At 41.3% G+C, this 50880-nt stretch carries 48 protein-coding genes (1 of these 48 only partly in view); 32 read left to right on the forward strand and 16 right to left on the reverse strand.

Annotation, left to right across the window (positions count from 1 at the left end):
* The 10 genes from rpoE to ACOI22_RS16540 all read left to right on the forward strand — a co-directional run.
* Positions 1 to 295 carry the 3' portion of an RNA polymerase sigma factor RpoE gene (gene rpoE / locus ACOI22_RS16495; protein ID WP_420673232.1) on the forward strand. 284 nt of this gene lie to the left of the window's left edge, so 295 of the gene's 579 nt are visible here — the last part of the coding sequence; its start codon lies off the left edge, out of view; the stop codon is at positions 293 to 295.
* Between the two features lie 63 nt (positions 296 to 358).
* Positions 359 to 982, forward strand: coding sequence for an RseA family anti-sigma factor (locus ACOI22_RS16500; protein ID WP_420673233.1), 624 nt, complete (start codon positions 359 to 361; stop codon positions 980 to 982).
* Positions 983 to 1015: 33 nt separating this feature from the next.
* Positions 1016 to 2104, forward strand: a complete 1089-nt coding sequence (locus ACOI22_RS16505; RefSeq protein WP_420673234.1) for a MucB/RseB C-terminal domain-containing protein — start codon at positions 1016 to 1018, stop codon at positions 2102 to 2104.
* Positions 2101 to 2589 (forward strand): SoxR reducing system RseC family protein, encoded by a 489-nt coding sequence (locus ACOI22_RS16510; protein WP_420673235.1) that lies wholly within the window; start codon positions 2101 to 2103, stop codon positions 2587 to 2589. The genes ACOI22_RS16505 and ACOI22_RS16510 overlap by 4 nt, the downstream gene beginning before the upstream one ends.
* A gap of 188 nt (positions 2590 to 2777) precedes the next feature.
* Positions 2778 to 4574, forward strand: a complete 1797-nt coding sequence (gene lepA, locus ACOI22_RS16515; RefSeq protein ID WP_420673236.1) for a translation elongation factor 4 — start codon at positions 2778 to 2780, stop codon at positions 4572 to 4574.
* Positions 4574 to 5455 (forward strand): signal peptidase I, encoded by an 882-nt coding sequence (gene lepB, locus ACOI22_RS16520; protein WP_420673237.1) that lies wholly within the window; start codon positions 4574 to 4576, stop codon positions 5453 to 5455. The genes lepA and lepB overlap by 1 nt, the downstream gene beginning before the upstream one ends.
* 40 nt (positions 5456 to 5495) lie before the next feature.
* Positions 5496 to 6173 (forward strand): ribonuclease III, encoded by a 678-nt coding sequence (gene rnc, locus ACOI22_RS16525; protein ID WP_420673238.1) that lies wholly within the window; start codon positions 5496 to 5498, stop codon positions 6171 to 6173.
* Positions 6166 to 7068 carry a GTPase Era gene (gene era, locus ACOI22_RS16530; RefSeq protein ID WP_420673239.1) on the forward strand — a complete coding sequence of 301 codons (903 nt, stop codon included), beginning with the start codon at positions 6166 to 6168 and terminating at the stop codon, positions 7066 to 7068. The genes rnc and era overlap by 8 nt, the downstream gene beginning before the upstream one ends.
* The gene (gene pdxH, locus ACOI22_RS16535; protein WP_420673240.1) at positions 7065 to 7706 is read left to right on the forward strand and encodes a pyridoxamine 5'-phosphate oxidase; all 642 of its coding nucleotides are present in this window, start codon (positions 7065 to 7067) and stop codon (positions 7704 to 7706) included. Before era ends, pdxH begins: the two co-directional genes overlap by 4 nt.
* A 55-nt stretch (positions 7707 to 7761) precedes the next feature.
* Positions 7762 to 8595 carry a TatD family hydrolase gene (locus ACOI22_RS16540; RefSeq protein ID WP_420673241.1) on the forward strand — a complete coding sequence of 278 codons (834 nt, stop codon included), beginning with the start codon at positions 7762 to 7764 and terminating at the stop codon, positions 8593 to 8595.
* A gap of 7 nt (positions 8596 to 8602) precedes the next feature.
* Here the strand turns inward: ACOI22_RS16540 and ACOI22_RS16545 are convergent, their stop codons facing one another.
* Both ACOI22_RS16545 and ACOI22_RS16550 read right to left on the reverse strand, forming a co-directional pair.
* Positions 8603 to 9424: a zinc-dependent peptidase gene (locus ACOI22_RS16545; protein ID WP_420673242.1), complete on the reverse strand. Its 822-nt coding sequence runs from the start codon at positions 9422 to 9424 to the stop codon at positions 8603 to 8605.
* 94 nt (positions 9425 to 9518) lie between these two features.
* Complete coding sequence (locus ACOI22_RS16550; RefSeq protein WP_420673243.1) at positions 9519 to 10760, reverse strand: DEAD/DEAH box helicase; 1242 nt, start codon at positions 10758 to 10760, stop codon at positions 9519 to 9521.
* Positions 10761 to 11050: 290 nt separating this feature from the next.
* On the opposite strand from ACOI22_RS16550, the gene ACOI22_RS16555 reads away from it, so the two are divergent.
* Positions 11051 to 12301, forward strand: coding sequence for a DEAD/DEAH box helicase (locus ACOI22_RS16555; RefSeq protein ID WP_420673244.1), 1251 nt, complete (start codon positions 11051 to 11053; stop codon positions 12299 to 12301).
* Positions 12302 to 12321: 20 nt separating this feature from the next.
* On the opposite strand, the gene ACOI22_RS16560 is transcribed toward ACOI22_RS16555, so the two are convergent.
* The gene (locus ACOI22_RS16560; protein ID WP_420673245.1) at positions 12322 to 12924 is read right to left on the reverse strand and encodes an AhpA/YtjB family protein; all 603 of its coding nucleotides are present in this window, start codon (positions 12922 to 12924) and stop codon (positions 12322 to 12324) included.
* A 156-nt stretch (positions 12925 to 13080) separates the two neighbouring features.
* On the opposite strand from ACOI22_RS16560, the gene serB reads away from it, so the two are divergent.
* Positions 13081 to 14133, forward strand: coding sequence for a phosphoserine phosphatase SerB (serB, locus tag ACOI22_RS16565; RefSeq protein ID WP_420673246.1), 1053 nt, complete (start codon positions 13081 to 13083; stop codon positions 14131 to 14133).
* Between the two features lie 10 nt (positions 14134 to 14143).
* Here the strand turns inward: serB and ACOI22_RS16570 are convergent, their stop codons facing one another.
* A complete protein-coding gene (locus ACOI22_RS16570; RefSeq protein ID WP_420673247.1) occupies positions 14144 to 16612 on the reverse strand; it encodes a PilZ domain-containing protein in 2469 nt (822 codons plus the stop codon).
* A 105-nt stretch (positions 16613 to 16717) separates the two neighbouring features.
* Here ACOI22_RS16570 and radA point away from each other — a divergent pair, with 105 nt between their 5' ends.
* Complete coding sequence (gene radA, locus ACOI22_RS16575) at positions 16718 to 18097, forward strand: DNA repair protein RadA (RefSeq protein WP_420673248.1); 1380 nt, start codon at positions 16718 to 16720, stop codon at positions 18095 to 18097.
* Positions 18098 to 18168: 71 nt separating this feature from the next.
* On the opposite strand, the gene ettA is transcribed toward radA, so the two are convergent.
* Positions 18169 to 19833: an energy-dependent translational throttle protein EttA gene (gene ettA / locus ACOI22_RS16580; RefSeq protein WP_420673249.1), complete on the reverse strand. Its 1665-nt coding sequence runs from the start codon at positions 19831 to 19833 to the stop codon at positions 18169 to 18171.
* Between the two features lie 229 nt (positions 19834 to 20062).
* Between ettA and lpxD the strand changes: the two genes are divergently transcribed.
* The 10 genes from lpxD (at position 20063) to ACOI22_RS16630 (ending at position 28519) form a co-directional block, all read left to right on the forward strand.
* Positions 20063 to 21076, forward strand: a complete 1014-nt coding sequence (lpxD, locus tag ACOI22_RS16585) for a UDP-3-O-(3-hydroxymyristoyl)glucosamine N-acyltransferase (RefSeq protein WP_420673250.1) — start codon at positions 20063 to 20065, stop codon at positions 21074 to 21076.
* Positions 21077 to 21230: 154 nt separating this feature from the next.
* Positions 21231 to 22487 carry a serine hydroxymethyltransferase gene (gene glyA / locus ACOI22_RS16590; protein WP_420673251.1) on the forward strand — a complete coding sequence of 419 codons (1257 nt, stop codon included), beginning with the start codon at positions 21231 to 21233 and terminating at the stop codon, positions 22485 to 22487.
* A 127-nt stretch (positions 22488 to 22614) separates the two neighbouring features.
* Positions 22615 to 23067 (forward strand): transcriptional regulator NrdR, encoded by a 453-nt coding sequence (gene nrdR, locus ACOI22_RS16595; RefSeq protein ID WP_420673252.1) that lies wholly within the window; start codon positions 22615 to 22617, stop codon positions 23065 to 23067.
* Positions 23060 to 24196 carry a bifunctional diaminohydroxyphosphoribosylaminopyrimidine deaminase/5-amino-6-(5-phosphoribosylamino)uracil reductase RibD gene (ribD, locus tag ACOI22_RS16600; protein ID WP_420673253.1) on the forward strand — a complete coding sequence of 379 codons (1137 nt, stop codon included), beginning with the start codon at positions 23060 to 23062 and terminating at the stop codon, positions 24194 to 24196. The genes nrdR and ribD overlap by 8 nt, the downstream gene beginning before the upstream one ends.
* Positions 24197 to 24233: 37 nt before the next feature.
* Entirely contained in the window at positions 24234 to 24893 is a 660-nt protein-coding gene (locus ACOI22_RS16605; protein ID WP_420673254.1) for a riboflavin synthase, read from the forward strand.
* A 36-nt stretch (positions 24894 to 24929) separates the two neighbouring features.
* On the forward strand, positions 24930 to 26036 hold the full coding sequence (ribBA, locus tag ACOI22_RS16610; protein WP_420673255.1) for a bifunctional 3,4-dihydroxy-2-butanone-4-phosphate synthase/GTP cyclohydrolase II: 1107 nt from the start codon (positions 24930 to 24932) through the stop codon (positions 26034 to 26036).
* 92 nt (positions 26037 to 26128) lie between these two features.
* Positions 26129 to 26605: a 6,7-dimethyl-8-ribityllumazine synthase gene (gene ribE, locus ACOI22_RS16615; RefSeq protein ID WP_420673256.1), complete on the forward strand. Its 477-nt coding sequence runs from the start codon at positions 26129 to 26131 to the stop codon at positions 26603 to 26605.
* Positions 26606 to 27028 (forward strand): transcription antitermination factor NusB, encoded by a 423-nt coding sequence (nusB, locus tag ACOI22_RS16620; protein ID WP_420673257.1) that lies wholly within the window; start codon positions 26606 to 26608, stop codon positions 27026 to 27028.
* Positions 27029 to 27031: 3 nt separating this feature from the next.
* On the forward strand, positions 27032 to 28006 hold the full coding sequence (thiL, locus tag ACOI22_RS16625; RefSeq protein WP_420673258.1) for a thiamine-phosphate kinase: 975 nt from the start codon (positions 27032 to 27034) through the stop codon (positions 28004 to 28006).
* A 30-nt stretch (positions 28007 to 28036) separates the two neighbouring features.
* The gene (locus ACOI22_RS16630) at positions 28037 to 28519 is read left to right on the forward strand and encodes a phosphatidylglycerophosphatase A (protein WP_420673259.1); all 483 of its coding nucleotides are present in this window, start codon (positions 28037 to 28039) and stop codon (positions 28517 to 28519) included.
* A 37-nt stretch (positions 28520 to 28556) separates the two neighbouring features.
* Here ACOI22_RS16630 and dxs read toward each other — a convergent pair whose 3' ends face one another.
* From dxs to ACOI22_RS16645, 3 genes are read right to left on the reverse strand one after another with little or no spacing between them, the layout of a single operon-like run.
* Positions 28557 to 30416, reverse strand: coding sequence for a 1-deoxy-D-xylulose-5-phosphate synthase (dxs, locus tag ACOI22_RS16635; protein WP_420673260.1), 1860 nt, complete (start codon positions 30414 to 30416; stop codon positions 28557 to 28559).
* Positions 30417 to 30456: 40 nt separating this feature from the next.
* Complete coding sequence (locus ACOI22_RS16640; protein ID WP_420673261.1) at positions 30457 to 31359, reverse strand: farnesyl diphosphate synthase; 903 nt, start codon at positions 31357 to 31359, stop codon at positions 30457 to 30459.
* A 6-nt stretch (positions 31360 to 31365) separates the two neighbouring features.
* Complete coding sequence (locus tag ACOI22_RS16645) at positions 31366 to 31590, reverse strand: exodeoxyribonuclease VII small subunit (protein ID WP_420673262.1); 225 nt, start codon at positions 31588 to 31590, stop codon at positions 31366 to 31368.
* Between the two features lie 241 nt (positions 31591 to 31831).
* On the opposite strand from ACOI22_RS16645, the gene pomA reads away from it, so the two are divergent.
* Both pomA and ACOI22_RS16655 read left to right on the forward strand, forming a co-directional pair.
* A complete protein-coding gene (gene pomA / locus ACOI22_RS16650; protein ID WP_420673263.1) occupies positions 31832 to 32596 on the forward strand; it encodes a flagellar motor protein PomA in 765 nt (254 codons plus the stop codon).
* Positions 32596 to 33519: a flagellar motor protein MotB gene (locus ACOI22_RS16655; RefSeq protein ID WP_420673264.1), complete on the forward strand. Its 924-nt coding sequence runs from the start codon at positions 32596 to 32598 to the stop codon at positions 33517 to 33519. Before pomA ends, ACOI22_RS16655 begins: the two co-directional genes overlap by 1 nt.
* A gap of 63 nt (positions 33520 to 33582) precedes the next feature.
* Here ACOI22_RS16655 and ACOI22_RS16660 read toward each other — a convergent pair whose 3' ends face one another.
* The 5 genes from ACOI22_RS16660 to ACOI22_RS16680 are packed head-to-tail and all read right to left on the reverse strand — an operon-like array spanning position 33583 to position 38127.
* Entirely contained in the window at positions 33583 to 34836 is a 1254-nt protein-coding gene (locus tag ACOI22_RS16660; protein WP_420673265.1) for a class I SAM-dependent methyltransferase, read from the reverse strand.
* A gap of 4 nt (positions 34837 to 34840) precedes the next feature.
* Complete coding sequence (locus tag ACOI22_RS16665; protein ID WP_420673266.1) at positions 34841 to 35632, reverse strand: DUF1365 domain-containing protein; 792 nt, start codon at positions 35630 to 35632, stop codon at positions 34841 to 34843.
* 28 nt (positions 35633 to 35660) lie between these two features.
* On the reverse strand, positions 35661 to 36941 hold the full coding sequence (locus ACOI22_RS16670; protein ID WP_420673267.1) for an NAD(P)/FAD-dependent oxidoreductase: 1281 nt from the start codon (positions 36939 to 36941) through the stop codon (positions 35661 to 35663).
* A complete protein-coding gene (locus tag ACOI22_RS16675; RefSeq protein WP_420673268.1) occupies positions 36938 to 37708 on the reverse strand; it encodes an SDR family NAD(P)-dependent oxidoreductase in 771 nt (256 codons plus the stop codon). Before ACOI22_RS16675 ends, ACOI22_RS16670 begins: the two co-directional genes overlap by 4 nt.
* A complete protein-coding gene (locus ACOI22_RS16680; RefSeq protein WP_420673269.1) occupies positions 37705 to 38127 on the reverse strand; it encodes a nuclear transport factor 2 family protein in 423 nt (140 codons plus the stop codon). The genes ACOI22_RS16675 and ACOI22_RS16680 overlap by 4 nt, the downstream gene beginning before the upstream one ends.
* Before the next feature lie 186 nt (positions 38128 to 38313).
* Here ACOI22_RS16680 and ACOI22_RS16685 point away from each other — a divergent pair, with 186 nt between their 5' ends.
* The 3 genes from ACOI22_RS16685 to ACOI22_RS16695 all read left to right on the forward strand — a co-directional run bounded on the left by ACOI22_RS16685 (position 38314) and on the right by ACOI22_RS16695 (position 40403).
* Positions 38314 to 38880: an LON peptidase substrate-binding domain-containing protein gene (locus ACOI22_RS16685; protein WP_420673270.1), complete on the forward strand. Its 567-nt coding sequence runs from the start codon at positions 38314 to 38316 to the stop codon at positions 38878 to 38880.
* Between the two features lie 133 nt (positions 38881 to 39013).
* Positions 39014 to 39628 carry a sigma-70 family RNA polymerase sigma factor gene (locus ACOI22_RS16690; protein WP_420673271.1) on the forward strand — a complete coding sequence of 205 codons (615 nt, stop codon included), beginning with the start codon at positions 39014 to 39016 and terminating at the stop codon, positions 39626 to 39628.
* Entirely contained in the window at positions 39621 to 40403 is a 783-nt protein-coding gene (locus ACOI22_RS16695) for a ChrR family anti-sigma-E factor (protein ID WP_420673272.1), read from the forward strand. Before ACOI22_RS16690 ends, ACOI22_RS16695 begins: the two co-directional genes overlap by 8 nt.
* A 46-nt stretch (positions 40404 to 40449) precedes the next feature.
* Here ACOI22_RS16695 and ACOI22_RS16700 read toward each other — a convergent pair whose 3' ends face one another.
* A complete protein-coding gene (locus ACOI22_RS16700; RefSeq protein ID WP_420673285.1) occupies positions 40450 to 41220 on the reverse strand; it encodes an outer membrane protein assembly factor BamD in 771 nt (256 codons plus the stop codon).
* A 119-nt stretch (positions 41221 to 41339) separates the two neighbouring features.
* Between ACOI22_RS16700 and rluD the strand changes: the two genes are divergently transcribed.
* The 3 genes from rluD to clpB all read left to right on the forward strand — a co-directional run bounded on the left by rluD (position 41340) and on the right by clpB (position 45734).
* Positions 41340 to 42326 (forward strand): 23S rRNA pseudouridine(1911/1915/1917) synthase RluD, encoded by a 987-nt coding sequence (gene rluD, locus ACOI22_RS16705; protein WP_420673273.1) that lies wholly within the window; start codon positions 41340 to 41342, stop codon positions 42324 to 42326.
* Positions 42320 to 43084 carry a peptidoglycan editing factor PgeF gene (gene pgeF, locus ACOI22_RS16710; RefSeq protein WP_420673274.1) on the forward strand — a complete coding sequence of 255 codons (765 nt, stop codon included), beginning with the start codon at positions 42320 to 42322 and terminating at the stop codon, positions 43082 to 43084. Before rluD ends, pgeF begins: the two co-directional genes overlap by 7 nt.
* A 73-nt stretch (positions 43085 to 43157) precedes the next feature.
* Complete coding sequence (clpB, locus tag ACOI22_RS16715) at positions 43158 to 45734, forward strand: ATP-dependent chaperone ClpB (RefSeq protein ID WP_420673275.1); 2577 nt, start codon at positions 43158 to 43160, stop codon at positions 45732 to 45734.
* Positions 45735 to 45818: 84 nt separating this feature from the next.
* Here clpB and prsT read toward each other — a convergent pair whose 3' ends face one another.
* Complete coding sequence (gene prsT, locus ACOI22_RS16720; protein WP_420673276.1) at positions 45819 to 48590, reverse strand: XrtA/PEP-CTERM system TPR-repeat protein PrsT; 2772 nt, start codon at positions 48588 to 48590, stop codon at positions 45819 to 45821.
* A 91-nt stretch (positions 48591 to 48681) separates the two neighbouring features.
* Complete coding sequence (gene xdp1 / locus ACOI22_RS16725; protein WP_420673277.1) at positions 48682 to 49539, reverse strand: exosortase-dependent surface protein XDP1; 858 nt, start codon at positions 49537 to 49539, stop codon at positions 48682 to 48684.
* A 312-nt stretch (positions 49540 to 49851) separates the two neighbouring features.
* Here xdp1 and pssA point away from each other — a divergent pair, with 312 nt between their 5' ends.
* Positions 49852 to 50679, forward strand: a complete 828-nt coding sequence (gene pssA, locus ACOI22_RS16730) for a CDP-diacylglycerol--serine O-phosphatidyltransferase (protein ID WP_420673278.1) — start codon at positions 49852 to 49854, stop codon at positions 50677 to 50679.
* The last annotated feature ends 201 nt before the right edge of the window (positions 50680 to 50880 follow it).

Below are 50880 nucleotides of genomic sequence, written 5' to 3' on the forward strand. Positions count from 1 at the left end.
CGCGAGTGATGTAGACGCCCAAGAGGCAGATTTTTATGATGGTAGCGATGCTTTACGAGAAAATGCTTCTCCTGAAAGAACGCTTCTGTCAGATGAGTTGCAAGCGAAGTTGTTTGCCACAATTGAAAATTTACCCGAAGATTTACGTGCGGCCATAACCCTGCGTGAAATAGAAGGTTTAAGTTACGAAGAAATAGCTGCGGTAATGGAATGCCCAGTGGGAACCGTGCGTTCTCGAATATTTAGAGCAAGGGAAGCGATTGACAAGGTCATAGTACCTTTGATAGAAAACTAATTGAAATGCAAGTTTCACTATTTTTAAATACGAAGATCACGTTATGATCAGGATTCTAGGTGTATGACACAAGAGTATGAAAATGTATCGGCCATGGTAGATGGTGAAGAGCTTCATGGTTCTGCAGGTAAAGAGCTAGCGAAGAGCATCATTGATGATCCGGTACTAAAAGCGAAGTGGCGCAGTTACCATTTGACTCGTGATTTACTACGAAATGATATGTCGCAAGACTTGCAATTCGATATTAGCGATAAAGTGGCCGAAGCATTGAAAGATGAGTTGCCTATTATTGCGCCTAAGTCTACTTGGAGAGAATTGCCAGTAGTATCAGCGGTTCTTCCAATTATGCGTCAAAGTGGTCAGTTGGCTATGGTAGCATGTGTTACTGCTATGGTTATTTTCGGTTATCAAACTTATAATCAACCAGAAGTTAGCACGCCATTTGATACAGCACCGGCTTTAATTGGCCCACAAGGTGGAATGGCACCGGTTAGTTTGCAACGTACTAATAATGTTGAACAAGATCGCATGACTCAACTATTAGAGCAAAGACGCCGCATAAACACATTGATTCAAGATCATGAACGCCAACTTCGTTTGAAAAACATAGCGGTGGGTGCATCATCACAAAACAGTGATGAATCTTCTGATAGTGAAGTAGATGAAAAAAATTCACCTAAACAGTAAGGTATAGCTAAGGTGAGCAAATAAACGTTTATTATGCAAAATATAAAATGTGATACACAAGCGCTAAGGATTCTAACTTTAGCGCTTGTTTTATTTTTAGGGTGCTTCAAAGCGCAGGCGAGTTATTTGGTGCTTGAGCAAACTGCCAATGACGAAACTCAAAGGCAAGGTGTGGCTTCTGCTGAACCCGAGCTTGCCTTGCCTGACCCACTAGCAGGCTTTGATGAAACCTCTGCATATGCTTGGATGCTCAGGCTTGCAAAAGCGGTGAATGAACAGTCTTATGAAATTAGCTACGTGGTATCAGAAGACAGCAGAGAAACCTTACCTTACTTGTGGCGTCATGCCATTTTAGAAAACGGTGATGAAGCTGAGCAGCTTAGTTTATTGAACGGGCCCGGGTTTGAGCGCATTAGAGTAAATACCAAATTAAGTATGTTCGAGCCCGGTTACACACCTTACAGCGTGCGTTCAGCTCATATAGACGGCCCAATTCCATTAGCTTTCCTTAATTCTCCGAATATTCTTTTAGATAGTTATGAAACCTTGCTTATGGGGCGTGACAGGGTTTCAGGGCGTATGGCGCAGCAAATTCGCGTAGTAAGTAAAGATAAAACCCGTTACGGCTACTATTTATGGTTAGATGAGCAAACTGGTTTGTTACTTAAATTGAACATGTACAGCACTGAAAATCGATTACTCAAACAAATTCAAGTAACAGAGTTAAACGTAAATGATGATGTAAAACTCTATTTTTCTAATTTACAAAAAGATCAGCTGCCCCCTATATCGGTGCCGAATGCGGAAACGCAAACTGACTTTTCTTGGACGGTAAGTTACTTGCCCGAAGGAATGGTGCCGGTGAAGACAAAGCTGCATCGTTTGGCCACTACCGGCGAACCCGCGGAATATATGATGTTAAGTGACGGCTTAATTGATGTGTCGGTGTATGTAATGAATGACAATAACGTGATTCAAGATGATTTGAGTATTAGCTCAAATGCGACCTCTTTTGTCTCTATTTCAAATGGCCAAGTACAAGTTACTGTAGTGGGCGACATCCCCGTTAGCACCGCCAACAAAATTGCGGATTCAATTGTTCTTATAGGTAATCCGAAATGATTGAAGAAATGGGTACTGTAGTGGCTGTAGAAGATAATTATGCATGGATTGAAACCCAAGTAAAAACAACATGCTCTAGTTGCAAAGCCAGTGATTCGTGCCCCACAAGTACGGTCGCAAAAGCCTTTAGCCCAAAACCTGAGCATATTAAGCTTGCGGTGCCTTGTGCTTTGGTAGTGGGCCAACAAGTAAAAATTGGCATTACCGAAAATGCGCTATTACGGGCATCAGCCATGGTTTACATAATGCCCCTAATGCTTGCTATGTTAGCGCTTTTTATTTTACATGTAGCCGCGCCGCAAATTCACGAACTGCTCGCATTGTTAGTGGCTATGTTTGCTGCATTGGGCGGTTTTTGGTGGGCGTCTCGCTATGCGAAAGCAGACTGCCATCAGGCTAAGTTTGCGCCTGTATTTTTGGGCGCTACCCAGCAAGCGGTTAAAACCGCGAAGCACGAAATCCCCATTCATAAACTCGATTTATAAGCTTAAATGACACAATTTGTAACATCATAGGCACAGCCCTTGCGGCAACTTTATTAAATTATTTGCGGTCAAAGCTGTGTTATTATGTTTGATTTGTCGCAATTTGGCGCACAAAGCGGTAATATCCGCGTATTTTCCTTAGCACAATCCCTTGGCATTTTGCCATATTATTAGGTACGTCTTTTTATATGCAACTAAAGAACATTCGCAATTTCAGTATTATTGCTCATATCGACCACGGTAAATCTACTTTATCAGATCGCCTTATTCAAGAGTGCGGCGGCTTGACTAACCGTGAGATGGCTGAACAAGTCCTTGACTCAATGGATATTGAAAGAGAGCGTGGCATAACCATCAAGGCCCAAAGCGTTACCTTGTTATACAAAGCAAAAGACGAAGAAGTATATCAATTAAATTTCATTGATACGCCAGGACACGTTGACTTCACTTACGAAGTATCACGTTCATTGGCAGCCTGTGAAGGGGCTTTATTAGTAGTGGATGCAGGGCAAGGCGTTGAGGCGCAAACATTGGCGAATTGCTACACAGCAATAGATCTTGATATGGAAGTTGTGCCAATTTTGAATAAAATTGACTTGCCACAGGCAGAACCAGATCGCGTAGCGGAAGAAATTGAAGATATAGTGGGGATTGATGCGGTAGACGCGGTTCGCTGTTCAGCAAAAACCGGCGTAGGCATTATTGATGTGCTAGAAGTTATCGTAAAACAGATTCCACCCCCCATGGGTGACCCTGAGGCTCCCCTTGAAGCTCTAATTATTGACTCTTGGTTTGACAACTACCAAGGCGTTGTATCCTTGGTGCGAATTGTAAATGGCCAGCTGAACACAAAAGAAAAAATTAAAATTATGTCAACGGGCACGATCCACCAAGCTGATAAAATAGGTGTGTTTACCCCTAAACAAACTGAAAAATCTATTCTTAATACCGGCGAAGTGGGCTTTATTATTGCGGGCATAAAAGAAATTCATGGTGCGCCGGTGGGTGACACAATTACCACTGCCCGAAACCCAGTTGAAAAAGCCTTGCCAGGTTTTAAAAAGATTAAGCCACAGGTATATGCCGGTTTGTTCCCAGTCAGTTCTGATGACTATGAAGATTTTCGTGATGCCTTGGCTAAATTAAGTTTAAATGACGCATCACTATTTTATGAGCCAGAAAGCTCAACCGCACTGGGCTTTGGCTTCAGAATTGGCTTCTTAGGCATGCTTCACATGGAAATTATTCAAGAACGCTTAGAGCGCGAATATGACCTAGATTTAATCACTACGGCACCTACCGTGGTGTATGAAGTGAAAACAACTAAGGGTGAAGTAATGAAGGTGGATAGCCCATCAAAATTACCCGCCATTAATGACATAGAAGAAATTAGAGAGCCTATAGTTACCGCTAATATTTTGGTTCCGCAAGAGTACTTAGGAAATGTTATTACACTGTGTGTTGAAAAGCGCGGCATGCAAACCAGCATGGTTTACCATGGTAAGCAAGTCGCCGTAACTTACGATTTGCCAATGGCAGAAGTGGTGCTTGATTTCTTTGATAGACTTAAATCAACAAGCCGAGGCTTTGCTTCACTTGATTACAACTTTACACGCTTTGAATCGGCTGACATGGTGCGCCTTGATATTCTTATTAACACCGAGCGTGTTGATGCCCTAGCGATTATTACGCATAAAGATAATGCAGCGTATCGTGGACGCGACTTAGTTGAAAAGCTAAAAGAGCTGATTCCGCGCCAAATGTTCGATATTGCAATACAGGCGGCAATTGGTAATCATGTTATTGCACGAAGTACCGTTAAACAACTACGTAAAAACGTAATAGCAAAATGTTATGGCGGTGATGTAAGCCGTAAGAAGAAACTCTTACAAAAACAAAAAGAAGGTAAGAAGCGTATGAAGCAAGTAGGTAATGTTGAACTGCCTCAAGATGCCTTCTTAGCCATTTTAAAGGTAGATAGTTAATGGCAAATTATTTTTCGATTTTATTGGTAGCAGTAAGCGCAATAACAGGCCTTGTTTGGTTAATATATGCTTTATTTGTAGCGCCTAAAAAGGAAGCGGGTGAAGCAAGCTTAGCCACAAATGAAGGGGCGAGCGCGCAATTTAATGAGTCCGCTGAAGAAATGCCGGCGCTTGTTGATTTCTGTAAGCAAATGTTCCCCATTTTCTTTGGTGTTATGGTGTTTCGTTCATTTATTTATGAGCCATTTCAAATACCATCAGGCTCTATGTTTCCAACGCTTTTAGTGGGCGATTTTTTGCTGGTAGAAAAATTTGCATACAGCTTGAAAGACCCAGTAGCAAGAAACGAAATTATTAAAACCGGTGATGTTAAGCGCGGTGAGGTGATTGTATTTAAATACCCTGATGACCCACGTGTTGATTACATTAAGCGTGTTGTTGGCCTACCTGGCGATACAATTATTTACCAAAACAAACAAATATTTATTCAAAGCCCTTGTATTCAAGGGATGCCGTGTGATCCCCCTCGTCCAATGGGATTAAAATCTTTAGGAAAAGCTAATCCAGAAGTGCATGGCGCAGCGTATAACTTATTTACTGAGTACTTAGATGACGTAGAGCACCAAATTTTACGTAACCCAAATGCTGATCGTCGCCGCCCTGCAAAGTATGTTGTACCTGAAGGTCATTATATGGTGTTTGGTGACAACCGCGACAATTCATTAGATAGCCGCGCATGGGGTTATGTACCTGAAGAGAACATTGTGGGGAAAGCGGTATTTGTGTGGATGAGTTTTGAGTTTGAACGAGAAGAGTCAGATTTTTTACCTACATTCATTCCAAGCGGTGTGCGCTTTGACCGCATAGGCACAATACAGTAAAAGGGGAATATATTTCCTTTAAAGTAAACAGAGGTACGGGTTGATTAATCCACATATTAAATTGCTTAAGCAAATAGATTATCAATTTAAAGATGATGCGCTTCTCAAACAAGCGCTCACCCACCGAAGTGCGTCTAAAAAACACAACGAGCGTTTGGAATTTTTAGGCGATGCTGTACTTGGCCTAGTAATAGCGCAACGAGTCTACGAAAAATTTCCTGATTTACCAGAAGGTAAACTAACGCGAATGCGTTCAAATTTGGTTAAAGGTGAAACTCTTGCCAAGGTTGCACGAGAGCTCGATTTAGGCGGCTTGATCAAATTAGGCCCCGGCGAACTAAAAAGTGGCGGGCATCGTCGTGATTCTATTTTAGCTGATGCCGTAGAAGCCATTATTGGTGCAATATATTTAGATTCAGGCCTTGAAAGTGCTACAGCAACTATTGATAAGCTGTTTGCTGAACGAATCACTAAATTAGATCCCAAAGTTCAAATAAAAGATAACAAAACACAATTGCAAGAATACTTACAATCTCGTCAAATGGCGTTACCCGATTATCAAGTAAGCAATATTTCGGGCAAGGACCACGCTCAAACCTTCACAGTAATATGTGACGTACCCGCACTAAAACTACAGCAAAGTGGCGAAGGCAGAAGCCGCCGTATTGCAGAGCAAGAAGCTGCAAAGTTAGTGCTAGAGAAGATAAAAAATGACTGAACAATTTTGTGGCATGATAGCCATAGTAGGGCGACCTAACGTAGGTAAATCTACAATATTAAATAGAATACTCGGGCAAAAGGTAAGCATTACCTCGCGCAAGCCTCAAACCACTCGCCATAGAATTATGGGTATTGATACCCTAGATAATCGACAAGCAGTATACGTAGATACGCCAGGGCTTCACGCTGACGAACGCCGAGCAATAAACCGTTTAATGAACAAAGCGGCCGCAAGTTCGTTTGCCGATGTTAACCTAGTATTGTTTGTGGTTGAGGGTACGCGCTGGACTGACGATGACGACTTAGTGCTTGATAAAATAAAACAATCGGGCAAAGAATGTTGGTTGGTAGTCAACAAAATTGACAAAGTGCCTGAACAAGGTGAGTTACTTGATTGCTTAAAAAGATTGCACGGTTTACATACATTTAAACATGTATTGCCTATTTCAGCTAAGCAAGGAAAGCAAGTAGACAACTTGCGCCAGCTCATTTTCTCACAACTACCGCCAAGTGATTTTTATTTCCCAGAAGAATACGTGACTGACCGCTCAAGCCGTTTTATGGCGGCTGAAATTATTCGCGAAAAATTAATGCGCTTTACCGGTGATGAATTACCTTATTCTGTTACTGTTGAAATAGAGCAATTTAAATTAACGTCAAGCGGTGTATACCACATTCACGGCCTAATTTTAGTTGAGCGCGCCAGTCAAAAGCCCATGATTATTGGGAAAAATGGTTCGCATATTAAAACCATGGGCGCAGAAGCTAGAAAAGACATGGAAGCCTTGTTTGATAATAAGGTATTTTTGGAGCTGTGGGTGAAAGTGAAATCTGGCTGGGCAGATGACGAACGAGCATTAAGATCCCTAGGTTACGAGGAAGATTATCGATGAAACCCTTGCAGGATTTTCGTAAGGAATACACGCGCGGCCGCCTAGATACTGAAGCGCTTAAGGCGAATCCCATGGATTTGTTTAAGCAATGGCTTGATGATGCGATTAAAGCTGAACTACCCGATCCTAACGCGATGACGGTAGCCACCGTAGATGAAACAGGGCAGCCTAGCCAACGTATTGTTTTGCTAAAAGATGTGAGTGACGAAGGCTTTGTTTTCTATACCAATTTAGGAAGCAGAAAGGCCAAAGAATTGGCCCACAATAGTAAGATTAGCTTACATTTTCCTTGGTATTTTTTAGAACGACAAGTACGAGTGTGTGGTACGGCAAGTTTGTTGTCTCGCAAAGATGTTGCCCGTTATTTTTTCTCACGCCCGAAAGATAGTCAACTAGGCGCCTGGGCTTCAAAACAGAGCCAAGTTATTTCTACCCGTCAGTTATTGCTTACTCAGTTTAAGCAAATGAAAGAAAAGTTTGCACACGGAGAAATTCCTGTGCCTGACTTTTGGGGAGGATATATTGTTAGGCCGCATCAGATTGAGTTTTGGCAGGGCGGTGAGCACCGCTTGCATGACCGTTTTGAATACAACAAAAACGATAACAACGAATGGAGCACCGCTCGCTTAATGCCTTAGCTTAAGTGACTTGCTTTTATATTCGTAAATGAAATGGCAATAAGGGTGAATGAGTATGATAGACAGTCATTGCCATTTCGATTTAAGCGCATTTGATAACAAACGTAACAACACTCTGATTGAATGCGCAAAAGCAGGCGTGACCCGTTTGCTAGTTCCCGGTTTAAGTATTGCACAATTTCCTAAGCTCATTGAATTGAGTGAAGAACGTCAGCGAACTAGCAAAGCAGAACAAGAAAATTTCCCTCAATTAGCACTTCCTCATATTGATATAGCCTTAGGTTTACACCCCTATTTTATGGGAGAGTTAAATAATAACGAACTTCACCATCAGCATAAGCAGTTATTGGAGTTAGGCGCAAAGTACAAAGACAAAATTGTGGCAGTGGGTGAATGCGGTTTAGATGCTAGCTTGGCTTTACCAATGGGCTATCAAGAACACGTGTTCAAGCAACAAATTGAGCTTGCACAATCGTTAAATAAACCGCTTATTGTGCATCATAGAAAGTCGCACAACGAGCTTATTCGCTTAATAAAGAACGCTAGGTTTAAACAGGGCGGTGTTATCCATGCATTCAGCGGCAGTGAGCATATTGCTAACACCTATATTGATTTAGGTTTTAAATTAGGCGTGGGGGGCACCATAACATATGAACGAGCCGTGAAAACGCGCCATACTATTTCGCAAACCCCAATTGAGCACCTTTTGCTTGAAACTGATGCGCCCGACATGCCAATACAAGGCTATCAAGGACAAATGAATACACCCGCAAGGCTGCCTCTTGTTGCAAGTGCTCTGGCGTGTTTACAAGGCTGTGAGGTTAGCGAAGTGGTTTCTCAAACTACCATCAACTATTCAAATACTTTTTTAGCCACCGAGGCAAACTAAGTATCGTTTACCAACTTACCGGATCGACTCGGTAAAATATAGACAACTGCTCATAAAGCTTAGGTTCTTCGCGATGAAGCTCACGAGACTTTTCAAAAAAGACTTCGCTTGCCACGGCAAAAAATTCCGCAGGATTTGTCGCGCCGTAATAATCAAATATTGACGGCGAATTATAATGGGCTTCGCGCTGCAGTTTTTCAAAGCCCTGAGACAACACACTTGACCATGTTTGGTAGTTTTGGTCTTTTCCAAGAATAGGCGCACCATTGGCATGTCCATCTTCTTGGTCAAGTTGATGAGCAAATTCATGGATCACAACGTTGTGCCCGTCTTTAACATCACGCGCGCCTTCAACCGTATCTTGCCATGACAACACTACCTTGCCATATCCCCATGATTCTCCAGCCATGGCTAACTGCTGGCTTTCTTCTGTACCATTTGCGTGCATGGTGCTGTGCTGTTTAGTAAAAGCCCTAGGATAAATCAAAATGGTACGTAACTTAGGGTAGTAGTCGGTCTTTCTGTTTAGCAATAACAAGCATGCTTGCGCCGCAATAGTCACTTTAATTTCATCATTAATTTGCACGCCATTAATACCAATAAAACGCTTTTCAGCAATAAACACTTGAATATGTTGCTTCAGCTGTAGCTGTAAATGGGCTGGCATATTTCGAAAATAGGGCATACGCCTTTGTAAAATTTCACGCCATGGCTTTGTGAATACGCGTTTTTTCACCTTGCTGCGTTTGTATTCTCGCCAGTATGGCTTGCCTAAAATAAGCGTAATAATAACAATAGCGATAAATATGGGGATAAGGTATGTGTGCATTAGGTGTGCAAAAACTTACAATAAATGAGACTGTATAAGATCTTGGTGCGCAGGCGATTAAATCAAGGGGAAAGAGGCGAATTTAGACGCCACTCTATCGTCTTCGGCGTGGTTTTCTATTATCTTTGCCAGAAAGTGCTTTGTTTCTTAATGATTTTTTTGATGGCTTGCGTTTGTTTTGTTCTTGCTCAATCGCATCTTGTGAAGGTTCAAAACCCTCTAACCATTGGGGCATAAAATTTATGCCAAGCAATTTTTCAATGTCTTTTAATAAATATTGTTCTTTGCTTGCTACCAACGATACCGCTAAGCCCGCCGCGCCAGCACGGCCAGTTCTTCCTATTCTATGGATATAGTCTTCAGCGTTATAGGGAAGTTCATGGTTTACCACATATTCAAGCTGTTCAATATCAATCCCTCGTGCGGCAACGTCGGTGGCAACTAAAGCACGTATTTTTCTCTCTTTAAAATCAGCTAACACACGCTCTCGAGCGCCTTGTGATTTATCACCGTGAATAGATTGCGCAGTGATACCGTCTTTCTTCATTTCTTTAGCAAGTTCGTCAGCCCCTATTTTAGTGCGCGTAAACACTAAAACCTGATGCCAATTTCTTGAGCCAATTAAATAAGACAAGGCCGCACTTTTTTGGGCTTTATCAACTTGATAAATAGTTTGTTCGACTTTATCAGCGCTAGCGTTGCGGTTATCAACTTCAACAAGCTTTGCCTTGGTCATAAACAGATTGCTAAACCCGGTGATTTCCTTATTTAAGGTCGCTGAAAATAAAAGCGTTTGTTTATTTTGCGGTAAGTAAGGCAATATGCGCTTTATATCAGGCATAAAGCCCATGTCGAGCATTCTGTCGGCCTCATCAAGTACCCACGCTTTGACATCATCTAAATGAATAAGTTGCTTAAAAAGCAGCTCAAGCAACCTTCCTGGTGTGGCAACGAGTACCTCGCAACCAGCGCTTAGCTTTTCAATTTGCGGATTGATACTTGCACCGCCATATGTCGCCACGCATTGTATAGACGAGCCTGTACTATATTCTACAAAACTGGAATGTACCTGTTGCGCAAGCTCCCGTGTGGGGGTTAATACCAATACTTTAATGCCAGGGAGGGGATGGTTATCAGCGTTTGTAATAAGGTCATGCAATAACGGCAATGCAAAGGCTGCCGTTTTACCCGTGCCCGTTTGTGCACCCGCCATAATGTCATGCTTGTTCATCACTAGCGGGATAGCTGCAGTCTGAATAGGTGTTGGCGTGTTGTAAGCTTTTTTGTGCAGAGCACTAAGGAGCTTAGGGTGCAAACCTAATGACTGAAACGACATGGTAATACTCACTTACATTAGCTAGAAAAAAACGCGCCAAGTATATCATTTATGACCAATAGGGCTAGTTGTATTCGTTTAGAGTAAGCGTGCTAACGGTTTTTTTTACTGCCTGTTTTATAAACAATTCGTGATAGAGTGAAGTATTGTGCAGAAAAACGCCAATTAGTTTCGCCTAACGGGCCAAAATACTGTATATTCCGCCCTCATTTTTTAACTGTAGCTTGGTTTTTTGCTTTATTATTCACTAAACCACTGCAAAACTTTACGCCAGTTACAGAGGACTTTTTATGAAATTTTCTACCTTATCATTAGCCGAACCCTTACATCGTGCAATAGAAGCTTGCGGGTATACCGATATGACCCCCGTGCAAGAACAAAGCATACCCAAAGCGCGTAAAGGCCGTGATTTGCTCGTTCATGCGCAAACTGGAACAGGCAAAACCGCCGCCTTTGCATTGCCAATTTTACAGCAGATGCTAGATAAGCAATTACCTTGCGTACCAGGCCGACCAAGCGCTCTTATTTTAACGCCAACACGAGAGTTAGCCGAGCAACTATGCGACACCATTTCGGCTTACGCTCAATTTACACCATTAAGCGTTACGGCATTGTATGGTGGCGTTAAAATGGGCGGGCAAGCGAATAAGTTAAAAGCCGGTGTTGATATTCTTATTTCAACGCCTGGGCGTTTATTAGAGCACATGGCCCTAAATAACGTGACCTTAGCCGGCGCAGAATTTGTGGTACTTGATGAAGCTGACAGAATGTTAGATATGGGCTTTATTGCCGATGTGCAAAATATATTTCAACATACCGCTAAGCAACGTCAAACCTTATTGTTTTCTGCAACAAGTTCAGGTGCGGTAAATGAATTGTGTCATAGCATATTGCGCAATCATCAAGAAATTCGTGTTAGTAAAGCGAATGCTACGGCAGATACCGTTAACCATGTAATGTATCCGGTGGAAGAGTCGCGTAAAATTGCACTTTTTAACACCTTATTGAAAGAGCAAAACTGGTTTCAAGTATTAGTGTTTACCGCTACTAAAGAACAAGCTGATAAATTAATGGCCAGCCTTAAGCAAAGTAAAGTCGATGCTGCTGTTTGCCATGGTGATAAAAGCCAAGGGTCTCGCCGCCGCGCCTTAGCTGATTTTAAGTCAGCTAAGTTGCAGGTGTTAATTGCTACTGAAGTAGCTGCTCGAGGGCTTGATATTCAAGGGCTTGATTACGTGGTTAACTTTAACTTACCTTATTTACCTGAAGACTACGTGCATAGAATTGGCCGAACAGGGCGTGCGGGCAATAAAGGGAATGCTATATCGTTTGTTAGCCGAGAAGAAGAACGCACTGTGAGCCGTATTGAAGGCCTAATTGGGACCAGCATTCAACGGGTGGTTAAACGTGGGTTTGAAGTAAGTGACCGCCAAAGCTTATTGAAAAGTATTTCTAAAAATGGCCGTCCAAGCCGCAGTAATAAAGCTACGCGCACTCGTATAACAGGTGATAGCTTAAGCGCTAGAAAGGGCCGTAAATAAAGAAGAGTAAATAGTACGGTTCAAGTAGGCCAAGCGCTACTTGGATCGTGTCCTTTTTTAATGCGATAGCCTTCACGCATTTTATAAAATAAGCGCGTTGCCAAACCTGCACAAATAATACTTAGAATAACAATTAAGATGGTTTGCGACATTTGATTGCGGTTAAATGAACGGTGATGATGCGTCACGGCTTGCTTATCTAAAACCAATTTGATGTAGCCAATAAGTTCACCGTTAATAACAATATCTTCAACAAATACTAGCGGCTCAATTTCTTGCTGGCGCATAATATCAAGCACACTTAAGGCTGTTTCTTGTTGCGCATATCGCACGCCAAATTGATTAAACAGCACGGCATCTTGTACAAACACCCCTTGATTAACCAATTCAATATATTGCGCGAGCAAGTCTTCATCTTCACTAGCTAGTGGGGCAGCAACTAATTTGGCAGCTTGTTGCGTTAAACTTCTGCCCACCTGCTCTGATTCAACAGAGTACCACTGGTTTGCATTGCGCTCGTGCATTAAATACAAGTTTACAGCAATAGCCACACACGCAAGCAGCAATATCAGGGTAGATATACGCTTAAATATTGAATAATTGTGGGTAACGTTTTTTTGCATAAAAGCCTAATTTATTGCACAAATTGCCCTAGCTTGTGTTATCTGACCATAGTGTAAAAACGGATATTTGCCAAGCACTTGTTTACAGTGAACATGAAATAGGTATTATGTTCGTCCTATAAAAGAACCTGCTTTTCACCTTTGTTGGAGCTAATTTTGTTATCGCCTGAAAACCCATTATCAGTAGGCTTTTCGCCTGAAACTTCGCATCAAACCGCCTTGCTTATTGAGCTTTTAAATCGAACTGATTCAACATTACAATTTACACCAGAAAAGCAGTGGGAACTACTTGCAAAAGCACATGCACCTGCTCAGCATTTTGCTACAAGTGAAGCCATGGTGGTGGTGGGTCAAGCCATTAATATTTCTAGCTTAAATGCAATGATTAAGCAGTACTTTCCAAGCGTTAACGTATTTACTTTTTCTCTTCATCCTTTGCACAAAGAGTTTGCCCAACAAGCCGTTATAGTTAACTTACACCATAGTGGTACAGATTCACTGCTAAGTACCTCTTATTTAAGTGAGATATCAACGGCGTTTTTTGTAGATTGCTTCGCGGTGAGTCAGGTAGATTTAAAGCAAGCGGGCTTGCTTGTTATGGACATGGACTCAACCATCATCAATATGGAATGTATTGATGAAATAGCAGCGCTAGCTGGCGTGGGCGAAAAGGTAAGCGAATTAACTGAACGAGCTATGCGCGGTGAGCTTGATTTTAACCAAAGCTTATTTGCTAGGGTAGATTGCTTAAAAGGAATCGAAGTTGATGCACTCGCTTCATTAAAAGCGCGTTTACCGGTAAATCCCGGTTTCGCAAAAACCATGCGAATATTGCAAGCCAATGGTTGGCAAACGGTCATCGCTTCAGGCGGCTTTACCTATTTTGCTAATTATTTAAAAGAGACCTTTGAGTTAAGCGAAGCGTTTAGTAATACCCTAGGCATAAATGGCAGCACCTTAAATGGCACCGTTGAAGGTGACATTGTAAACGGTGAAATGAAGCGTAGCATTTTATTAGAGCAACAGCGCATTCATGCAATTAAAGAGCAACAAACAGTGGCTATTGGTGATGGTGCTAATGACTTACTCATGATGGAAGCCGCTCAACTGGGCGTAGCGTATAAAGCCAAGCCGAAGGTAAAGGCGCAGGCTGATGCAAGTATTCAATATTGCGGCTTTGAGGGGCTACTTTACTGCTTAAAACAGTGAAGTACATACGCTATTCGCTGGGTGCTTCAATATTGTATCGTGCTAGCACTTCGCTGGTAATGTCAGTTAAAAATAGCGCACCCGCTATATCCCACATGCGCTCTTCAAAGTAGGTGGCTTTATGAATAGCGTGCTGGCTTAAATAGAGTAGCTCTTGCTCGATTTTTTCTAAATCAGGTTTTAGCGCTTTGTTTATTGTTACGCTAAACGCTAAGAATGAGCCATTCACAAGCGCGGTTTTAATAAAGCTTTGCCTAGCTCTATGATGCGGGAACTGATACTGCCACAATGCTTTTACCGCATTTAACGACGCACTTTTACGGTTCGGGTTGGCAACAAAAATTTCAGTTTTGGTAGGCCTTGGATCTATTTTAAGTAGTTTTAGGGCCTGATTAACAAAGTCTTTTCCGTTATCAATATCTTGGTAAAGCCAGCTTAAATTTACCTGCGATAAACTTTTATTATGGTGAAGAAAGTCCATCCATTCTGCGCGTACTTGGCTCACGGTTGACATAGACGGCAAGAAACCCTGCATCTTTTTCTCAACGTAGGTGCAAAATTGCGGGCTGTTTTTCGAATGAATATTGCGCAAGGCCATACTGATGCCCGGAACCGATTCATCGGGATTCACCGGTGTGAGTCTATCAAAATTGTTGGTGATTAATTGGCTAAAGAATGACTCAGCCACGCTCATTTCATCCATCGAAATAGCTTGAAGATGCACTACGTGTTTATCAATATTAATATGCACTACACGGTAATGCAGATTTTTAAGCTCAAACTGTGCGGTAATTTCCTGAAGTTTAATGAAAGTGACTTCAATTTTAGTGTTTAAACGCTGAATAAAAGGCTCGTCTAATTCAATTTTCAAACCGCTTACTGATATATCTTCTGTAATACCCTGAATATATTGCGTATTCGTTTGCAAAATAACGGGCGTTCTTAGTATATAACGAGTTTGTCTGCGCAGCTCTTTTTGCTTGTGACGATACGCCTCAACCAACTCAGGTAGTTTATTGCGTGCGTGACCGAAGGCTTTGAGAAGCTTTATCTTATGTTTATGAAGGCTGCGTATTTGATAACACTCTTGCGCTGTTTCACTCGTAATATCGGTCACACTGAGCATGGCGCTTATAGGGCTTAACTTGGCGGTTAGCCTTGGCGTCATAGCGCGATTAAGGCGATCCGTTTTTTTGCTAACGCCATCGGGAATAGAGCTAGGTGAAAAGCCATCGTTAGGCTTAACATCGGTAATGGTCACATGAAATACTCGCCAGCTCGCTTTGCGTGATCCATAACTAAAGAATGTTGTTTTAAGTTCAGGATATTTTGCGAGATCGTGTTCAGACGCCGAGTAAAAATAGGTTTTTTCGTCTTTTACGTGGTTAAAACTATAAATAGTTACATGGGGGTAAGCGCTGTTAGCGTTCATTAGCTTGTGAATACGAGCAGGATTTAACATAAATCCTATTAGCTGATTACCGCGTTCATCCATCCAATAATCGAGTATAGGCTTATTATTGGTGTTGATGCTTGCATACTTTGCATAAAAGAAATCGTTCTTATCACGGCATACGAATACCGGCAGGCTAGGGGTGTTGTTGGCAAAGCTTTGCTCGTAAATTTTACTCGCCATTGCCATTTCAACGTTATCTAGGTTCACTTTATAGCGATGCTTATGTAGTTTAATTAAATCGACTACAAACTCATCAAACAAGGGATTTAAAGAACCATCTCGATACAAATGTACCGAAGCTTTGTCTTGATCACCGCTTATATTAAGTACTTGGTACTCTATAGATTCACGGCTTAAACCATGATTTTTATCCAAACCCCTAAATACCACATACAAAGGCTCTATTGCTTTAATTTTGCTTAGCACCTCAGCATCTTTTAAGCGAATACGCAGGCCATGGCCGGAAATGTCCAGCGTACTGGCATGCGCGCTGCTGTTATCAGCAAAAAACACTTCAATGGGGGTCACATAATTTAAACGTTCTTGTTTGCGAATAGGGTAGTTGAGTAAGTCTTGGCAGGGCGTGATGTATTTTTCATCAGGCATGCTTAGTTCAACCATGGCGGTTCCGCGTTTTTGCGTATCCATTAATTGGCGCTTTTCGCGTTGTGCTTCAGCTATAACAGCTTCATAAACCCCAAAGGTATATTCACCGTATCGCTTTACCAGTTTCTCAAAAAGCAAAATTCCGTTAACATTTAAATAATGCGCAACGCCATGATGCTGAAATAATCGGCAATCATCTTTAACAACCGTGCGCAAATCAATAGAACGAATGCAAGGTTTGGCGAGTCGCTTAATTTCCATTTTAACTAAAAAGCGGGTATCAGACGCGATCGCGTTAGTGCGCCTGTCAAATTCGGCGTTAAAACTTGCGCGATTTACCATAGGCGCTAACGACTCTATTATTGGCCTATAAGCCAGTAAGTCGTCTTGCTGAGGTATGAGTTTATTTGTGAACAAGGATTCCATATTTTTATATTATCGGAAAGTTTTCGATTTTCTTTTAGGAGTTTACGCGTAAACTTCAATAAAAAGCAATTTAGCGCGAAAGGGTTTAAATAATAGATGGCAAAAAGAAAGACGGCATTTGTATGCGAAGATTGCGGCGCAGAGCACGCACGTTGGCAAGGGCAGTGCACTTGCGGCGCCTGGAACTCATTAAAGGAGTTTACAATTGAGCCTGCAACCAAAGGCGCGAAGCGCTCCTCAGCGGTAGCGGGATACGCAGGCGCAGGCTCTGGCGGTGCTAAAAAAATAAATGAAGTCGCCTCAGTAGAAGCAGAAAAAAGCTTAACGGGCATTGGTGAACTTGACCGCGTACTCAGCGGTGGCATGACAACAGGCTCAGTTAATATCATTTCGGGCGATCCAGGTGCTGGAAAAACAACCTTATTATCTGATCTAGTGGCACGTATGTCGCAGCGAATGGCGTCATTGTACTGTACCGCTGAAGAGTCGTTATCGCAGTTTAAAAACAGGGTGAATAGGTTAAAGCTTGCTTATAACGAAGATCAACTGTTCTTATTATCTGAAACCAGTGTTGAAGCGATTATTGAACAGCTTCATACCCATCAAATCAAATTTGCGGTAATAGATTCCATTCAGGCAGTCGTTACCGACGCTGCGAACGGTAGCCCTGGTTCACCTTCGCAAGTAAAAACCGCGGCACAAGCGCTTACTCAGTACTGCAAGCAAAATGATGTGACCATGTTCATTATTGCGCACGTGAACAAAAATAATGAAATTGCTGGGCCGCAAACATTGGTTCATATTGTTGACGCCCTGCTGCATATTGATACTAACGATGGGCAAATCCGCACTTTACGAGCGAATAAAAACCGTTTCGGGGATATAGACACAGTGGGGATATTTCGCATGAGCGAACGCGGCATGTTGAGTGTAGATAATCCCAGCGAAATATTTTTATCGGGTTCATCTACCGCATCACCGGGGGCAACTATTACCTGTATTCGTAAGGGGAATAGAAACCTGCTTTTAGAAATTCAGTGTTTAACCACAGAAACCGAAGCAGAGTATCCTCAACGTGTATGCGTGGGTTTGAACATGAACCGTATCAAAATGCTCACAGGCGTGTTGCGTAAGCATACCAAAACAAAAATATACCATGATACTTTCTTCAATATTGTTGGCGGTTTAAAAATTGATGAGTCAGAAACCTGTATTGACTTAGCATTGGTTGCCTCGTTGCTAAGTTCACTAAACGAGTTTGTTATTCCAAGAAGCTCCTGCATTATGGGAGAGCTTAGCTTAAATGGCGATGTTCGCCCTATTGATAGCGGTGTTCCGCGTGTGAAAGAAGCGGCGCAACATGGTTTTACTGAAATTTATATCCCACATAGAAACTACCACAAAACAATGGAGGGCTTGGGCGCAACTATTATTCCCGTTAAAACCGTGCATGAATTAATAGAAAAAATAGCCTAGGACAGCATATATAGGTATAAAAAAAGGCGGTAGTTTTCACTACCGCCTTTTTTATTGATATGGGCTTAATGCTAGCCAATTTTTTTGTACTTTAAACGATGCGGTTCTACCACATCTTGTCCGTAGGTATCTTTCAACCATGCGGCATAATCAGTGTAGTTACCTTCGTAGAAATTAATTTTACCCTCATCTCTATAATCTAGAATATGAGTCGCCACGCGGTCAAGGAACCAACGGTCATGCGAAATAACTAATACGCAGCCAGGAAATTCTAAAATGGCATTTTCAAGTGCGCGCAAGGTTTCAACGTCTAGATCATTGGTTGGCTCATCGAGTAAAAGTGTATTACCACCTGACTTTAATAGTTTGGCTAAGTGCACTCGATTTCGCTCACCACCTGATAAGTCTTTTATGAACTTCTTCTGATCAGAGCCTTTAAAGTTAAAGCGGCTACAATAAGCGCGGCTGTTTATTTCAAAGTTGCCAATTTTAATAATGTCTTGGCCTTCAGAAAGCTCTTCAAATACTGTTTTAGTATCATCCATATGATCTCTAAATTGCTCAACACTCGCAATTTGAACGGTATCACCAATTACAATTTCACCTGAATCAGCTTGCTCTTTGCCGGTAAGCATTCTAAATAGGGTTGATTTACCCGCGCCGTTAGCGCCAATTATGCCTACAATTGCGCCTTTAGGAACCGTAAATGATAGGTCATCAATTAATAGCCTGTCACCATATGACTTTTTAAGATGCTGTACTTCAATTACTTTGTCACCTAAACGTTCTCCCGGCGGGATAAACAGCTCATTGGTTTCGTTACGTTTTTGGTAATCACCGGTATTGAGCTCTTCAAAGCGTGACATACGCGCTTTACTTTTCGCTTGGCGGCCTTTCGGATTGCTACGTACCCATTCAAGTTCTTGCTTGATTGACTTTTGGCGAGCGTTTTCAGCGCGTTCTTCTTGCTCTAATCGCGCATCTTTTTGTTCCAGCCATGACGAATAGTTACCTTCCCATGGAATACCTTCACCGCGGTCAAGTTCTAGTATCCATCCCGCTACGTTATCAAGGAAATATCTATCATGGGTAATAGCCACTACCGTGCCTTCGTAGTCATGCAAGAAGCGCTCAAGCCACGCCACCGATTCTGCATCTAGGTGGTTGGTAGGTTCATCTAGCAACAGCATTTCAGGTTTTTCAAGTAGCAGTTTACACAGTGCAACACGGCGCTGCTCACCACCTGACAGCTTAGTTACATCGGCATCCCAAGGCGGTAAGCGCAAAGCATTGGCAGCACGCTCAAGGACGTTATCAATGTTATGACCATCTTTAGATTGAATAATGGCTTCAAGTTCGCCTTGCTCTTTTGCTAAGGCGTCAAAGTCAGCATCTGGCTCGGCATACGCGGCGTATACTGCGTCAATACGTTTAAGCGCATCCATTACATCAGCTACTGCCAATTCAATATTGCCACGTACATCTTTTGTTTCGTCAAGCTTCGGTTCTTGCGGTAAGTAACCAATTTTTAAGTCAGTAAGGGGCCTTGCTTCACCTTCAATATCGGTATCAATGCCGGCCATAATTTTAAGTAAGGTTGATTTACCAGCTCCGTTTAAACCAAGTACGCCTATTTTTGCGCCAGGGAAAAAACTTAAGCTAATATTTTTAAGAATGTGTCGGTTCGGTGGAACAATTTTGCCCACTCTATGCATACTGTATACGTATTGAGCCATGCGAATGTAAGTACCTATTTTATTGACGTGATATTGAGAGCGCTCGTGCAGTGATCTTATTGGTTTTCCTGCATTTAAGCGCTGTTCATAATGACCTTAACCTTTCGGTGTAGTCAAATGCTAAGGGCAGTATTGTAGTCTAGATTACTCGCTTAAGTAAGTGAAAAAAAATGTGTTACCATTAGCGCATAAACAGTCTTTAAATTTACATTTTATATAGGAATGCAATATGTCGATGATGACATTAGCTCAAATTGCTAATCACATTGGTGGCACCGTTAAAGGTGACGAAACTACACAAATAGCTGAAATGGCAAATTTGCTAACAGCACAAGCGCATCAAATGTCGTTTTTATCAAATAGTAAATATGCAAAAGATCTTGCCAATACCAAAGCCGGTGGCGTTATTTTAGGTGCTAAAGATGCCGAAGCTTACCAAGGCAACGCAATTATAGTTGAAAACCCTTATGTAGGCTTTGCGAAGGCCGCACAATTACTTGATAACACGCCTGTGCAAGCTAGCGATATTTCAAGCAGCGCCACAATACATTCAAGCGCTACACTTGGCGCCAATGTGAGTGTAGGACACGGAGCCGTAATTGCGCAAAACGCACAAATAGGCAATGACTGTGTTATTGGTCCTAATTGCTTTGTAGGTGAGGGCGCTATTTTAGGTGATGGCGTTAACTTGCGCGCAAATGTGTGCATATACCATAGAGTGGAGTTAGGTAATCGCGTTTCTATTCATAGTGGCACCGTAATAGGAAGTGACGGCTTCGGGTATGCTAATGACAAAGGCCAGTGGGTAAAAATACCTCAAACAGGTACCGTAACGGTGGGCGACGATACAGAATTTGGTGCCAATTGCACCATAGATAGAGGCGCTTTAGACAACACCATTATTGGTAAAAACGTGATTATTGACAACTTAGTGCATATTGCGCATAACGTAGAAGTGGGTGACCACTCTTGTATATGTGGTGCCACGGGTATTGCCGGCAGTACAACTATTGGCAAATATGTGGTTATTGCTGGAAGCTGCGCTATAAATGGGCACATTGATATTGCCGATAAAGTACAAATTACCGGCAACTCTATGGTAACGAAATCTATTAAAGAAGCCGGTGTGTATTCATCGGGAATGCCTGCTTTACCTAGCAAAGAGTGGCAGAAAAATACGGTTTATAGCCGCCAACTATCAAAAATGATAGAAAGAATTAAACGTTTAGAGCAAGCAAAGTAAACACCGCGCATAAAGAAATTCAGCAAGTTTACACAATGGCTATTAGTTATTCAGAATAGCCACTATACAAAGTGAATAAAAACGCTACAATATCGGCGTTTTTATACCCTTATTTTTGATTCGCTACACACTTTAGCGCCCATAGGAGCCTTTTATGTTTTCACGCAATATGAATATCGCCGATTTTGATCCTGAGTTGTTCTCAGCTATGGAGGCAGAGAAGCAGCGTCAAGAACATCACATTGAATTAATTGCATCTGAAAACTACTGCAGCCCTCGCGTATTAGAAGCGCAAGGCTCTCAGTTAACTAATAAATATGCAGAAGGCTACCCAGGTAAACGTTATTACGGTGGTTGTGAACATGTAGATGTAGCCGAGCAATTAGCTATTGACCGCGCAAAAGAATTGTTTGATTGTGATTACGCAAACGTACAACCACATGCCGGTTCACAAGCCAATACAGCCGTGTTTATGGCCTTAATTGAGGCTAACGATACCGTATTAGGTATGAGCTTAGCTGATGGCGGCCACTTAACTCACGGCTCTCATGTTAACTTTTCAGGTAAAACATACAACGCAGTTCAGTATGGATTACACCCTGAAACGGGTGTAATTGACTACGACAACGTTGAAGCTTTAGCTCTTGAGCATAAGCCAAAACTTATTATTGGTGGTTTCTCAGCTTATTCGGGCATTGTTGACTGGGCTCGTTTTAGACAAATTGCTGATAAAGTAGGCGCGTACTTGTTGGTTGATATGGCTCACGTTGCTGGTTTAGTCGCGGCGGGTATATACCCAAGCCCGCTTCCTCATGCTCATGTGGTAACCACTACTACTCATAAAACGCTTGGCGGCCCTCGTGGTGGATTGATTTTATCAGCGTGTGGCGATGAGACTATTTATAAAAAATTAAATAGTTCAGTATTCCCAGGTAATCAGGGCGGCCCTTTGTGCCACGTGATTGCGGCTAAAGCGGTTGCATTTAAAGAGGCCTTAGCGCCTGAGTTTAAAACGTATCAAGAACAAGTGTTAAAAAATGCCAAGGCAATGTGCTCAGTACTGCAAGATCGTGGTTATACTGTAGTGTCAAATGGTACAGAAAATCACTTGTTCTTATTGGACTTAATCAATAAAGAAATTACAGGTAAAGATGCCGATGCAGCCCTAGGTCGTGCTAACATAACGGTTAATAAAAATTCAGTACCTAATGACCCTCGCTCTCCATTTGTAACAAGTGGTCTTAGAATAGGAACACCTGCAATAACACGCAGAGGGTTTAATGAAGCTGAAGCATCGCAGGTAGCAAACTGGATTTGTGATGTGCTTGACAACATTAACGATGAAAGCGTGATAGAGCGCGTGCGCAAAGAAGTTGTTACTTTATGTGAACAGTTCCCTGTATATGGCTAATACAGAGATTCAAGATTAAAAATAAAGCCGGAGTAATCCGGCTTTGTTGTTTTTTAATACCACGGGAAGCGTTTTGTAAAAGCGTGTTTTTACCCCGTGAGCGCTAAAATACTAGGAGTAATGTGCCATGTTTTGTCCATTTTGTAGTGCCCAAGAAACCAAAGTGATTGATTCTAGATTGGTGGCTGGCGGTGAGCAAATTAGGCGCAGACGCCAATGTTTAGAGTGCACTGAAAGATTCACTACCTTTGAAGTGGCTGAGTTGGTGATGCCTAAAGTAATTAAGCGTGACTTAACTCGCGAGCCTTTCAACGAAGATAAACTTGCCGCTGGCCTGCAGCGCGCAATAGAAAAACGCCCAGTAAGCACCGAATCAGTACATCAAACCATTGCTAAAATTAAATCTGAGCTTCGTGCAACGGGTGAACGCGAAGTGAGCAGCGAGTTTATTGGTGAATTAATTATGAAATCACTGAAAAAACTCGACAAAGTCGCCTACGTGCGTTTTGCTTCTGTTTATCGCTCATTTGAAGACGTCAAAGAGTTTGGCGAAGAAATAGCTCGTTTATCAGATGACTAATTTATTTACCCCTTTTGACGCACAAATGATGGCATTGGCTTTTCGCTTAGCGCAAAAGGGTACTTATTCCACAACACCCAACCCTCACGTTGGCTGCGTAATTGTAGGCGAAAATAAGCAAGTAGTAGGCGAAGGTTTTCATGTTAAAGCAGGGCAAGCCCATGCCGAGGTTAACGCTTTACAGCAAGCTGGCACATTGGCAAAAGATGCTTGTGCTTACGTAACACTTGAGCCGTGTGCGCATACCAACAGAACAGGGCCATGTGCAAAAGCGCTGGTGAATGCGGGAGTAAAGCGTGTTGTTATTGCTTGCACCGATCCTAATCCTAAAGTGGCTGGCAAAGGCATCGCAATACTTGAACAGGCGGGTATTTTAGTTCAATCAGGTTTAATGGAAGAGCAAGGGAAAAAGCTTAACGAACACTTTTTTCATAGAATGCATAACAATAAGCCCTTCGTAACTGTAAAACTTGCCGCTAGCATAGACGGTAAAACCGCATTAGAAAACGGCGAAAGCAAATGGATTACAAGCCCGCAAGCAAGGCGTGATGTTCAGGCTCAGCGCGCCAGTTCATGTGCTATTTTATCAGGTGCTGATACCGTTATTGCTGATAACCCCCAACTTAATGTAAGAGTAAATGAACTAGAAAGCGCCATTGCTGAGCAATTTCTATGGCGAGAGCAACAACCCTTGCGTGTTATTATTGATAGCCAAAATCGCCTTAACGCTAAGGCCTATAAATTGTTTAACGACGCCCACCCAAGCTTAGTTTATAATCTTGCGCATAATGAAAATTTAAATCATGCGCAAGTTACGCAAAAACAGTTGCCAAGTATAAAGGGCGGCAGTAGAGAATTTGTTGATTTACATGCGCTTATGTCATCCTTAGGCGAATTACAAATTAATAGGCTATGGGTAGAAGGCGGGGCGAGTTTGAGCGGTGCCTTGTTAGATCATAACTTGGTAGATGAATTGATAATTTATCAAGCGCCTGTTTTACTAGGTAAGCAAGGTAGGCACTTGACTAATTTTACGTCACCACAAGTTTTGTCAAACGCTCGTAAAGGCAAAATTACTGACCTTACAAAAGTAGGGCCTGACATACGCACCACCATTCGTTTTAATTGAAGACAATAAATTACGCTGAAGAGGTTATTACACAAACATGTTCACAGGTATTATAGAATCAGTAGGAACCATTTCGAGCTTAACTGACTTAGGTGACAACTATCGGCTAGTTGTTAACGTGGGTAAGCTAGATATGGCTGATGTGCATTTGGGTGATAGCATTGCAACTAACGGTGTTTGTTTAACCGTGGTTGACATGGGGCAAGATTATTACGCGGCAGACGTATCTTCCGAAACAATAAAGCACACCGCCTTTGCCGATTACCGAACTAATACACAAGTCAATTTAGAAAAAGCCATGCGCGCTGATAGTCGCTTTGGTGGCCATATTGTGAGTGGGCATGTAGATGGCGTGGGTGCAGTTGAAAGAATCAATAAACACACAAACTATATTGAAGTTTGGGTTAAAGCGCCTAGCGAAATTGCAAAGTACATAGCGCATAAAGGCTCAATAACGGTTGATGGCGTAAGCTTAACCGTAAACGAGGTAGACGGTGCATCATTCATGCTATGGCTAATTCCCCATACACTGCAAGAAACCGTATTTGGCACTTACACGGCAGGCTCAAAGGTTAATTTAGAAGTTGATGTAATTGCGCGTTACTTAGAGCGCTTATTGCAAGGTGATAAAGCCGCTGAGCCTACCAAGAAAGATATTAGTATGGAATTTTTAGCGCAGCACGGCTATTTAAAATAATAATCAATAATTACGAACAACAATAACGGATAAGCAATGGCATTAAATACAACGGCAGAAATATTAGAAGACATTAAATTGGGCAAAATGGTCATTTTAATGGATGACGAAGACCGTGAAAATGAAGGCGATTTGATCATGGCGGCCGAGCACGTAACGCCCGAAGCCATTAACTTTATGGTTACCCATGCACGCGGTTTAGTTTGTTTGCCTATGACGCAAGCGCGTTGTGAAACCTTAAAGCTACCCCTTATGGTAGATAATAATGGCGCACAGTTTTCAACTAATTTTACGGTTTCTATTGAGGCGGCAGAAGGTGTGACCACCGGTATTTCAGCTGCCGACAGAGCAAAAACAGTGCTAGCTGCAGTAGCAAAAGATGCGACCAGTGAATCTATTGTTCAACCCGGCCATATTTTCCCATTAATTGCAAAAGAGGGAGGGGTACTAAATCGTGCGGGCCATACTGAAGCCGGTGTTGATTTAGCCAGATTAGCAGGTTGCGAGCCAGCCGGTGTGATTGTCGAAATACTTAATCCTGATGGTAGCATGGCAAGACGCCCTGAACTTGAAGAGTTCGCTAAGCAACATGACTTAAAAATTGGCACTATTGCTGATTTGATTGAGTATCGTAATTTAAATGAAACTACGATCGAAAAAGTGGCAAGATGTAAATTGCCTACCGTGCACGGCGAGTTCACCTTAACCACTTATAAAGATGTGATTGATGAACAAATACACTTTGTTTTGCAAAAAGGTGAAATTAGTGAACTTGAGCCGACCTTGGTGAGAGTGCATTTGCAAAACTCTTTAAGTGATCTCTTAGGCTCTACACGTGCTATTAATAGGTCTATGTCTTTAGACAGCGCTATGCAACGTATTGCGAAAGAAAATGGCGTTATTGTTGTATTAGGTAAAAAAGAAGATCTTGAATCACAAGTCAAACAATTTGAAGCGGAAGACAACAACAGCATTGCTAAAGGCAAAGTGTGGGAAGGTTCATCGCGTACTGTAGGTGTGGGAAGTCAAATACTCGCTAGTTTGGGTATTAAGAAAATGCGTTTATTAAGTAAGCCCGTTAAATATTCTGCTTTGTCAGGTTTTGGTCTTGAAGTTGTAGAATATATACACGACGAAAAATAAATTTAACTTGTTGAACATTTGTACTAAAAAGTACACTAAAGGGCGTTGGCTTGTGCTACAATTCGCGCCGATTTTTATAGGAGCACATATAAATGCACATTATTGAAGGTAACATTCGCGCAACAGGTAAGAAATTTGCTGTTATTGTTTCTCGTTTCAACAGCTTTGTTGTAGAAAGTTTGCTTGACGGCGCTTTGGATACTTTAGAGCGTCACGGTGAAGTTAACACTGACGACATCACTGTAATTCGCGTACCCGGTGCTTATGAGTTGCCAATTGTAGCTAAAAAAGCGGCTGCTAGTGGTAAATTTGATGGCATCATTGCATTAGGTGCTGTAATTCGTGGCGGTACACCTCACTTTGATTTCGTAGCGGGTGAGTGTAACAAAGGCCTTGCTCAAGTCTCTTTAGATGCAACGCTTCCTGTATCATTTGGTGTTATAACGACTGACTCTATTGAACAAGCTATTGAGCGTTCTGGTACTAAAGCCGGAAACAAAGGTTCAGAAGCTGCGTTAGGTGCACTTGAAATGGTTAACGTATTAGCGGCTATTGACGAGGCGCTATAAGTGAAACCAGCTCATAGAAAGCAAGCCCGCGTGCTTGCGTTACAAGCTTTGTATGCATGGTCAATGAGTGGTAATGATATGTCTCAAGTTGAGTTGAGCATAGTTACCACTAACGACATGAGCAAAGTCGATATGGAATATTTTCAAGCCATTTTGCAAGGCGCTAGCGCTGATGTTAAAGCCCTAGATAAAGCGTATAAGCCTTATTTAGGAAGGTTGCCGGAAGAAATGGATCCTATCGAAAAAGCTATTATGCGTTTAGCTACTGTTGAATTAACACTTCGTATGGATACACCATACAAGGTGGTAATAAACGAAGCAATTGAGCTAGCGAAATCATTTGGTGCCGAAGATAGCCATAAATTTATTAATGGCGCGCTTGATAAAGCTGTAAAAACACTTCGTAAAGACGAAAGAAGCTAAGTTTTGAATGAATTCAATTTAATTCAGCGCTACTTTGCGTCGTCAAATATTGCCCGAAAAGACGTGATTATTGGCATTGGAGACGACGCAGCTATTACCCAAGTGCCTGAAAACCAACTGCTAGCAACCACAACTGATACCCTAGTAGAAGGCGTGCATTTCCTTGCTGGCACAAAAGCAAGTGATATTGCGCACAAGGCTATTTCTGTAAACTTGAGTGATTTGGCGGCTATGGGCGCTGAACCAAGTTGGATAAGTTTGTCTTTGTCGCTGCCTGAGGCTAATGAAACATGGCTGCAACAATTCTCTGATAAGTTAATTGAATTAAGTGATTATTATTCGGTTCAATTAATAGGTGGAGACACTGTTAAAGGGCCTTTATCAATTACCATTACCGCACAAGGCATAGTGCCACCACAGAGTATATTAACGCGCTCAGGTGCGAATGCTGGTGATTGGATATTTGTAACCGGTTGTTTAGGTGATGCTGGAGCTGGCCTTGATATTTTACTTGGCAAGCTTGAAGTTAGCGATAGCGCGGCGCGCGAGTATTTGGTGAATAGACATTCATGCCCAAGCGCTAGAGTACTTGCTGGAACTACTTTGCGAAGATTGGCGACCTCATGTATCGATATTTCTGATGGCTTGTTGCAAGATTTGCAGCACGTTATGCGAGCATCGAGTACAGGAGCAATCATCCATTTAGAAAAATTGCCTATTTCTGAACAATTGGGTACTAACGTAACTGATTTAAAACAAGCGTTAGCGTATGCCACAACCGCCGGTGATGATTACGAATTATTGTTTACCGTATCAGAAGAGCATCGTACAAGTGTACTAACGGCCCTAGATAATTACGGTATTGACTACGCCAATATAGGCATGATGACCGGCGCAGTGGGTAAAGTTGACCTTCGTTTAGATGATAAACCATACGAGCTTGAAGTAAGTAATGCCGCAGGCTACCTGCATTTCTAATTGACCCCTTAAATTTAATAATGCAGAGCAATGGACAAAATTTTACGCGCAAAAGTTAATCTACGGAATCCTTATCACTTTTTAGGCTTTGGTTTCGGTTCAGGTTTAATTCCCTTTATGCCAGGCACTATGGGCTCTATTGCTGCTATTCCGCTTATACTAGCAATGAGTTATCTTCCTATATCTCTATTTATTATTGTGACACTCATTGCCGCTATTATTGGCATTAGAATTTGCGAGCAAGTGAGCGCAGATTTAGACGTACATGACCATGGCGCAATAGTCTGGGATGAAATAGCCGGTATGATGATAGTGTTTATTGCTATCCCTTTAAGCTGGCATAGCGTGCTACTTGGATTTGTGTTGTTTCGTTTCTTTGATATTTTAAAGCCGTGGCCCATTAGCTTTATTGATAAAAACATACACGGCGGCTGGGGCATCATGTTAGATGACTTAGTGGCAGGCGTAATGGCACTGGCATGCCTTCATGGCATCTACTGGCTTTTACCTTAAAAACACTTAAGCAAGCCTTTTAAGGGCTCAAAAGCCCTTAAAAGAAGTCTTTAACTGCCTTTACTATTCCTTTAGCATCAATACCTAATTCGCTATACATTTCTTGCTGAGTACCTTGCATAACAAATTCATCGGGTAAACCTAAGTTAAGTACGTGAGCTAACACTTTATTTTCTTGTAAACATTGCATCACCGCATGCCCAGCCCCACCAATAATAGCACCGTCTTCAAGAGTAACTAGTAATTCGTGCTGTTTAGCTGCGTCTAACACAGCTTCGGCATCAAGTGGTTTTATAAAGCGCATATCTATTAAACTTGCATTGAGTTTATTTGCGGCTTCAATAGCTTCAGGTAGTAGGGCACCAAAGTTTAAAATAGCCACTTTCTCACCGTTTCTTAAACTGCGGCTTTTACCTATTTCTAAGGCTTGCATAGGTTTTGTTGCATCAACGGCCATGCCTGAGCCACGCGGGTATCGCACTGCTGCTGGTTTATTAGCTATATGCCCTGTGTACAACATATTGCGGCATTCGGCTTCATCGCCAGGCGCCATAATAATCATGTTAGGGATGCAGCGTAAAAAGCTTATGTCAAACGCACCTTGATGCGTAGGGCCATCGGCACCAACAATACCTGCTCGGTCTATTGCGAACAATACCGGTAATTCTTGTAAGGCCACATCGTGAATCAGTTGATCGTATCCACGCTGTAGGAAGGTTGAATAAATTGCCACAATGGCATTTTTATTCTCTCGCGCTAAGCCACCCGCTAGGGTAACAGCATGCTGTTCCGCTATGGCTACATCTATGTATTGTTCAGGAAATTCTTGTGAAAATTTAACCATACCAGAGCCTTCACGCATGGCTGGCGTTATGGCTATTAGGTCGCTGTCTTTAGCGGCCATGTCACATAACCACTGGCCAAATATGGCTGAATATGTAGGTGCGCTGGGCTTAGCCGTAGGTAATTTTTCTGTGGTGTGATCAAATTTAGGGACAGCATGCCATTTTATAGGGTCTTGCTCAGCCTGTTGGTAGCCTTTTCCTTTTTTCGTGACCACATGCAATATTTTAGGTCCGCTCATGTTGCGCATGTTACTTAGCGTATCTACTAAGCCATTTACGTCGTGCCCATCAATTGGACCAATGTAATTAAAGCCGAGTTCTTCAAAGATAGTACCAGGCACAACCATGCCTTTGATGTGCTCTTCTGCTTTACTAGCAAATTCTTTAATAGGCGGTACGCTTGATAAAATTTTCTTACCGCCGTCGCGGATAGAATTAAAGAAATTGCCGGTAAGTAAACGCGCTAAATGGCTGTTTAATGCGCCCACGTTTTCAGAAATAGACATTTCATTGTCATTTAACACAACTAATAAATCTTTGTTTAAATCGCCACCGTGGTTTAAGGCCTCAAAGGCTAAACCGGCCGTCATTGCGCCATCGCCTATTACGGCAACCACTTTTCGGCCTTTGTCTTCTTTTTCAGCCGCAATAGCCATACCTAAGGCAGCGCTTATTGACGTTGATGAATGCCCTACAGCAAAGGTGTCATATTCGCTTTCAGGAGGCCAAGGGAAGGGATGAAGCCCTCCTTTTTGCCTAATGGTGGTCATCTTATCGCGCCGACCTGTTAAAATTTTATGCGGGTAAGCTTGGTGGCCCACGTCCCATAGTAAGCGGTCAAAAGGGGTGTTGTACACGTAATGTAAAGCAACTGTTAGTTCTACTGTACCCAAACCTGAGGCAAAATGTCCGCTGCTTTGGCTTACGCAATTAAGTAGGAACTGGCGTAATTCATCGGCCGTGTTTTTGAGCTTCGATTTAGGTTGCTGGCGCAAATCGCTAGGTAAATTAGCTAAGGCCAAATGCGGATAATGTGTTAAATCAAGACTCATGTGTATAGTGTTCTTCTACTGTAATTGTGCGACAACGAAATTAATATTTTCTAGCAACTAAATATTCAGAAAACTGAATTAAGTTTTGTGTATTGTAAGGCAAAGTTGCTAAAGCTTGTAGTGCTAGTTCATGTTGTTCATGTAAAGCTAGCTGCGCGCCCTCTAATCCTAGTAACGAAACGAAGGTTGATTTATTGGCGTCTTGGTCTGAACCTTGCGGTTTACCTAGTGTTGTTGTGTCAGAGGTAACGTCAAGAATATCATCTTGAATTTGAAACGCTAAGCCAATATGTTTTGCATACTTTAACAAAAGTTGCACATTATGTGGGCTAATGTCCTTACAAAGGATGCATGGCAATTGTACACAAGCACTCAACAAAGCACCTGTTTTTAAACTGTGTAAATTCCGCAAGGCTTCAATGGGTATTTGCATATTGGTTGCTGCAAGGTCAATGCTCTGCCCACCTACCATGCCAGCGGCGCCAGCAGCTTTTGTAAGATGACGTATTAATTCAATGCGTTGTGAATCTGCAAATTGACTTAGCGGGGCATTCGCTATTACTTCAAAAGCCATGCACTGCAGGGCATCGCCGGCTAATATAGCGGTGGCTTCATTAAATTGAATATGGCACGTAGGCTTACCTCTGCGCAGGTCATCGTCGTCCATGGCGGGTAAATCATCGTGCACCAATGAATATGCGTGAATACACTCTATGGCTAAGGCAACCTGATTAAGGTCACTTTGGGGGATTTTCAACATTTGCCCTACAATATTAACTAGCAAAGGGCGCATTCTTTTGCCGCCATTGAGCAAGGCGTATTCAATGGCCTTGGCTAATTCAATTTCTGCAGGTTCATAATTACTTAAATAATCAGAAAAATCTAAGCTGAGTTGGGCTTTAGTTTGCGTTAATAATGTTTCTAAGGGCGCAGGTAATGACATAATTGATTATTCAGATAAAGGCTGTAAGCTTTCTTGACCGTTGTTTTGCGTTAACACTTGGACTTTTTGCTCAGCATCTTTTAGTAGTTTTTGCGTGTGCCTAGCAAGCGATACACCGCGTTCAAATTGTTTAAGCGAGGCATCTAAAGGAATTTCTCCACGCTCCATTTCAATTACAATAGTGTCTAACTCAGCCATTGCTTGTTCAAATGACATTTCTTCTATTTTCATACCATATTTTCCACATAAAAACGTTGGTGCTAAGCACGGGTTTGCACCTTAAACCACAGGCCTTATAAATTCAATTATTCGGTGAATAAAATCGCTAATTTACATAAAGAAGTTTGTAAATTGGTCGTTAATACCTACACAGGTAAATTATATCCTTTATTTAAGTTACGGCGCCTGATTTTCGCATTAAGTATTAAATCACCATGCGACCGACCTTTTAATTTGTGAGTAGGAGTGAAAAGTGGATTTAGCAACCATTATTGGGTTCATTGCGGCAATGGGCTTCGTGGTTATGGCCATGGTCATGGGCGGCGACATCACCATATTCTTCAACGTTCCCTCTGTACTGATTGTATTTGGTGGATCAATCTTCGTGGTACTTATGCAATATCCCATGTCACAATTTTTAACCGCCGGTAAAGTCTGCGGTAAAGCGTTTTCATTTAAACTACAAACTCCTGAAGAGCTAATTGAAAAAATTGTTGAAATGGCAGATGCCGCTAGAAAGGGCGGTTTCCTAGCACTAGAAGAAGCAGAAATTGACAATTCCTTTATGCAAAAAGGGGTTGATATGTTAGTAGATGGGCACGATGTTGAAGTGGTTCGTGCCACCATGGGCAAAGATATTACCAATACCACTGAGCGCCATGAATCAGGAGCTGAAATATACAAAGCTATGGGGGATTGTGCCCCAGCAATGGGAATGATAGGTACGCTAATTGGTTTGGTTGCGATGTTATCAAACATGGATGACCCTAAATCGATTGGTCCTGCAATGGCGGTAGCGTTGTTGACTACACTTTATGGAGCTATGCTAGCTAACTTATTTTGCTTGCCTGTATCGTTTAAATTAAATGTAAGAGCGCAAGAAGAGAAACTCAATCAGAGCCTAATACTTGACGGTATTCTAGGCATTGCCGATGGGCAGAATCCGCGCGTTATTGAAGGTGTGCTTAAAGGTTATATCGCCGAAGGTAAGCGGGGCACTAGCGAGGAAGCTGAATAATGGATGACGAATGTCCTAAATGTCCCCCCGAAGGTCTGCCCGCATGGATGGGGACTTTCGCTGATTTGATGTCATTGTTGATGTGCTTTTTCGTATTGCTTTTGTCGTTTTCTGAAATGGATGTAAGAAAGTTTAAGCAAATAGCAGGCTCTATGAAGTTTGCATTTGGTGTACAAAACAAAGTTGAGTTAAAAGACATTCCTAAAGGTACCAGTGTAGTTGCCCTAGAATTTAGACCAGGCAAGCCTGATCCTACCCCTATTGAAACCGTACAGCAGGTCACACAAGATATCACCAAACCTATGCTTAATTTCCAAGAGGGTGAGTCGGAGAATGCAGGCGGTACACAAAAGCAAAAAGGTACGTTTAGAGGCGGGCAATCACCGCAAACCGCGAAACAAACTGCTGCGGCCGCAAGTGCGGCGGCCAATAAAGAGCAAGTAGAAAAAAATAGGAAGAAAGTAGAAGACCTACTACAAAAAGAAATTAAAGATGGCGCAGTAGATGTAGAAAACTTAGGCCAACAAATTATTATCCGAATTCGTGAGAACGGTTCTTTTTCAGCGGGCTCAGCTTTCTTGCAACCTCAGTTTGTGCCTGTTATTCGTAAATTAGGCGTGCTGCTAAATGATATGCCCGGGAAGGTAGAAATTACCGGCCACAGTGACAACGTTCAAGTATCAAATGAACTGTATCGTTCTAATTGGGATTTATCAGCGCAACGTGCAGTAGCCGTGGCAGAAGAATTAAGGCGAGCGCCTGGTTTTGATGAACGCAGAATGAGAGTGATAGGTAAGGCTGCGACTCAGCCCATGACAGAGGAAGATACCGCCAGGGCAAGAGCACAAAATCGACGCGTAGAAATAGCGATTGTTCAAGGTGAAGCGAAAATATCTAATCCAATTTCTGTATTAGAAGACTAAGCCCACTGAGGAGCGCCGTAGCCGGCGCTCAGCTAGCTTAAATAGTGGTTATTGAAACAAGCGTTAGCGCGTAAGCTCATCGCGATAGTGGGGTTTGCGCATAACAAGTTGCACTGTACTGATAGCTCTTTCTAAAAAGCCACCCTCACAGTAGTTTAAGTAATATTTCCACATGCGAATAAATCGCTCATCGTAACCATCATCATTTAAGGCCGATTTTTGCGACATAAATGCAGTATGCCAGTCGTTAAGGGTTTTGGCGTAGTCAAGGCCTATGTCGTGAACGTCTGCAATTGATAAGTCAGTGTGTTTTTTTAATTGATTATTAATGACCAATTGAGAGGGCAAAAAGCCGCCCGGGAAAATATACTTTTGAATAAAATCAACACTATTTGCATAGCTTTCATAGCGGCGATCATCAATGGTGATTGATTGAATAAGCATCAAGCCGTCATCTTTTATTAATGATGCACACTTTTTAAAGAAAGTCGGTAGGTACTGTTTACCTACTGCCTCAATCATTTCAATTGAAACTAACTTATCAAATTTGCCTTCAAGCAATCGGTAATCTTTCTTTAATAAGGTAATTTTATCCGCTAAGTTTTCTTCTTCTATCCATGCTGCAGCATATGCATGCTGTTCTTCAGAAATGGTAGTGGTGGTGACCTTGCAACCAAAATATTTGGCTGCATGTATGGCTAAACCGCCCCAGCCCGTGCCTATTTCAACTAAATGGTCTTGTTCACTAAGCTGTAATTTTTCGCAAATAGTTTGTAATTTGTGGAACTGCGCTTGCTCAAGGTTAGCATCTTGATGGGGATAAATCGCCGACGAGTACATCATGCTTTTATCTAAAAACTTGGTATATAACTTGTTTCCTAAATCGTAGTGATCACCAATGTTTCGTTTAGCCTGTTCTTTAGAGTTTCGTTTAGCGAAGTGGCCTAACTTCAATACAGGCATAGTTAGCCAACTAAAGCGCTTTTCCCAGCTATCAAGGGTTGACAAGTTTCGAGCAAAAATACGAATTACGTTAGTTAAATTAGGCGTTTCCCACAAATTATCAGTAAATGTTTCTCCTGAAGCAATGCTTCCGCCTAGCAGCAATTTAGGGTAAGCCCTATAATCAATAATATTCACTACAGCATGCAAATCATCATGCTTGTTTCCGAACTCGCCAACTACGTGGCCATTTTCTTTCATGGTTAAGTGACCATGGGGAAGACGTTTAAGTACATTTAAGAAGATAGAACGACACGTTTTTTCCCATGTTGTTAACGAACCTAGCGCATGTATCGATTGTTCTGCGTGAGACATAGGGTTACTCCTGAGGTTTAGAATGCGCGTATATGGGAACGCGTTTAAAAAATAATTTTATGGCTTGCCAATATATGCCAGCCATAGTTTTGATTGTCATACTTGGGATAGATAATAATGAGTGACGCAAGCTTGTAGATGTAAGGCTTTGCTTAGTCATATCAATAGCGGCTTCAAAATGTTTAGTTTCTTTATAGCAACTAAGGTGTAAATTGAGTTTGTTAGTTGGCTGCGCCACTTGCCATTTGTAGGTCATATCCATAGGGTTAAATGGTGACACATGAAATGCTTTTTGCGTATTATTCTGGCAAGATAAATCTACCAAATAATGATGCCTTTGATTCCAAGGTGTGTTACTGACCTCTGCTAGCATATGGGTAAAGTTGCCACTTGCGTTTCGAAGATAGTAAAAGTTAACTGGGCTAAAATAAAGACCAAAAGTACGAACCTGTCCAAGCATAAAAACATCACCTGTTAATCGTGCAGGCTCGCTAGCATTAGCTGAATTTAACTCATTCATTTTATTGAGTACTGATGCTTCTAAGCTCTCAGTTGTTTCCCCTAGGTAATCTTGACGTTTGAAATTGACAAGGGAAAACCCTGACTTTTCAGAACTAAAGCCTTTAACATTAGCCGCTAAACTATCAATCTCAGATAGCTTCAGCCAAAATAAGTAGATCTTATAGCTGAATTTATGAAGCTTAGGCTGGCTGCGCTGATGAAAAACTACGCCGGTGAATATACCGCTTTCAAGTTCATCTATATTATTATTCACTTCGCCAGTAGCAGTGCTCATATAGAACTCTCAATTACAAATACTAAGGTCATAAACTGGCACCAAAGCGATTGGCCACATCTAAAGCACTTTTCACGCCATCTTCATGAAAGCCGTTGTACCAATATGCACCGCAAAAATGGATACCATCTACGCCGCATATTAAGGCGCGCTTCTGCTGGGCATTTACCATTTCTGGACTAAATTGTGGGTGGGCATAATGATAAGTACGCAATATTTTAGAAGGGTCGATTGCTGGTGTGTTATTTAAGGTAACGCAAAACGTCGTGTCACTTTGTAGGCGCTGCAAAATATTCATATTATAAGTAACTGCCGCAGGCGCATTTTGCTCGTTGCTGGTGCCTGTTATGAGATAATTCCAACTGGCCCATGCTAAAGGCCGTTTGGGCAACAGTGAAGTATCAGTATGCATCACTACTTCGTTACTTGCATAAGGAATTGCGCCTAGTACATTCGAATAATTTTCTTGCATACTTTCATTAAATGAAGGTAAGTCAAGCATGCGTAAAGCTTGGTCACTATGACATGCAAAAATAACATGGTCATACAAACTTACCTCATTGTTGCTGGTAAGCGCATACCCAGTTTCAGTTTTACTGACTTTAGTAACAGGGCTGTTTAACTTAATTTTATCTTTAAAAGAGTGAGTTAAAGGAGCAATGTATTCACTAGAGCCACCCACCAAAGTAAACCATTGAGGGCGGTTAACAATGTTCAATAAACCATGGTTGTTAAAAAACTTGAGAAAGAATGATAAAGGGAAATTAGCGGAAGCTTCTAAACTCGTTGACCAAATGGCAGCACACATTGGAAGTATATAGTTTTTCGTAAATGTATCGCTTAAGTTATGTTGCTGAATAAAATCAATTAAACTGATGTTGTCGCTATCTTTGCCTGCCTCAATGTGGGCCTTGCACACCTTATTAAACTTCACAATATCTAATACTAAGCGCCAGAAGCGAGGCGATAAAATATTGCGTCTTTGTGCGAATAAACTATTAATAGTATTGCCGTTGTATTCCATACCATTGGCTTGATTTTTTACACTGAAGCTCATTTCAGTGGGCTGGGTTACAACGCCTAATTTCCCCATAAGTTTGATAAAATTAGGGTAGGTCCACTCATTGTATACAATGAAACCGGTATCTATAGCGTAAGTGTTTCCCTTATGTTCAACTGACTTAGTGGCAGTATGCCCACCTATGTAATCGTTCGCTTCGTATACGGTAATGTCAGCTTTATCATTTAACAAATAAGCTGAGGTCATCCCCGCAATACCGGTTCCTATAATGGCAACTTTCTGGCTCATACTGCGTCCTTATCGTTACTTTCTTTTGATTTATTTGTACTTCCTTTACTTTCCTCACCTATCATTTTTTTGCAAATATAGCTCTGGAAGCTCTCTGGTAATATATTCAGCAGGCGCATAATAATGCCAAAACGGCGAGGAAAGTAAACGCTTGAATGGTCAGACATAATGCCTTTTAGCATGTATTTAGCGGCTTTTTGTGCGCTTATCGCCATAGGCATGTCAAACTCATTTTTCTCGGTAAGTGGGGTTTCTACGAATCCTGGTGAAATGCTTTGTACCGTAATACCTTTGTTGGCTAAATCCACTTCAAAGCTCTTACAAGCATAATGCAGAGCCGCTTTGCTTGCACCATATGCTTGGCTTTTAGTAAAAGGCAATAGCCTTGCCATACTATCAACAAACACCAGTTTCATACCGGGAGTAAAACTGGGTGCTAAACCTGCCACTGTATTAATTGCACCAAAAAAGTTTATATCAAATACGCGCTTGAACAACGATGGGTCAATATCATCAATATCTAAATACTCACACGTACCGGCGTTAATCACCGCTATATCAAACTCAACATTTTTTAAAGCGGCCAAGGTTTCTTCTTCGTTTGTGGCGTCAAATTGCAGCGTACTTACATTGGTCAAACTGTTTAAATTACTTAACTTGTCTGCATTTCTGCCACAGGCAATTACGGTATGGCCATTTTCAATAGCTTCTTTTGTGAGAGCTTCACCTAAGCCAGAGGTAGCGCCTGTAATTAACAGAGTACTCATCCTATACTCCTTTTTATTTTTGTGATTAAGCGCCCTAATACAGGAATATTCTCATAAACCATCTGGCCAAGATCATAATAATCTCTATGGTAAACAATTTTATCCTTGTGAATTTTAAGAAGAGTGACACCATCAACGGAAATGGGTTTACCCCACTTCATGCTTTTCGATGTAAATTTCATTGTCCAAGTAACAATGTAGCCGCTGTCTTCAGTTGCTTGTTTGCTATGAATGGTAAAGGTGCAAAATTTAGCGTTATTTAACAAGCGCGTAAAATAGTTCTCTACTGAGGCTATCCCTTCATGTTTTTCTATAGGGTCAATAAACACAATATCTTGGCTGTATATGTTTGATAGCTCATCAACTTTCATTGAAGCTAGGTCAGTGTAAAACAAACTAAATTGGTCAATAATATCCATATAGGAAAATGATACGCTATTTTTTATAAATGTTGGGAAGATTTACGTTTGGCGTACTAACTAGATCAATAGATTAACTTTTTTTAACCCATCAGCTTTATTTTTTCAAATTGCCGTTAAATGGATCTATTTTAGATTTTCTGCTGTAAATAAATACTAATCAATGTTAGGAAGTCACTATACACCATGAAATTACCGCTGTTTCCTTTGTCATCACACATTTTACCTGCAGGTAGAATGGCCCTGCGTATCTTTGAACCGCGTTACGTGCGAATGATCAAACAGGCATGTGCCCAAGACTCTGAGTTTGTAATTTGTATGCTCAACAATGCAAGTGACTCGCAACACGCTAACAGTATTATGCCGGTGGGGACAAGCTGCAAGGTAATTGATTTTGATTTATTGCCCGACGGCCTTTTAGGGGTAACCGTTGAAGGCCGCCAATGCGTGAGCATTACTGAGACAGAAACCGAGTCTGATGGACTTAGAATGGGAGAATGCGAAGTTAAGCCTGATTGGACCGCAAATGTTGCGCTTGAACAATTGCATCCTATCGATAAACGGCTCAAGGAAATTTTTGAACGTTATCCAGAAGTCAGTTCTTTGTATACCCAAACGCATTTTGATGATCCTGTATGGGTAATCCAACGTTGGATTGAACTACTCCCGGTTGGCGCAGAGCAGAAACAAGCGTTCATTGCTCAGGCTAATTGCCAAGAAGTACTTAATTATTTGTCACAAATGATTGAATAGCTTACAGGGCTTATTTTGTTTGGACTGCAACAGCTTTTATGAGTTTCGTTAACTTTATTTAACTTTGAGTAATGTCAATATTCGCTATACTAAAGTCCAATTCAGGAAATGGTAGATTAAAAGGTAGAAAGTTATGTTGATTGGAATTCCGCTGGAACATCAAAGAAACGATACTCGCAAACCGAAAGATTGCGCTGCTGAAATGTCGGCTCACCTAGCTACAGTGGCTACTAAACGCTGCAAAATTTCTTTTTCACGCGTATTTAGCTATTTCGCGCCGCGACTACGTTCATATGCCTTGAAACAAATGGGTAATGAAGCACTAGCGATGGAGTTAGTTCAAGACACTATGTCGAATGTTTGGCAAAAAGCTCATCTTTTTAATGCAGAAAAAGGTTCGCCTTCTACTTGGATTTTTACAATTGCCAGAAACATCCGCTTTGATATGTTGAGAAAGCTGCAAAATAGAAAAGAGGATGTATGCTCAGATGACCTATGGCCAATTCTTTGTGAGCAAACAGCCGACACTAACGACGTCCCACTTGATCAACAAATTACGCTTGAACAAATAGGCCAGTTTTTTGAAGCGCTACCGGTAAAGCAAAAACTGGTAATTGAATCTATTTATATTGACGGAAAGTCACAGCAGGAAGTTGCCGACGAGTTGGATATTCCACTTGGCACTGTTAAGTCAAGAACACGTCTTGCTCTGCATCGTCTTAAGGATATGCTGCGGGAATATGATTAAGTTTCACCCTAATGATACTAGCTTGATTAACTTTGCGAATGGCGATTTGCCATTTGCAGAAGCCTTAATGGTATCAAGCCACTGTGATTATTGTGTGGAGTGTCAGCATAAGTTAGAAACTTATACTGAACAACTTGCTGAGAAGCATCTTAGTGATAAATCCTCAAAAGCACACAATGAACTTCTATTAAGTGCTGACGCCGTGAATAATTGTTTCTCGCCAATAGGAAACGAGCAGATTGCCATTGACGACGTTGATGATGAATCGTTTCTTTCGATCTTTGATTCAATTGTTACTACCTGTGATGAACAGGAACCTCCCTTAGGCTTTAGCCGATATGACGCGCAAAAGCAGTACATTAAATTGGAAGGTAAGCAATTCCACGTACCTGAAACCCTTCGCAAGTACGCTGAAGCAATGGGGGCGTGGTCTCATCTAATTGGAAAAGTTTGGCAGGCGCCAGTCGATATTGGCGGCGGTATACTTGCACAATTCATATATATGGAAAAAGGTGGGGGCGTACCTGAGCACACCCACAAGGGCAACGAGTTTACATTGGTACTAGATGGCAGTTTCGAAGATGGGCTAAGTACCTACGAAACAGGGGATTACATTGCGCTTAATGCTCAGCAAACTCATACACCTGTATCTAGCGCTGACGAGGGTTGCTTAGTATTCTCTATCGTTGACAAGCCTTTACACTTTACTAGTGGTTGGGCAAAATTTATAAATCCTTTAAGCGATTTATACTTTAAGGTCAAAATTCACAGATAAAAAAAGGAAATCATCATGATTTCCTTTTTCGTTTTATGCCTAGGGATTACTGATAATCAATAAACTCGCTGTCAGGGTAATTGATTCTTAAGGTTTTAATAGCATTGCCCTTCAAATCATCTAAGCCAAGATTGTCATAACTCGCAATCATTATTTCTAAAGCGGGTTGCACCTGCGGTGTATCAGGAAAATGTTCTAATACATAGCGCCCTCTATTTGCGGCAGCTACCCACGCTTCGCGGCGCATATAAAAACGTGCTACAGCTATTTCATATTTCGCTAAACGGTCTTTAATATGAAGCATGCGCTGTTTCGCGTCAGTTGCATATTTAGAATCAGGATGGTTTTCAACTAAGCGTCTGAAATCTTCAAAGGCTTCTTTTGATTTTGACGGGTCACGGTCAGAACGATCTACTTGAAAAAGTTCTTGGAATAAGTTGCTGTCTTGTTCCATATTCACAACACCACGCATATACAAAGCATATTCAACATCAACATGATTTGGATTTAGACGTATGAATCGGTCAATGGTCGCAAGTGTTTGATCAACATTACCTGATTTGTAGTAAGCGTAGATTAAATCTAATTGCACCTGATGAGAAAGAGGGCCAAACGGAAATTTAGAATCTATTGTGCTTAATACTTGCGCAGCGGCAGAAAAGTTTCCATTTTCTAAGTTCTCTTTCGCTTGATTGTAAAGTGCTTGCGCACCTTGATTTGCAACCAATTCCCTTTGTTCATCTTCTACGCTTGTACAAGCACTTAGCGACATTACTGCGATAATGGCTATCGCTGATAATACATTCTTACGCTTCATCATGTTTAATAAACTACTCTTAATTTTAATTGTTATATGCCAACTCTATAAGTTCGTGAAAGCTTTTCGCGAGCAGGCTTGTTATAATCGATACCAGATTTCCTTTTATGATCCTGTTTATGAGCCAACAAGTCAATTTAATATCGCTAAACGCTATTGTTCCAGACGAACATTATGATACCAGACTAGACCAGTCTATTGCGCGTTTGTTCCCTGAATATTCTCGTTCTAAGTTAAAAGACTGGATATTGTCAGGGCAAGTCACTGTTAATTCAGAAGTTATTACCACACCCCGTGTTAAACTAAAGGGGGGCGAAGTCATAGATATAAAAGCCGAACAAGAGGTTCAGGTTTTTAATGAAGCCCAAGATATTGATTTAAATATAGTCTATGAAGATGACGATATTATTATTATCAATAAACCGGCAGACTTAGTTGTGCACCCAGGGGCGGGCAATCCATCTGGAACCTTGCTCAATGCCTTGCTTAATCATTACCCTGCAATTGAAAATGTGCCACGAGCGGGTATCGTTCATCGACTTGATAAAGATACAACCGGCTTGATGGTTGTGGCTAAAAATATTACAGCTCAAACCCACCTTGTTAACCAGTTACAAGCGCGAGAAATGGGACGTGAGTACGAGGCGGTAGTATTTGGTAATTTGATTGCCGGCGGTATTGTGGATGAAAATATTGGTAGGCATGCTACTAAACGCACTCTCATGGCTGTTGATCCTATGGGGAAACCTGCTGTGACTCACTTTAGAGTGAAGCGTAAATTTCGTTCTCATACCCATGTTAGGTTAAAACTAGAAACGGGCCGTACGCATCAAATTAGAGTGCATATGACGCATATTAAACATCCATTGGTGGGGGATCTTCAGTATGCGGGACGAGTGCGTCTACCTAAAGGCGCAAGCCATGAATTTATTGATGCGCTACGAGGGTTTAAACGCCAAGCGCTTCACGCCATTCAGCTAACATTGACCCACCCAAGTACAGGTGAAGTCATGTCTTGGAAAGCGCCTTTGCCTCAAGACTTCGTTGAATTGCTAGAGGCTATGGATGCCGACTTAAACCTCAATGGTATGCCTGATCAGTGGTAGAAAATATTCCTTTATTTCGTCCTCAACGCTGGCAGCACAAGAACGTACTGTGTTTCACTACTACAGCTGTTGGGGGCGTGAGTAAGGCCCAATATTCAAGCTTAAATTTAGGCGCCCATGTAGGTGACAACATGGCAGCAGTTGAGCATAATCGTTCATTGCTTGCTAACTATTTGTCACAGGAAGCAGCAGCTCACGCCACTTCGCAAGTTGACCCCATTCATTGGCTTAACCAGCAACATACTACTAATTTTTGCGATTATTCGAATGCTCATGTAAGTCCTTGTGATGCTATTTGTACGCAAAATGAGCTTACACCCTTGGCAATAATGACAGCCGATTGTTTACCTATTGTGCTTTTTTGTTCTTCAACGAAGCGCATGGCTGCCATTCATGCTGGTTGGCGCGGTCTGTTAGATGGCATTATTCAAAAAACACTCACAAGTTTTGAACAAACTACTACAATTAGCGCTTGGATAGGACCATCTATATCAGCCGCTAAATTTGAGATTGGAGAAGAGCTGCTTCCCCGTTTTATTCACTACCCAAATGATGTTAAAGCATCGAGTAATCACAAATACACAGTAGACTTAACAGCTATTGCTTCACAACTTTTAGCTGAACAGGGTATTGATGATTGTGAAATTTCAAACATATGTACTTATCAAAATGAACAACTTTTTTCTCATAGAAGAGCCACTCACCAAGGTTTACATGCCACTGGAAGAATGGCAACGGTAGTGATGCGTTTGTATTAAATTTAAACACACACCTTGAATAGTTGCCTTGTAATACCCATAAAATAAGTATGGAAATTATGGAGTATTAATTATGCGTTTAGATAAATTTACAAGCAAATTTCAAATAGCTATCTCAGATGCGCAGTCTTTGGCCTTAGGCCGTGACAACCAATATATAGAGCCAGTTCATTTAATGTCGGCTTTACTTAACCAAGAAGGGACGAGTGTTCGTCCATTATTTGACCACGCCGGTATTAATGTAAATAGTATGCGTTCGTCAATTAACGAAAGTATTGATAAGCTGCCAAAAATTTCAGGCGCGGGCGCTGATGTTCAATTAGGGCGCGATACCATTCGTTTACTCAACATGTGCGATAAAATTGCACAGAAGCGAAAAGATGATTACATCACCTCAGAATTATTTGTTTTAGCCGCCGTTGATGACTCTGGTGCTTTAGGAACTATGTTGCAGAACTTAGGTTTGACTGCAAAAAAAGTTGAAGAAGCGATTGAGCATGTGCGCGGTGGTCAGAAGGTAACTGATCAAAACGCAGAAGACGTGCGCCAAGCCTTAGAAAAGTTCACCACTGACCTAACGCAAAGAGCCGAACAAGGGAAGTTGGACCCAGTCATAGGGCGTGATGATGAAATTCGCCGCACCATTCAAGTATTGCAACGTCGCACTAAAAATAACCCGGTTCTTATTGGCGAACCCGGCGTAGGTAAAACCGCTATTGCGGAAGGCCTCGCGCAGCGAATTATTAATTCTGAAGTACCAGAAGGCTTAAAGAACAAACGCGTTTTGTCGTTAGATATGGGCGCTCTGCTGGCCGGAGCTAAGTATCGCGGCGAGTTTGAGGAAAGGCTGAAAGCCGTATTAAACGAGCTTGCCAAAGAAGAAGGTAAGGTCATTTTATTTATTGATGAGCTTCATACAATGGTGGGTGCCGGAAAGGGTGAGGGCGCTATGGATGCAGGTAATATGCTAAAGCCAGCGCTAGCGCGCGGTGAGCTGCACTGCGTGGGAGCCACTACTCTTGATGAATATCGCCAGTTTATTGAAAAGGATGCCGCACTAGAGCGACGTTTTCAGAAAGTGTTAGTTGACCAGCCCAGTGTGGAAGACACAATTGCTATCCTCAGAGGCTTAAAAGAGCGCTATGAGCTACACCATTCGGTAGATATAACTGACCCTGCAATAGTAGCCGCGGCAAGCTTGTCTAATAGGTATATAAGTGATCGCCAACTACCTGATAAAGCAATAGATTTAATCGATGAAGCAGCATCTAGTATCCGTATGCAAATAGATTCAAAGCCAGAAGAAATGGATCGATTAGAAAGACGCATTATTCAGTTGAAACTAGAGGAACAAGCATTAGCCAAAGAAACGGATAGCGCTAGTCATAAGCGCCTTGAAATTATTGAGCTAGAGCGAGAGCAAGCTGAAATAAAATTCTCTGAATTGGCTGAAGTATGGAATCGCGAAAAAGACGCGATGCAAGGTACACAAGGTATAAAAGCGGAATTAGAACAAGCCAAACTAGATTTAGACATAGCGCGCAGAGCCTCTGATTTAAGCCGCATGTCAGAATTGCAGTATGGCAAGATCCCAGCCTTGGAGCAGCGCTTAGAAAAAGCCGGACAAAACGAAGGCCTTGAAAACACTCTATTGAAAAATAAGGTCACTGAAATTGAGATTGCCGACGTGTTATCTAGATGGACAGGCATCCCTGTGAGTAAAATGCTTGAAGGTGAAAAAGATAAGCTCATTAGCATGGAAGATGTGCTTGGTAAGCGCGTAATTGGCCAAAAAGAAGCGGTGTCAGCGGTCTCAAATGCTATTCGTCGCTCTCGTTCGGGCCTAGCTGATCCTGATAGACCAATGGGGTCGTTCTTATTCTTAGGTCCAACTGGGGTGGGTAAAACTGAACTGTGTAAAGCGCTAGCAAACTTTATGTTCGACAGTAATGACGCCATGGTGCGCATAGATATGTCAGAGTTTATGGAAAAGCATTCTGTATCGCGCTTAGTAGGTGCTCCACCAGGTTATGTAGGATATGAAGAGGGCGGGTATTTAACCGAAGCTGTGCGCAGAAAGCCCTATTCAGTCATACTCTTAGATGAAGTAGAAAAAGCACATCCTGATGTCTTTAACATACTATTGCAAGTGCTAGATGACGGACGCCTAACAGACGGGCAGGGCAGAACCGTTAACTTTAAAAACACGGTAATTATTATGACCTCAAATTTAGGCTCGGATATTATCCAAGCACAAGCTGGGGAAGAAAATTATCAAGATATGAAAAATAGCGTGATGGAAGTGGTTGGCTCTCATTTCAGACCGGAGTTTATTAATCGAGTGGATGATATTGTTGTTTTCCATCCATTAGGACAAGAAGAAATTAAGTCAATCGCGAAGATACAACTTGCTGGCTTACGTCAACGTTTGCATGAAATGGGTTACAAATTTGAAATATCAGCAAAAGCGCTCGACTTGCTCTCGCTGGCGGGTTTTGACCCAATATATGGGGCAAGGCCATTAAAACGAGCAATACAAGTTCAAATTGAAAACCCGTTAGCACATGCTTTGCTTGATAATAGCCTAAGCGGGGCCGATACCATTAGAGTTGACGTCAGTGACGACAAGATTGTATTTGAAGGTACGTAAATAAACGTTGTTATGAAATGATTCATTAATAGCCCGGCAACTATCTGAAGTTACCGGGCTTTTTTTACGGCTTTTAAATAAGTTTTAAAGAGAGTTTAATAAGGATTGAGCTTCATCTCGATCTTCAAACATGTCAAAATTCTCTAGTAAATTCGTCAATTCTCTTTTGGCTTCCGCGATTCTATTTAATTTACTTAAGGCAACCGCTATGTGAAAACGAATTGCTGGATCAGCGGTATTCATAGCGAACGACTGTCGCAAATAAGACAAGCCTTCATCAAATTTACCTAATTTAACTAAACTCCAACCATAGGTATCTAATATGGCTGGATCATTCGGCTGTTTGTTATGAGCCGTGAGCGATAAATCCATTGCGGTTTCATATTCTTCTTCTTGCATATATATATTTGCTAAATTGTTCATAACTTGCGGGGTAAATTTATATTGCCCGTGTTTAATAATAGCAAGATAGTGTGGTTTGGCTTTCGCATTTTGCTTATTAAGAAGGTAAAAATCGGCTAAAAGATGCCTATGCATGTCAGTTCTAGCGGCCGGAACAATAATTGATTCCATTAAAGATACAAACTCTTGCTCTTTATATCCACTTGTAGCCATTCCATACAATTGCACTAATGCAAGAGAAAAGAAATTATCTTGTTCTACCGACTTATAATAAAGTTCGGCAGCTTCTTTAGGGTCATTTTCCACCATAGCAAGGTGGCCTTTGAATAAATAAGTATCTGGGGTATGTCCAAACTTATCAATAGTGGTTTCCAATGACACCAACGCTTTATCAAATTGTTGAGTTTGAATAAACAGATTTGTTTTGTCACGATATAACGGGTACTTCTTAGGTGAAAGCTCTATAGCTCTGTCTAGGCTTTTCAGTGCGCCGCTAAAATCGTTTGCATTACGTTGCATAATCGCTAAATCGAACAAGGAGTCACTATCTGCTGAGTAAATGCCAAACAAAACATTCAAATCAGAGGATGCTTTATCAAATTGCTTTGATTGAATAAATAGGTTGGCTCTAAGGGCTATGTACTGGGGATCTAAAAACTCTTGCTTAATAATTGGGTTAATCACGCTGATTGCTGATTCAAAATCACCCTTAAACTGATAAATAGCTATCAATTCGAGTTTAGCCTCAGTCATATTTCTATCTAATACAATCGCTTCATTTGCATAGTCAAGGGCAGCGTCAATGTTTCCCATTCTACGCTCTAACTTAGCGAGCATTAACACAACATTGCTGTCGTTTTTACGCAGCTCATGTAAAGTTTCAAGGCTTGTTTTAGCTAATCCATAATTACCCAAATTAGCATTTACAGTAGCTAAATTAAATAGAGCTGAAAAATGAGAAGGGTTAGATGACAAAATATCATCAAGTAAGGCTTTTGCTTCGCTGTTATCACCTTCCTTAATATGTACGCTTGCCAATAAGTTTTTGTAATCATTGGGAAGTTCTGCGTTCTCAATTAGCTTCGACAACGTTGATTTTGCAAGTTCGTAATTGCCCGCTTGTATACTTAATAGCGCTCTATCAACAAGAATCTGTTCAGATTCGTTTTCAAGTTGACTCATTTGGTTTAAGGCTTCACTTGGCTTACCTTGGGCAGCTAATAGCTTTGCTTTTAAGCTAATAAAATCGGGTACTAATGAAAAATTCTCATCCATTTGGTCTAATAAAAAGGCACATTTGTGAGTCAGGTTCATTTCAATATATAAGTTACACAGCTTATCGCTTAGTTTGAGGTTCGTTAGTGTAAGTTCTTTGAAGTTTTCTAACAATTTAATAGAAGTAGCGCTATTACCTTCCTGTGCATATAAATCAGCTAATAAGATACTGGCATTTAAGTCATTCGGTTGTTTATTAACGTAGTTTTGCAAGTTTTGCTGCGCTAAGTCGGTGTTACCCAAGGCTAAATTTGCCATACCGTTTATATACAAAAGGCCATGTGCATTTTGCATAACATCAGCATCAATCAAACTTAAGTTGTTAACCAAGTCTTCTAAAGTAGACTGCGCTATATCACTTTCACCTAATTGAGAGTTGGCCCAACTAAACAGAAATTTAGCCATTGGATCATTTGGTGAGCTCTCTAATATAGATTCTATCACTCGCTTGGCGTTTTCAGCTTGGTTTAATCTTATGTAGGCTGTGACTAAATCTCTCAAAACAAGAGGTTGGTCTTTATCTATCATTAGAGCCTGATTTAACGCATCTACATAAGCGTTAACATTTCCCTCACGGCGGTATATGGCAGCAAGTGTGCGTACCGATTCAGCGTTAGAGCTTTCGAGTTCTACCGCTTTTAAGGCAAACTGCTTAGCTTCACTTAGCCTGTTATGCTCCAATAAAAACTTGGCATAAGCATCGGTTACGCCCGCTATTGTGCTGCTGGTATTTAATGCTTGTTCAAAATATTTTTGAGCTTGTACGGGCTGCTCTAATCTGTTTTCAGATTTACCTTTTAATGCATACAAAACCGCTCTATTTTTTTTACTTAGGCCTTTATCTGATAAAGCAATAATGTCATCGTATCTTTGTTGCGCAAGTAAAGAGTTAGCTAGAAACTCTATAATTAGATTTGGATCGGCTCCTGCTTGTAGCGATTCGTATAGAACATCGATGGCGTCTTCGTAGTAAAATGATAAGGCTAAAACCTTACCCATAAGTATCTTGCTAGGTAAGTGGTTAGGATCTTTTTGAAGACTATTTTTTAGGAATATATAAGAATCATCTAATTGATTCTCAGTAAATGCTGTATTTGCTTGTTCGTAATAATCTTCAACTTGTTCTTGTGCTGATGAGATGAAAGCAACAAAGACTAAACTTAAGAGGCTGTACTTCATAGTGCGCTACCCTATACCAAAAGAAATTCTGTGTATTCTAAATAAAAAAAAGGCGGTATACACCGCCTTTGTTCTTATTTTTTACTAATTTTTAGCTTTTGCGACGATAAAGCGCAAATCCAGCAATCAAAAACGTCATTAATGCCGTTGCAGGAGCATTAACTTGCGTTGATGGTGGTGGGTTATTTACGTTTTGCGCAAATGAAATACCCGCTAATTTAATGTGATCTGTTAAGTTACCAGCATCACGCTCTATAGAGTGCGCTGCACCAACTAACCAATACTTTGAATAAGTATTGCCAGAAGAAACTGCAATTTCACCGCTACCGTTAGAGCTGAAATCAGAACCAATATTTGTCCAACCAACGCTAGTTAGGTCAGCCCACGACAAAGTAGAGTAGTTGTTTGAACTACTAGACAATGAAACTGCGCTATTTGTATCTGTAAACGCCATTACTGATGCGCCAGCGTCATTGTAACTACGACTTGTATAGGTGCCATCAGAATTAAGATGGTTATATTGATAATTCCAACCGGTATAAAGGCTAGATATATTAATTTCTTCACTAAAGCTTAGTAAAACCATATCGTAGTCTTGGTTGTTGTTATCAATTGAATGGTTAGGAGTATCGTTACCTTCATCACCATTAATTACACCCAAACCACCATTATACTGCGTTAACTGCGAACGCTGAATACATAGGTCTTGGCCGTGGCTATCTTTACAACTTGCAACGTTATTGTGCAAAGATGATGACCAAGCGCTAATTTCTAACGAAATGCCATCTTTAACACTGTGTATTACAGTGTTTACACCTGAGCCTGAAACAGAGCCTGTTTCAGCCGAAGATGATAAAAAACTCCACTCTGGAGAAACTGTTGAGTTCCCCGCGAAAGCGTTTCCAGAAAGAGCTAATCCTACAATTGCTAATATCTTTGTGTACTTCATGTCTAATCCATATAAAACTATCACCGAAACCGACTTAGCAATAAAGATGCCAGTTGATTATTTACTTTTAATTTCAACACCTTACTACACTCTGTTTATTCCACAAATTGGAAGTGTAAAATATTCCGACGAACAAAAAATGAGCAGGGTGTTGCGAAATGTGCACTATTCATGCCCCCATTTCATAGATTTAATCACGCATTCAATATACCATATTGGCAATAAGTTAAATTACCAAATATTGAACAAGCGTAGCAATAGATATACCTATTGTTTTTAGCATCAATATTCAAATAAAAGGCTCTATTCTGTATGACTGTTAAAAAAGATAAACCGCGTGGCATTTATTTATTACCCAATTTATTAACAACCGCAGGTTTGTTCTCAGGTTTTTATGCTGTTGTTATGTCAATGAATGGCCAATTCGAGGCTGCAGCTATTGCCATATTTGTGGCGATGGTCTTTGATGGGCTTGATGGAAGGGTCGCTAGAATGACCAATACTCAATCACCCTTCGGTGCTGAATACGATTCTATGGCTGATATGGTTTCGTTCGGCTTAGCTCCAGCAATTGTGGCTTACAACTTCGGCCTTCTAGAATTAGGTAAGTTTGGTTGGTTAGCTGCATTTATATATGTAGCGTGTGCCGCTTTGCGATTAGCGCGATTTAATACCCAGGTTGAAACCGCTGATAAACGATTTTTTCAAGGTTTAGCCAGCCCCGCAGCGGCAGCAGTTGTGGCGGGTATGGTTTGGGTATGTATTGATTACGATATAAAAGGAGAAGACTACAGTATTGTAGTAGCGTTAATTACTGGTCTTTCTGGCTTGCTAATGGTGAGTAATTTTAAATACAACTCATTTAAAGAAGTGGATTGGAATGGAAAAGTCCCTTTCGTTGCACTCCTTCTTATTATGCTTGTGTTTATAATAGTAGCGACTGCTCCTTCAATGGTTCTATTTATAGTATTTCTACTATATACAATAGCCGGGCCTATAAATACATTTAGAACGGTGGAGAAAATGACTTTAGAAGATGTAGTAGGTGAAGCTGATGATGCAGACTTTGATAACCAAGCGTCTGATACAGAAAAGTCGACGCATACTACGCCAGAAGGTGAAGTAAATACCGATAAATAGAGAGTTGGTTAAAATTTGGGCGCTTAAGCTCTAATTTATTAAATTATTGCAAATAGGTGTTGACTCAAAATATATCTTATGTAGAATGCGCGCTCGCTTCAAGGAGACATCAACAAAGCCTTTAAACAAGCTGAGTTGAGCCGCCAAGAAGCAGTCAGGTAAGGTGTCATTTAGATGACACAAATTGATAAAAACGGTAAG

It is taken from the genome of Glaciecola sp. 2405UD65-10, assembly GCF_048820975.1.
In the GTDB taxonomy this organism is placed as follows: domain Bacteria; phylum Pseudomonadota; class Gammaproteobacteria; order Enterobacterales; family Alteromonadaceae; genus Glaciecola.

Bases quoted from the DNA above. Each gene is read 5' to 3' on its own strand.
- ACOI22_RS16690 (WP_420673271.1), top strand. From the start codon at position 39,014: ATGTTGATTGGAATTCCGCTGGAACATCAAAGAAACGATACTCGCAAA.
- ACOI22_RS16560 (WP_420673245.1), bottom strand. From the start codon at position 12,924: ATGCAAAAAAACGTTACCCACAATTATTCAATATTTAAGCGTATATCT.
- ACOI22_RS16510 (WP_420673235.1), top strand. From the start codon at position 2,101: ATGATTGAAGAAATGGGTACTGTAGTGGCTGTAGAAGATAATTATGCA.
- ACOI22_RS16550 (WP_420673243.1), bottom strand. From the start codon at position 10,760: ATGTCGTTTCAGTCATTAGGTTTGCACCCTAAGCTCCTTAGTGCTCTG.
- ACOI22_RS16665 (WP_420673266.1), bottom strand. From the start codon at position 35,632: ATGAGCACTGCTACTGGCGAAGTGAATAATAATATAGATGAACTTGAA.
- ACOI22_RS16545 (WP_420673242.1), bottom strand. From the start codon at position 9,424: ATGCACACATACCTTATCCCCATATTTATCGCTATTGTTATTATTACG.
- lepA (WP_420673236.1), top strand. From the start codon at position 2,778: ATGCAACTAAAGAACATTCGCAATTTCAGTATTATTGCTCATATCGAC.
- ettA (WP_420673249.1), bottom strand. From the start codon at position 19,833: ATGGCTCAATACGTATACAGTATGCATAGAGTGGGCAAAATTGTTCCA.
- glyA (WP_420673251.1), top strand. From the start codon at position 21,231: ATGTTTTCACGCAATATGAATATCGCCGATTTTGATCCTGAGTTGTTC.
- ribE (WP_420673256.1), top strand. From the start codon at position 26,129: ATGCACATTATTGAAGGTAACATTCGCGCAACAGGTAAGAAATTTGCT.
- ACOI22_RS16700 (WP_420673285.1), bottom strand. From the start codon at position 41,220: ATGAAGCGTAAGAATGTATTATCAGCGATAGCCATTATCGCAGTAATG.
- ACOI22_RS16695 (WP_420673272.1), top strand. From the start codon at position 39,621: ATGATTAAGTTTCACCCTAATGATACTAGCTTGATTAACTTTGCGAAT.
- pssA (WP_420673278.1), top strand. From the start codon at position 49,852: ATGACTGTTAAAAAAGATAAACCGCGTGGCATTTATTTATTACCCAAT.
- ACOI22_RS16555 (WP_420673244.1), top strand. From the start codon at position 11,051: ATGAAATTTTCTACCTTATCATTAGCCGAACCCTTACATCGTGCAATA.
- ribD (WP_420673253.1), top strand. From the start codon at position 23,060: ATGACTAATTTATTTACCCCTTTTGACGCACAAATGATGGCATTGGCT.
- ACOI22_RS16640 (WP_420673261.1), bottom strand. From the start codon at position 31,359: ATGTCATTACCTGCGCCCTTAGAAACATTATTAACGCAAACTAAAGCC.
- dxs (WP_420673260.1), bottom strand. From the start codon at position 30,416: ATGAGTCTTGATTTAACACATTATCCGCATTTGGCCTTAGCTAATTTA.
- ACOI22_RS16680 (WP_420673269.1), bottom strand. From the start codon at position 38,127: ATGGATATTATTGACCAATTTAGTTTGTTTTACACTGACCTAGCTTCA.
- ACOI22_RS16505 (WP_420673234.1), top strand. From the start codon at position 1,016: ATGCAAAATATAAAATGTGATACACAAGCGCTAAGGATTCTAACTTTA.
- xdp1 (WP_420673277.1), bottom strand. From the start codon at position 49,539: ATGAAGTACACAAAGATATTAGCAATTGTAGGATTAGCTCTTTCTGGA.
- ribBA (WP_420673255.1), top strand. From the start codon at position 24,930: ATGGCATTAAATACAACGGCAGAAATATTAGAAGACATTAAATTGGGC.
- ACOI22_RS16500 (WP_420673233.1), top strand. From the start codon at position 359: ATGACACAAGAGTATGAAAATGTATCGGCCATGGTAGATGGTGAAGAG.
- ACOI22_RS16675 (WP_420673268.1), bottom strand. From the start codon at position 37,708: ATGAGTACTCTGTTAATTACAGGCGCTACCTCTGGCTTAGGTGAAGCT.
- ACOI22_RS16630 (WP_420673259.1), top strand. From the start codon at position 28,037: ATGGACAAAATTTTACGCGCAAAAGTTAATCTACGGAATCCTTATCAC.
- prsT (WP_420673276.1), bottom strand. From the start codon at position 48,590: ATGAAGTACAGCCTCTTAAGTTTAGTCTTTGTTGCTTTCATCTCATCA.
- era (WP_420673239.1), top strand. From the start codon at position 6,166: ATGACTGAACAATTTTGTGGCATGATAGCCATAGTAGGGCGACCTAAC.
- ACOI22_RS16645 (WP_420673262.1), bottom strand. From the start codon at position 31,590: ATGAAAATAGAAGAAATGTCATTTGAACAAGCAATGGCTGAGTTAGAC.
- ACOI22_RS16660 (WP_420673265.1), bottom strand. From the start codon at position 34,836: ATGTCTCACGCAGAACAATCGATACATGCGCTAGGTTCGTTAACAACA.
- ACOI22_RS16670 (WP_420673267.1), bottom strand. From the start codon at position 36,941: ATGAGCCAGAAAGTTGCCATTATAGGAACCGGTATTGCGGGGATGACC.
- lepB (WP_420673237.1), top strand. From the start codon at position 4,574: ATGGCAAATTATTTTTCGATTTTATTGGTAGCAGTAAGCGCAATAACA.
- ACOI22_RS16685 (WP_420673270.1), top strand. From the start codon at position 38,314: ATGAAATTACCGCTGTTTCCTTTGTCATCACACATTTTACCTGCAGGT.
- nrdR (WP_420673252.1), top strand. From the start codon at position 22,615: ATGTTTTGTCCATTTTGTAGTGCCCAAGAAACCAAAGTGATTGATTCT.
- radA (WP_420673248.1), top strand. From the start codon at position 16,718: ATGGCAAAAAGAAAGACGGCATTTGTATGCGAAGATTGCGGCGCAGAG.
- ACOI22_RS16655 (WP_420673264.1), top strand. From the start codon at position 32,596: ATGGATGACGAATGTCCTAAATGTCCCCCCGAAGGTCTGCCCGCATGG.
- pdxH (WP_420673240.1), top strand. From the start codon at position 7,065: ATGAAACCCTTGCAGGATTTTCGTAAGGAATACACGCGCGGCCGCCTA.
- lpxD (WP_420673250.1), top strand. From the start codon at position 20,063: ATGTCGATGATGACATTAGCTCAAATTGCTAATCACATTGGTGGCACC.
- clpB (WP_420673275.1), top strand. From the start codon at position 43,158: ATGCGTTTAGATAAATTTACAAGCAAATTTCAAATAGCTATCTCAGAT.
- ACOI22_RS16540 (WP_420673241.1), top strand. From the start codon at position 7,762: ATGATAGACAGTCATTGCCATTTCGATTTAAGCGCATTTGATAACAAA.
- ACOI22_RS16605 (WP_420673254.1), top strand. From the start codon at position 24,234: ATGTTCACAGGTATTATAGAATCAGTAGGAACCATTTCGAGCTTAACT.
- rluD (WP_420673273.1), top strand. From the start codon at position 41,340: ATGAGCCAACAAGTCAATTTAATATCGCTAAACGCTATTGTTCCAGAC.